The sequence below is a fragment of the Burkholderia sp. Cy-637 genome, from assembly GCF_011753175.1.
Classification (GTDB): Bacteria; Pseudomonadota; Gammaproteobacteria; order Burkholderiales; family Burkholderiaceae; genus Burkholderia; species Burkholderia gladioli.
Genome location: NZ_VWWC01000044.1, coordinates 1 through 44,529 on the forward strand (window position 1 = coordinate 1; position 44,529 = coordinate 44,529).

33 protein-coding genes and 2 pseudogenes are annotated in these 44,529 nt (G+C 67.6%); 22 read left to right on the top strand and 13 right to left on the bottom strand.

The genetic code is table 11. The annotated features are described in order from the left end of the window. The 5 genes from F3J10_RS14500 to phaR all read left to right on the top strand — a co-directional run. The coding region (locus tag F3J10_RS14500) for a laccase domain-containing protein (protein ID WP_205200296.1) at window positions 1-356 on the top strand (356 nt) is incomplete at its 5' end. Window positions 357-768: 412 nt separating this feature from the next. Beyond that, window positions 769-2,703 (top strand): class I poly(R)-hydroxyalkanoic acid synthase, encoded by a 1,935-nt coding sequence (phaC, locus tag F3J10_RS14505; RefSeq protein WP_167242361.1) that lies wholly within the window; start codon window positions 769-771, stop codon window positions 2,701-2,703. Window positions 2,704-2,807: 104 nt separating this feature from the next. Beyond that, window positions 2,808-3,989, top strand: a complete 1,182-nt coding sequence (locus tag F3J10_RS14510) for an acetyl-CoA C-acetyltransferase (protein WP_025097675.1) — start codon at window positions 2,808-2,810, stop codon at window positions 3,987-3,989. A gap of 101 nt (window positions 3,990-4,090) precedes the next feature. Beyond that, the gene (locus F3J10_RS14515) at window positions 4,091-4,831 is read left to right on the top strand and encodes a 3-ketoacyl-ACP reductase (RefSeq protein WP_025097676.1); all 741 of its coding nucleotides are present in this window, start codon (window positions 4,091-4,093) and stop codon (window positions 4,829-4,831) included. A gap of 134 nt (window positions 4,832-4,965) precedes the next feature. Beyond that, window positions 4,966-5,538, top strand: a complete 573-nt coding sequence (phaR, locus tag F3J10_RS14520) for a polyhydroxyalkanoate synthesis repressor PhaR (protein WP_025097677.1) — start codon at window positions 4,966-4,968, stop codon at window positions 5,536-5,538. A gap of 148 nt (window positions 5,539-5,686) precedes the next feature. Here the strand turns inward: phaR and F3J10_RS14525 are convergent, their stop codons facing one another. The 3 genes from F3J10_RS14525 to F3J10_RS14535 form a co-directional block, all read right to left on the bottom strand. Beyond that, window positions 5,687-6,712 carry a response regulator transcription factor gene (locus tag F3J10_RS14525; RefSeq protein WP_167242362.1) on the bottom strand — a complete coding sequence of 342 codons (1,026 nt, stop codon included), beginning with the start codon at window positions 6,710-6,712 and terminating at the stop codon, window positions 5,687-5,689. 389 nt (window positions 6,713-7,101) lie between these two features. After that, window positions 7,102-11,493, bottom strand: a complete 4,392-nt coding sequence (locus tag F3J10_RS14530; protein ID WP_167242363.1) for a hypothetical protein — start codon at window positions 11,491-11,493, stop codon at window positions 7,102-7,104. Window positions 11,494-11,669: 176 nt separating this feature from the next. Next, window positions 11,670-12,641: a class I SAM-dependent methyltransferase gene (locus F3J10_RS14535; RefSeq protein WP_167242364.1), complete on the bottom strand. Its 972-nt coding sequence runs from the start codon at window positions 12,639-12,641 to the stop codon at window positions 11,670-11,672. A 431-nt stretch (window positions 12,642-13,072) separates the two neighbouring features. On the opposite strand from F3J10_RS14535, the gene rimO reads away from it, so the two are divergent. The 5 genes from rimO (at window position 13,073) to F3J10_RS14560 (ending at window position 18,822) form a co-directional block, all read left to right on the top strand. Beyond that, a complete protein-coding gene (gene rimO / locus F3J10_RS14540; RefSeq protein ID WP_167242365.1) occupies window positions 13,073-14,440 on the top strand; it encodes a 30S ribosomal protein S12 methylthiotransferase RimO in 1,368 nt (455 codons plus the stop codon). Between the two features lie 8 nt (window positions 14,441-14,448). Further along, a complete protein-coding gene (locus F3J10_RS14545; protein WP_167242374.1) occupies window positions 14,449-15,375 on the top strand; it encodes a sugar kinase in 927 nt (308 codons plus the stop codon). A 116-nt stretch (window positions 15,376-15,491) separates the two neighbouring features. Continuing rightward, window positions 15,492-16,682, top strand: coding sequence for a beta-ketothiolase BktB (gene bktB, locus F3J10_RS14550; RefSeq protein WP_167242366.1), 1,191 nt, complete (start codon window positions 15,492-15,494; stop codon window positions 16,680-16,682). A 99-nt stretch (window positions 16,683-16,781) separates the two neighbouring features. Beyond that, window positions 16,782-17,381 carry a hypothetical protein gene (locus tag F3J10_RS14555; protein WP_205200298.1) on the top strand — a complete coding sequence of 200 codons (600 nt, stop codon included), beginning with the start codon at window positions 16,782-16,784 and terminating at the stop codon, window positions 17,379-17,381. 262 nt (window positions 17,382-17,643) lie between these two features. Next, the gene (locus F3J10_RS14560; protein WP_025097685.1) at window positions 17,644-18,822 is read left to right on the top strand and encodes a cystathionine beta-lyase; all 1,179 of its coding nucleotides are present in this window, start codon (window positions 17,644-17,646) and stop codon (window positions 18,820-18,822) included. A 118-nt stretch (window positions 18,823-18,940) separates the two neighbouring features. Here F3J10_RS14560 and serB read toward each other — a convergent pair whose 3' ends face one another. Both serB and F3J10_RS14570 read right to left on the bottom strand, forming a co-directional pair. Continuing rightward, a complete protein-coding gene (serB, locus tag F3J10_RS14565) occupies window positions 18,941-19,786 on the bottom strand; it encodes a phosphoserine phosphatase SerB (RefSeq protein ID WP_025097686.1) in 846 nt (281 codons plus the stop codon). A 183-nt stretch (window positions 19,787-19,969) separates the two neighbouring features. Continuing rightward, the gene (locus F3J10_RS14570; protein WP_029949608.1) at window positions 19,970-20,938 is read right to left on the bottom strand and encodes a LysR family transcriptional regulator; all 969 of its coding nucleotides are present in this window, start codon (window positions 20,936-20,938) and stop codon (window positions 19,970-19,972) included. A gap of 112 nt (window positions 20,939-21,050) precedes the next feature. On the opposite strand from F3J10_RS14570, the gene F3J10_RS14575 reads away from it, so the two are divergent. Beyond that, a complete protein-coding gene (locus F3J10_RS14575) occupies window positions 21,051-22,067 on the top strand; it encodes a zinc-binding alcohol dehydrogenase family protein (protein ID WP_166912038.1) in 1,017 nt (338 codons plus the stop codon). Between the two features lie 340 nt (window positions 22,068-22,407). Then, window positions 22,408-22,956, top strand: a complete 549-nt coding sequence (locus tag F3J10_RS14580) for a DUF6013 family protein (RefSeq protein ID WP_025097689.1) — start codon at window positions 22,408-22,410, stop codon at window positions 22,954-22,956. A 164-nt stretch (window positions 22,957-23,120) separates the two neighbouring features. On the opposite strand, the gene fetB is transcribed toward F3J10_RS14580, so the two are convergent. Beyond that, a complete protein-coding gene (gene fetB / locus F3J10_RS14585) occupies window positions 23,121-23,939 on the bottom strand; it encodes an iron export ABC transporter permease subunit FetB (RefSeq protein ID WP_025101443.1) in 819 nt (272 codons plus the stop codon). Then, a complete protein-coding gene (locus F3J10_RS14590) occupies window positions 23,936-24,655 on the bottom strand; it encodes an ATP-binding cassette domain-containing protein (protein ID WP_167242368.1) in 720 nt (239 codons plus the stop codon). Before F3J10_RS14590 ends, fetB begins: the two co-directional genes overlap by 4 nt. A gap of 132 nt (window positions 24,656-24,787) precedes the next feature. Between F3J10_RS14590 and F3J10_RS14595 the strand changes: the two genes are divergently transcribed. From F3J10_RS14595 to F3J10_RS14615, 5 genes are all read left to right on the top strand, one after another. After that, window positions 24,788-27,097: an AsmA family protein gene (locus tag F3J10_RS14595; RefSeq protein WP_167242369.1), complete on the top strand. Its 2,310-nt coding sequence runs from the start codon at window positions 24,788-24,790 to the stop codon at window positions 27,095-27,097. A 286-nt stretch (window positions 27,098-27,383) separates the two neighbouring features. Continuing rightward, window positions 27,384-28,976: an ABC-F family ATPase gene (locus F3J10_RS14600; protein ID WP_025101440.1), complete on the top strand. Its 1,593-nt coding sequence runs from the start codon at window positions 27,384-27,386 to the stop codon at window positions 28,974-28,976. Window positions 28,977-29,216: 240 nt separating this feature from the next. Further along, complete coding sequence (locus tag F3J10_RS14605; RefSeq protein WP_167242370.1) at window positions 29,217-30,407, top strand: aspartyl protease family protein; 1,191 nt, start codon at window positions 29,217-29,219, stop codon at window positions 30,405-30,407. 116 nt (window positions 30,408-30,523) lie between these two features. Beyond that, window positions 30,524-31,714, top strand: a complete 1,191-nt coding sequence (locus F3J10_RS14610) for a nitronate monooxygenase family protein (protein ID WP_167242371.1) — start codon at window positions 30,524-30,526, stop codon at window positions 31,712-31,714. A 65-nt stretch (window positions 31,715-31,779) separates the two neighbouring features. After that, window positions 31,780-32,421: an OmpW family outer membrane protein gene (locus F3J10_RS14615; protein ID WP_166912028.1), complete on the top strand. Its 642-nt coding sequence runs from the start codon at window positions 31,780-31,782 to the stop codon at window positions 32,419-32,421. 102 nt (window positions 32,422-32,523) lie between these two features. Here F3J10_RS14615 and F3J10_RS14620 read toward each other — a convergent pair whose 3' ends face one another. Continuing rightward, window positions 32,524-32,727 (bottom strand): DUF1289 domain-containing protein, encoded by a 204-nt coding sequence (locus tag F3J10_RS14620; protein WP_025101436.1) that lies wholly within the window; start codon window positions 32,725-32,727, stop codon window positions 32,524-32,526. A gap of 49 nt (window positions 32,728-32,776) precedes the next feature. Continuing rightward, window positions 32,777-34,105 carry a phospholipase A gene (locus F3J10_RS14625; RefSeq protein ID WP_167242372.1) on the bottom strand — a complete coding sequence of 443 codons (1,329 nt, stop codon included), beginning with the start codon at window positions 34,103-34,105 and terminating at the stop codon, window positions 32,777-32,779. A gap of 526 nt (window positions 34,106-34,631) precedes the next feature. Here F3J10_RS14625 and F3J10_RS14630 point away from each other — a divergent pair. The 4 genes from F3J10_RS14630 (at window position 34,632) to F3J10_RS14645 (ending at window position 38,728) form a co-directional block, all read left to right on the top strand. Beyond that, window positions 34,632-35,726, top strand: coding sequence for a polyamine ABC transporter substrate-binding protein (locus F3J10_RS14630; protein WP_025101435.1), 1,095 nt, complete (start codon window positions 34,632-34,634; stop codon window positions 35,724-35,726). A gap of 109 nt (window positions 35,727-35,835) precedes the next feature. Beyond that, a complete protein-coding gene (potA, locus tag F3J10_RS14635) occupies window positions 35,836-36,987 on the top strand; it encodes a polyamine ABC transporter ATP-binding protein (protein WP_025101434.1) in 1,152 nt (383 codons plus the stop codon). Further along, on the top strand, window positions 36,984-37,913 hold the full coding sequence (locus F3J10_RS14640; protein ID WP_025101433.1) for an ABC transporter permease subunit: 930 nt from the start codon (window positions 36,984-36,986) through the stop codon (window positions 37,911-37,913). Before potA ends, F3J10_RS14640 begins: the two co-directional genes overlap by 4 nt. Beyond that, entirely contained in the window at window positions 37,910-38,728 is an 819-nt protein-coding gene (locus F3J10_RS14645; protein ID WP_013698200.1) for an ABC transporter permease subunit, read from the top strand. Before F3J10_RS14640 ends, F3J10_RS14645 begins: the two co-directional genes overlap by 4 nt. 100 nt (window positions 38,729-38,828) lie before the next feature. Here F3J10_RS14645 and F3J10_RS14650 read toward each other — a convergent pair whose 3' ends face one another. Together F3J10_RS14650 and F3J10_RS14655 are read right to left on the bottom strand one after the other, a co-directional pair. Continuing rightward, on the bottom strand, window positions 38,829-40,499 hold the full coding sequence (locus tag F3J10_RS14650) for an FAD/NAD(P)-binding oxidoreductase (protein WP_240155599.1): 1,671 nt from the start codon (window positions 40,497-40,499) through the stop codon (window positions 38,829-38,831). Beyond that, window positions 40,466-41,104: pseudogene (locus tag F3J10_RS14655) on the bottom strand (MBL fold metallo-hydrolase); the annotation flags it as partial. The pseudogene F3J10_RS14655 and the gene F3J10_RS14650, both read right to left, overlap by 34 nt. Before the next feature lie 242 nt (window positions 41,105-41,346). Here F3J10_RS14655 and F3J10_RS14660 point away from each other — a divergent pair. Then, window positions 41,347-42,843 carry a sigma 54-interacting transcriptional regulator gene (locus F3J10_RS14660; protein WP_275691699.1) on the top strand — a complete coding sequence of 499 codons (1,497 nt, stop codon included), beginning with the start codon at window positions 41,347-41,349 and terminating at the stop codon, window positions 42,841-42,843. A 42-nt stretch (window positions 42,844-42,885) separates the two neighbouring features. On the opposite strand, the gene F3J10_RS14665 is transcribed toward F3J10_RS14660, so the two are convergent. Together F3J10_RS14665 and F3J10_RS14670 are read right to left on the bottom strand one after the other, a co-directional pair. After that, window positions 42,886-43,836, bottom strand: coding sequence for a LysR family transcriptional regulator (locus tag F3J10_RS14665; RefSeq protein WP_025101429.1), 951 nt, complete (start codon window positions 43,834-43,836; stop codon window positions 42,886-42,888). Window positions 43,837-44,323: 487 nt separating this feature from the next. Then, window positions 44,324-44,529 (bottom strand): annotated as a pseudogene (locus tag F3J10_RS14670) (RND transporter); the annotation flags it as partial.

The following is a 44,529-nucleotide window of genomic DNA, read 5'->3' on the forward strand; positions in this document are numbered from 1 at the left end:
TGGCCCGGGTGGCGGACCTGGCCGGCGTCGAGGCGAGCGGCCTGCATGCCTGGCTGGGCCCGGCGATCGGCCCGCGCGTCTTCGAGGTCGGCGCCGACGTGCACGCGGCATTCGCCGATGCGGCGCTGCCGGACGAGCGCGATGCGACCGCGCGCGCCTTCGTCGCGATCGACGGCGCGGCGGGCAAGCACCATGCGGATCTCTACGCGCTGGCGCGCCTGCGCCTGGCGCGGCTCGGCATCACGCAGGCGACGGGTGGCACCGCCTGCACGGTGACCGAGCGCCATCGCTACTACTCCTACCGGCGCGATCGGGTCACGGGTCGCATGGCCGCGATGATCTGGATCAACGACTAGAAGCCTGGCGAGTGGGCCGGCAGCACGGGGGATCGCCTCTCCACGGCCCCTCGCTCATATCGATACGGGTATTTCTTGCCTGGCCCGGTACAAATGCCGGGGACTTTTTGCTGCGGCGCGTGACATGATTCCCGTCACGGAACCCGGTTAGGCTGAACCGGCTCCAAGCCACTCGCACGTCGCCTCGGGCCGGGCCTCGCCGACGATGTTGCGACGGATTGCCGCATAGTCGCGGCCTCGCGCGTTTTCCCCCGCGGCAGCGCATGGGGGAAAACGATAATGATAAAACTACTGCACTGCGGCAGAATCGTGAAGCCACCTCCAGCGTATGACGGCCGGCAGGTCGCGTCGCCGGCAGGTCGTTGACGCAGGATGTCCAGATGCACAGCCAGGAATCACCGGTAAGGCAGGTATGACAGCACCGAAAAATTCGTCGACTTCCTCACAAGCGGACTTCAATCCGGGGCGCCAGACGGCCGATGCGTCCCAGCCGATTCAACAGATGTTCCAGCAGTGGCTCGACGCATGGGGCCGCTTCGCGCAGCCCCTGCGCGCCGCGGCCAGTCAGTCTGCGCAAGCGAATCCGGCTGCTTCCTTTCCCTTTCCGTTCGCCATGCCCAAGCTGCCCGAGTGGTCGGCCGCGGGTGGTGCACCGTTTGCAGCTCAATTCGGCAATCCGTTCGGCGGCCAGTTCGGCGCGGCCTTTCCCGGCGGCGCGGCGCTGCCGGGCATGTCGCTGCCGGTCGCCTCGGTGCCGCCGGCGCGGCTGCAGCAGCTACAGGCCGACTATGCGCGCGAGAGCGCCGAGCTGTTCCGCAAGGCGACCGCCTCGCAGCTCGAGGCGCCCGAGCTGAAGGACCGGCGCTTCAGCGCCGAGGCCTGGAAGGCTTCGCCCGCGCATGCTTTCACGGCTGCCTGGTACCTGCTCAACGCGCGCTACCTGCAGGCGCTCGCCGAGGCGGTCGAGACCGATGCCAAGACGCACGAGCGGATTCTGTTCGCGGTGCAGCAGTGGACCGCGGCACTGTCGCCGAGCAACTTCCTGGCGCTGAATCCCGAGGCGCAGAAGAGCGTGCTCGACACGCAGGGCGAAAGCCTGCGGCAGGGCATGATGAACCTGCTCGGCGATCTGCAACGCGGCAAGATTTCGCAGACCGACGAATCGCAATTCGTGGTCGGCAAGAACCTCGCGAACACGCCCGGCGCGGTGGTGTTCGAGAACGACCTGATCCAGCTGATCCAGTACCAGCCGGTCACGGCGACCGTCTACGAGCGGCCCCTGCTGATCGTGCCGCCCTGCATCAACAAGTTCTACATCCTCGACCTGCAGCCCGAGAATTCGCTGGTCGCGCATGCGCTGGCCAGCGGCCACCAGGTCTACCTGGTGTCGTGGCGCAATGCCGATGCGTCGATCGCGGCCAAGGGCTGGGACGACTACATGAACGAGGGCGTGCTGGCCGCGATCGACACGATCCAGCAGATCAGCGGCCGCGAGCAGATCAACGCGCTCGGCTTCTGCGTGGGCGGCACCATGCTGGCCACCGCGCTCGCGGTGTTGGCCGCGCGCGGCGAACACCCGGTAGCCTCGATGACGCTGCTCACCGCGATGCTCGACTTCACCGATACCGGCGTGCTCGACGTGTTCGTCGACGAGGCGCACGTGCAGATGCGCGAGCAGTCGATCGGCGGCAAGCACGGCACGGCGCCGGGCCTGATGCATGGCGTGGAGTTCGCCAATACCTTCTCGTTCCTGCGGCCCAACGATCTGGTCTGGAACTACGTGGTCGACAACTACCTCAAGGGCCGCACGCCGGCGCCGTTCGACCTGTTGTACTGGAACAGCGACTCGACCAACCTGCCGGGCCCGATGTATGCCTGGTACCTGCGCCACACCTACCTCGAGAACAAGCTGCGCGAGCCCGGCGCGCTCAACGTGTGCGGCGAGCCGGTCGACCTCACGCGCATCGACGTGCCGACCTTCATCTACGGCTCGCGCGAGGATCACATCGTGCCCTGGCAGACCGCCTACGCCTCGACCTCGCTGCTGACCGGGCCGCTGCGCTTCGTGCTCGGCGCCTCGGGCCACATCGCGGGCGTGATCAATCCGCCGGCCAAGAACAAGCGCAGCTACTGGAGCTTCGACGCGCCCGACGCCAAGGAGCTGCCGGAGCAGGCGCAGGAGTGGTTCGACGCGGCGACCGAGCACCCGGGCAGCTGGTGGCCGGAATGGATCGACTGGCTCGATCAATACGGCGGCCGCAAGACCAAGCCGCGCGCCTCGCTGGGTTCGGCGCACTTCCCGGTGATCGAGCCGGCACCCGGGCGCTACGTCCTGGTAAGGAATTGAAGCAGGAGCATTGACGGATCGCGACAGGCGGCGCACGCTGGCCGTCTGTGCCCCGGCATTTTTTCAATGGAGCGGGTCGCGGTGCGGGCCTGGAGGATGAAGACATGACTGACGTAGTGATCGTATCGGCCGCGCGCACCGCGGTCGGCAAATTCGGTGGTTCGCTGGCCAAGATCGCCGCGCCGGAACTGGGCGCGAGCGTGATTCGCGCCGTGCTGGAACGCAGCGGTGTGGCGCCTGACCAGATCAGCGAAGTGATCATGGGCCAGGTGCTGACGGCCGCATCGGGTCAGAACCCGGCGCGCCAGGCCGTGATCAAGGCGGGCCTGCCCACCGCCGTGCCCGGCATGACCATCAACAAGGTCTGCGGCTCCGGCCTCAAGGCCGTGATGCTGGCCGCCAACGCGATCATCGCGGGCGACGCCGAGATCGTCATCGCGGGCGGCCAGGAGAACATGAGCGCGGCTCCGCACGTGCTGCCGGGCTCGCGCGACGGCTTCCGGATGGGCGACGCCAAGCTGGTCGACAGCATGATCGTGGACGGCCTCTGGGACGTCTACAACAACTACCACATGGGCATCACCGCCGAGAACGTGGCCAAGGAATACGGCATCACGCGCGAGGCCCAGGACGCCTTCGCGGCGCTCTCGCAGAACAAGGCCGAGGCCGCCCAGAAGTCGGGCCGCTTCGACGACGAGATCGTCCCGATCGAGATCCCGCAGCGCAAGGGCGAGCCGATCCGCTTCGCCAGCGACGAGTTCGTGCGCCACGGCGTGACGGCCGAGTCGCTGGCGGGCCTCAAGCCCGCCTTCTCGAAGGAAGGTTCGGTGACGGCGGCCAATGCCTCGGGCCTCAACGACGGCGCCGCCGCGGTGCTGGTGATGTCGGCCGAGAAGGCCAAGGCGCTCGGCCTCACGCCGCTCGCGCGCATCAAGGCCTACGCCAATGCCGGCGTCGATCCGAAGGTGATGGGCATGGGCCCGGTGCCGGCCTCGCGCCGCTGCCTGGAGCGCGCCGGCTGGTCGGTCGGCGATCTCGACCTGATGGAGATCAACGAGGCCTTCGCGGCGCAGGCGCTCGCCGTGCACCAGCAGATGGGCTGGGATACCTCGAAGGTGAACGTGAACGGCGGTGCGATCGCGATCGGTCATCCGATCGGCGCATCGGGCTGCCGGATCCTGGTCACGCTGCTGCACGAGATGCAGAAGCGCGATGCGAAGCGCGGCCTCGCATCGCTGTGTATCGGCGGCGGGATGGGCGTGGCGCTGGCGGTCGAGCGCCCGTGACGCCGCCGCGCGGCGCGGTGGGAGCGCGCCGCGCTTGAACCAGGCAGACGACGAAGGAAGCGCCGTCCGGCGCTTCGACAACGATAAATGGAGTGTTCAGTATGACTCAGCGAGTGGCTTACGTAACGGGCGGCATGGGCGGCATCGGGACGGGCATTTGCCAGCGTCTGCACAAGGCGGGTTTCAAGGTGGTCGCCGGCTGCGGACCGAATTCGCCGCGCCGCGCGAAGTGGATCGAGGACCAGAAGGCCCTGGGCTTCGATTTCTACGCCTCCGAGGGTAACGTCGGCGACTGGGAGTCGACCAAGCTCGCCTTCGACAAGGTCAAGGCCGAGGTGGGCGAGGTCGACGTGCTGGTCAACAACGCCGGCATCACGCGCGACGTGGTGTTCCGCAAGATGACGCTGGAAGACTGGCAGGCCGTGATCGACACGAACCTGACCAGCCTGTTCAACGTGACCAAGCAGGTGATCGACGGCATGGTCGAGCGCGGCTGGGGCCGGGTGATCAACATCTCGTCGGTGAACGGCCAGAAAGGCCAGTTCGGCCAGACCAACTACTCGACCGCCAAGGCCGGCATCCACGGCTTCTCCATGTCGCTGGCGCAGGAAGTGGCGACCAAGGGCGTGACGGTCAACACCGTGTCGCCGGGCTACATCGGCACCGACATGGTCAAGGCGATCCGCCCCGACGTGCTCGAGAAGATCGTCGCGACGATTCCGGTGCGCCGACTCGGCTCGCCCGACGAGATCGCCTCGATCGTCTCCTGGCTCGCTTCGGACGAATCGGGCTTCGCCACGGGCGCCGACTTCTCGCTCAACGGCGGTCTGCACATGGGCTGAGCCTGCTGGCGCGGCCGCCGTGTGGGGCAGGCCGCGCCGCGGGCTCGACAGATTCCGAGTGCGTTCCGTCCGGCCGCGCGCCGTCGCGGCGGCGAGCGCTGTCATCGCGCCACCCCGGCGCTCACAGGTGTTCCATGACTACTACAAAGAAGACTGCCGAACGACTCATCAAGAAGTACCCGAATCGCCGGCTGTACGACACCGAAACGAGCACGTACATCACGCTGACCGATGTGAAGCAGCTCGTGCTCGAGCAGGAGGATTTCAAGGTCGTCGACGCGAAGAGCAGCGAGGACCTCACGCGCAGCATCCTGCTGCAGATCATCCTGGAGGAGGAAAGCGGCGGCGTGCCGATGTTCTCCTCGTCGATGCTCTCGCAGATCATCCGCTTCTACGGCCATGCGATGCAGGGCATGATGGGCACCTACCTGGAAAAGAACATCCAGGCCTTCATCGACATCCAGAACAAGCTCGCCGACCAGTCGAAGAATCTCTACGATGGCAGCAACGCGATGAACCCCGAGGTCTGGTCGCAATTCATGAACATGCAGGCGCCGATGATGCAGGGCATGATGACCAGCTACATCGAGCAGTCGAAGAACATGTTCGTGCAGATGCAGGAACAGATGCAGAGCCAGGCGAAATCGATGTTCAGCTCGTTCCCGTTCAAGCAGCCGACGCCGTCGGACGATCCCGACAAGAAATAAGCAGCAACGGGGCCATCGGATGATGGCCCGGTATCGAAACGGCCCGCCTGGTGCGGGCCTTTGTCATGTCCGGCGCTCGCATGCGAGTGCCACGCCATGGTCGAACGCGCCGCCGCAGAGTCGTCTCCGGCGGCGCGTTCGCTTGGGCTCAGGCCAAGTCCTCGCTGAAGTCGGCGTAGGCCTCCACCTCGTGATGCCGGCGCCCGTGCTGGCGCTTCAGCGCGCGCAGCTCAAGCGTCGCCTCGCAGAACGCGTCGCGCAGGCGGCGGATCTGATCCTCGAAATCCTGTCGTTCCTTGAGCAGGTTGGCGACGTAGCGGTCGACCGGGCGCCGGGCTTCGTGCAGCGACAGCGATGGCTCGCAGGCGACGTCGATCGGTGCCAGCGAGGCGTCGATCGTCGCGAGCGGGCTCGCGCCGCCGGGCAGGGCGATCGGGCCGGCGGCGGGCGGTGTCGGCTCTGGCGCCTCGCTGCCCGGCGTGCTCGCCGTGTCGACGCGATTGAGCAGGCAGCGGTAGCCATAGCCGTAGAGCGAGAGGATTTCGCAGCCGTGGCTGCCGTCGAGCTGCAGTTTCTTGCGGATCCGGCTCACATGAGTGGCGACCGTGCGCGTGTCGATGTCGCTTTGCAATTTCCAGATCCGATTCAATAAGGTTTCATGTGAAATCAATTGATCCGGATGTCGGAAAAAATAGGCGGCCAATTCGAATTCCTTGCGAGTCAGATTGACCGATTCGCCATGCAGCCGAATCTTCGCGGTTTTCGTATCGAGCGAATAAGCGCCGAAATCGGCACGGTCATTCGAATCGCCTGCATATCGCATGGCCGCGGTTATGATGCGTGACTGGACTTCGGCCTCGCGCATCGGACGCACCAGATAATCGTCGGCGCCGGCTTTCAGCGCCTCGGCGGCCGATTGGCAGGTGTCGCGCGCCGTCATCGCGACGATCGGCACGTGCCAGTCGAAGTGATGCCGGGCCCAGGCGATCAGGTCGATGCCCGACAGATCGGGCAGCACCACGTCGACCAGCAGGAGTTCGAAATCGTTGCGCCTGAGCGCGGCAAAAAAATTATTTCCAGTCTTGAAGAATTCAGGCTGATGACCGTCATTTCGCAACCACGATTCCAGTTGCTTGGTTTGATTGGCCGGACCGCCGAGAATGGCGACTTTCATCGTTTCTCGCCTCGTTCGGTATAGATGCGATTGAAGATAGGAGCCGTTTTTTGCAGTATCCCGTCATGCTAAATCGCTTCGATTGGTAATTTGTAACGAAAAGATACAGGCTGTTGCAGCCATCGGACCCTGAAAGAATCGATTGGAAAGTCCGTCGCAAAAATCGGAGGAAAGGCGCACAGGCCAATAAACCGAGCGATCCGGGAAAGCACGAAGGCCGCGGGCATGTCCGTTGCGATGCGGCATTTTTCGTGCGGCGGCCGGCGTTGGCGGGTCGAACCCGCTGTAACGAATCGTTGCAGTCTGGCGGGCTGCGCATGCGGCGGCGCAAAAGCCGGTCCCGCGCCGCGAGAGGGCAGGCGCATCCATCGCGCGGCGGTAGTGCCCGCTCAGTCTTCCATCGAGGCGCGGCCGTCGTTCAGATGCACGCTGGCCCGATCGCTTTTCACCAGTTCGGCGAGCAGGCTCGCGCGTGCCTCGGGCGTGGCCGAGTGCAGTTCGCCGGCAAGCGCGCCCGATTCGGGCAGCCTCACCCAGCCGACGATCGCCGAATCCGGCACGCGCGTGGCATTGACGGTCGCGCCGGTCGGATCGTCGTGCCCGTCGGCGGCTTGCCCGGCCTGCAGATGACCGGCCTCGGCCAACGTATGGGTCAGGTCGTAGGCGCGATCGGTTTCGGCGAAGCGCCGCGTGTCGATCAGGTAGACGTAGCCGCGTTCGCCGGCGCCGCCGCCAGCGGCCTGGGATAGCGCCGTGGACGCGACTTTCGAGGTGGCGACGCCGGATTGCCCGGGATTGCCCTTGTGCTCGCCGAGTCCCTGCGCTTCCAGCAGGTTCGCGTCCTCGTCGAGCGGGCGGGCGCTGCGAAAGCCGCCGTCCAGCCGCAACTGGTTCGGCGAACGCGTATCGCCGCGATAGACGAGGCCGCGATAGCCATACAGCGTTTCCTGCCCGGGAGATACCGTCGAGCGGCCGAGCGCGATGGTCTGGCCCGCGCGCCCCGTTTCGGTGATGAAGCGCCGCAGGTCGGCGAGGCTGTGAATTTCGTCGGTGGCCTGCGCCGAACTCGAGGCGGCGGCGCCGGTCGCGAGGCGCGAAGACGAGGCCGCGGCCTGCGTGGTGGGCGGCGCGGCGCGACTGACCGCCGAGGCGGGCAGCAAGGCCTCGCCATCGGGCAGGTCGATGCCGACCGAGCCGAGCAGGTCCTTCGAGAAGGAGCCGAATTCCAGCTCGGGCAGCCAGTCGCGAGGCTCGTCGTTACCCGTGACGACGGCGTTCGGATCCTGGCGACGGCGCCCCGCGCGCAGCGGCTGGTGCGTCGTGTCTCCCGGCACGGCATTGGGCACGCGCGCCGGGCCGTTGCCGCGCGAATGCGAACGAGCCGCGCGTGCATCGTCGCCGGGCGCGTCGGACGACGTGCTGCCATCGGTCGACGAGCTCGTGCCCGGCGGCTGCCGATCGGCCGGTTGATGCGTCGCGCCGAGCTTTGCGGCATCGCCGCCATGCAGCACGAAGCTGCGCCCGGTCTGCTGATCGTGAACCAGCACGGCGGCGATCCGTGAGGCATCGGCGATGCCGTCGCCGCCCGCGATCGTCGGATGCCCGCCGCCCGAGGCCTTGACGATTTTCGCGGTGGCGCCCGGTTTGCCGAAGGTGGCGGCCGCGATCCGCACGATCGTGTCGGCATCGCGCGTCACGTCGACGTGACGATCGGCCTGGCCGGCGGTGACCTCGGCCAACACGCGCCGGCGTGCTTCCATCACCTTGCGCGAGCCGGCACTCGGCGAGGGCGCCGTGCTGCCCGACAACTGCTGGTGCAGGGCATGCAGCATCGAATCGAGCCCGGGCGAACCGGCGTTATCGATCACATGCGCGCCCGCCTGCTCGAGGCCGAGGCGCCAGGTCAGCGGTTCCCGCGCGTTCGCTGGGTGCTCCGGCATGCGCTCGGCCAGCCTGGTGGCGGCGGCGACACCACGCGGGTCGAGCACGGCATTCGAGAAGCGTCGCCGCAGGTTTTCGCCGAACAGATGCGAGTTGAGCCAGTCGGCGGCCTCGGCCGGAGGTTTGGCGGCGAGTTCCTGGATCTCGGTTTCGCTGAAGCGGAAATCGCGCAAGGTATTGCGCGCGTCCGCCGGGCTGGCCGTGCCGTCGAGGCCGGCCAGTTGCGCGCCGAACAGGCGGGTCGCGTAGACGGGATTGTCCTGCGCGAAACGCGTGGCGAGCTGCTCGGCAATGTGCTCGGGAGCTTGGCCCTGGTAGGCGCGCGTATCGAAGCCGAGTTGCGCGTCGAGGGCCGCGGTATTGCCGCCCGCCGAAAGCCGTTGCGCCAGCGCCGGCAGCGACGCCTTGGGATTGAGCGCGGCGTCTTCGAGGAAATGCCGATTCAGTTGCGCATACACCTGATCCGCCGTGGCGTCGGCCGCGACCTGCGCCAGTTGCGGATTGCCGCTCGCGCGCGCCTCGTCCTGCAGGAAGGCGCGGGCGGCTGCCTGTTGCGCGGCATTGCCGCTCGCGCCCGTGCTCTGCTCGGCGAGCACGCGCAGGGCGATTCGGGCATTGGCGTCGGGCGCGTGATCCTTGAGCAGGGCCTGGGCCGCTGCCGTGTCGCCCGAGCGCTGCAGCGCGTCGAGCTTGCCGATCTGCGCCGTCGAGAGTGCCAGCGCGTCCTTCATGAACTTCGCGGGATCGGCGAGCCTGGCCGGATCGGCCTGGCCTTCGGCGATCCGTGCGTGGATCGTCGGCATCGCGCGCAGCAGGGCTTCCTCGCGCATCGAGGCGTCGATCGGCCGGGCCTTGCGCGCGTTGATCTCGGCGACGACGCCGCGCCGTCCTGCGTAGGCGAGGTAGACCGGGCTCATGACTGCGCGCGAGGCGCTGATGCCGGCGCCCGCGGCCGGATTGACAGCGAGCTCGGCGATCGTCAGCGCGCCGATGGCGGTGCCGTAGCCCATCTGGATCTTCGCGTGCCGCTTCTCCTCCTTCAGCGAGTCGAGCTTGAGGTCCTGGTGCGCGAGGATATGCGCGCGCAGCGTATCCGGCACCGCCGGGCGCGCGTGCGTGCGACCCGTCTGCAGCGGCAGCACCTTCTCGTTGTAGCGCAGCTTCAGTGCGGCGAGGCGGTCGACGCTGGCGCCCTTCGCGAACTGCGAGACCAGCGCGGCGCGGATGTCGGCGCGTTGCGGCCTGGTGGTCGGCAGCGTCGCGTCGGCTTTCCAGAATCGCCACGAACCGAAGTGCAGGGCGGCGTGCAGCTTGCTCCTGTCCTCGGCCGGCAGGGCCTGGTAGTGCTGGATGAAGCCCGCCGCGTCGCCCGATGCCGCGATCGCGCGCAGGCTGCCCGGCGCGAATTCGGCCGTGTCGATCCCCGCCGCGCGCATCTGCGTCTCGACGGCCGCGACCGCCGGCGCCATCGGTCGGCCCAGCGCCTCGGCGCGCGCCGTCTTCAACTGGTCCATCACGGCCTCGGTGCGCCCGGGCCGCACCTCCATCCCGATGAAGGCGTCGATCACCGCCTCGCGCGCGCCGCGCCGCATGCTGGCGGTGTTGATGTTGCTGGTGCGGCCCAGGTTCAGCACCTGCATCATGTTGCGCTCGCCGGGAAAGTGCAGGACCTGGCGCAGCTTCTGCTGGCCGGCCAGGCCGAGCGTGGCGTGATGCGCGAGGAAGCGCGCGATCTCGGGTTCGCTGCGCGTGCGCAGGATCGAGTAGACGTTGGCGTCGAGCTTGTCGCTCGCGAACAGCGCGTCGAGCTGGCGCGTCGCGGCGCTGCCGACATCCTGGCGCGCGCTGGGCGGGCGGGTGACGGCCGAGCGCAGCGCCTGCATGCGGTCCACCGACTGGTTGACGCCGCGGTTCTGCAGCGCACCGGCGCCGATGTAGGCGCCGCCGCCGGCCAGGCCCAGGGCCCCGTCGGCCGTCAGGGCGCCGCTGCCGTAGAGCGATTTGCCGTGGTCCGCGGCGCTGTGGATGCGGCCCGCGAGGCCGGCGGCGCCGAGGCCGACATCGCGGATCGCGCCCGGGGTCGCCTTGGCCAGCGCCTCCTTGGCTTGCGCGTGGGCGCTCAGCGCATCGTTGCCGGCGAGGGTGCCGGGCCGGGCCTGCTTCGCGTCGGCGTGGGTCTGCGAGACCTTCAGCGTCTTGTTCGCGTAACCGACGCCGGTCGAGACGATATCGAGCGTCTGCGGCAGCATGCCGACGCCGTTGGCGGCGCTCGAAACGGCCTGGGTGGCCGGGTTGGCGCCGTGGAAGGTGCTGACTATCCCGTTGACGGCCGAAGTGGCGTTATTGGCGGCCCAGAGTTCGTAGCCGGCGGAGGCGGTCGGGCCGATCACCGCTTCGGTCTTGGCGAGCGCGGCGCGCGTGCGGTGCTGGTTTTCCTTGCTGCCGCGGTTTTCGTCACCGGCCGCCTTGCGGGTGCCCATGCGCGAGGCCAGGCTGGACAGTGCGTCGAGCGGGCCGCGGCGTGACTGCTGGCTTGGGGCGGGGGCGGCGGGAGTTGTCGACGAGCCCGGATGGGCGGTGCTTGCGGCGGGATCGCCAGGGGCGGTCGCCGAAGGCGAAGACGGCAGGCGATTGACTGGCGGCGGCATCCGGGCTCTCAGACGGGCATCGATGTTGGTATGGGCGCCGGACCGGCCGGTGCCGTGCGCGTATGACCAGAGAGTGGCGCATGCCGAAAAACATGTCATCTGGATGACAGGAAGCCGTGTCGCGGGATGCGAAGCGGGACCATGGCATGCGTGTCTGGGAGTTATTAGCAGTTCGCATCGACGGCCGGCCATGTGCTTATCTGCTACTGGTCGGCCATCCGCTGACGGCGATAATCAATCGTCCCGCCGGAATGCACCAAGCCGAGTGCGGGCCGGTGATGTCAATGGATCAGTGGGCCCGATGCAGATTCCGGCGCGAATCGCGCCGGGTACCCACTCTCTAAGGATGGCTGATGCATTGGACGTGATCAACGCATCGGTTTTCGCAGTGCAATCGCGATTTCCGACTCGAGCCATGCCGAAGGCAGTTGTGGGCAGATTTCCTGCATCAATGCATGGTATCTACCGGCCAAGGTCGTCGCCTGCCAAGTCGCCCACTCAGGTTGCGTGCCCCTGCGATAGTCCCATTCGCCCGATGTCCATAACTGTTCGACCGGACAGGATTCGACCGGCCCGATGGCGATCTGAAAATCGTGAATGCTTATGCCGCGGCCCCAGCGTGCGAGACGAACGTCTGCGTCAGAGACAGCGACGTCGAACTCCTTATTGAAGCCTTCCCTTCCTGTATGTTTTGCGTAGTCGATGGCCACATCGTTTGGAAGCCAATGAAAAAAATTGGTGAACGACGTATGTTCATCGAAATACCAAAGGCGATTCGGGCTGTCGACGACGACCAAGTGCCCCCCGGGGCTCAATAGCAGCCACGCTGCTTGCAAAGTCTGGATCCGCTCGGAGTAGGTCATGTGCTCGAGCGATGCGAAGTAGACGACCATGTCGAACTGTTTGCCCTTGAATGTCTCGCCAACTTCCTCGGCGTTCCCCAGATTGAAGTCGGTTAAGTGATCCAGCCCGTGTAATCTAGACCTGATTCGGGCGACTTCCAATCCCGCAGCGTTGATGTCGATCGAGAAAACGTACGCGCCTTGCTCGGCAAGAGGGATGGCTGAGGTCCCGGTTCCAGCGCCAATTTCAAGAATTTTTTGATTTTTTAAACTTGTGAAGCTTCCGATCCAGGGGATGTAGCGCTTTCTGAACCAATAGGAGCGAGTGTGAATTTCGACCTCGAATGTTTCTTCCGCCTGCGGTTGTTCATCGAAACCGGCAGGATAGATCTTCTTCAGTGCTTCGAATAGAACGGCTTCCTGGTTCGGTGACAAGGCACGATCTTCCAGCATCTGCAACTCTTTTGACATCGAGGAATCTCCCAAAAAGCTGGTCATGATTGCATGCTGTTCTCTATTTTCTGATTTTTTTGAAAAATATTAATGGATATTGTTCGTGGGTGGGATTTTTTTGTTATGCTGCGACGCGGAATTTAGGGGTTAATGAAATATGTTATGGTTGACGTTTTTTGAATAAAGCAGGCGGTCGGTGGCAGAATTTATCTTCGAATTTCGAGGTGTTTGGTGTTTGATCTGTCTGCTTGCCGGTGCCTCTCGAATTGACCACTCTTCCGGTGTAGTCGAGCCTCTTTGCGAATGAGCTCTGTGCTCGCTGCTGCGCTGATGCAAATGCGGGGGCAACGGTAACTTGCTGGAGTACTGTCGGGGGGCAGCATGTTGCTTTTACTCACCAGGTGTGTTTTCCCCTCCCGCAGCCCTAAATCGCTGTAAACTCTCGCTTTTGCCGCCACACCCCCACAAGATTCCCGATGTCCCATACCCCGAAAGTAGGGTTCGTATCGCTCGGCTGCCCCAAGGCCCTGGTCGACTCCGAACAAATCATCACCCAGCTGCGTGCCGAGGGTTACGAAATCTCAGGCACCTATGACGGCGCCGACCTGGTCGTCGTCAACACCTGCGGCTTCATCGACGATGCCGTGCAGGAGAGCCTCGACGCGATCGGCGAGGCGCTGACCGAGAACGGCAAGGTGATCGTGACCGGCTGCCTGGGCGCCAAGAAGAGCGCGAGCGGCGCCGGCCTGATCGAGGAAGTGCACCCGAAGGTGCTGGCCGTCACCGGCCCGCATGCGCTGGGCGAGGTGATGCAGGCGGTGCACAGCCACCTGCCCAAGCCGCACGACCCGTTCACCGACCTGGTGCCGGCCGCCGGCATCAAGCTCACGCCGCGCCATTACGCCTACCTGAAGATATCTGAAGGCTGCAATCACCGCTGCACCTTCTGCATCATCCCCTCGATGCGCGGCGACCTGGTCTCGCGCCCCGTCGCCGAGGTGATGCTGGAGGCGGAAAACCTGTTCAAGTCGGGCGTCAAGGAACTGCTGGTGATCTCGCAGGACACCAGCGCCTACGGGGTCGACGTCAAGTACCGCACCGGCTTCTGGAACGGCCGCCCGCTCAAGACGCGCATGACCGAGCTGGTCGCCGCGCTCGGCGAGCTGGCCGCGCAATACGGCGCCTGGGTGCGCCTGCATTACGTCTACCCGTATCCGCATGTCGACGAGGTGATCCCGCTGATGGCCGAGGGCGCCTCGCGCGGTCACGTGCTGCCTTATCTGGACGTGCCGTTCCAGCACGCCGACCCGGACGTGCTCAAGCGCATGCGCCGCCCGGCGAATGCCGAGAAGGTGCTCGACCGGGTGCGCAAGTGGCGCGAGATCTGCCCGGACCTGACGATCCGCAGCACCTTCATCGCCGGTTTTCCCGGCGAGACGGAAGCCCAGTTCGAGACCCTGCTCGACTTCATTCGCGAGGCGGAACTCGATCGCGTCGGCTGCTTCGCCTATTCGCCGGTCGAGGGCGCTACCGCCAACGAACTGGACGGTGCGCTGCCCGACGAGGTGCGCGAGGAACGCCGCGCGCGCTTCATGGAAGTGGCCGAGGAAATCTCGGCGGCGCGCATCGAGCGCAAGGTCGGCCAGACGCTGAAGGTGCTGATCGACGAAGTCAACGCCGAAGGCGGGATCGGCCGCACCGCGGCCGACGCGCCGGAAATCGACGGCGTGGTCTATGTCGAGCCGGCGCAGGGCGCCAAGCGCTACAAGGTCGGCGATTTCGTGCCGGTGATGATCACCGGCGCCGACGGCCACGATCTGTGGGGCGAGGTCGGCGCGGCATGACGGAGTCGATGGCGCCGGTGTACCCCGAAGTCCTCGCCTTCGGCGAGGCGATGGTCGAATTCAACCAGTCCCAGCCGGGGTCGCCGCAATACCTGCAGGGTTTCGGCGGCGATACCTCGAACTTCTGCATCGCGGCCGCGCGCCAGGGCGCGCGTACCGGTTTCGTGTCGGCGGTCGGCGACGACCATTTCGGCCGGCTCCTGCTCGAACTGTGGCGGCGCGAGCAGGTCGACACCGCGACGGTGCGCGTCGATCGTTCGGCGCCGACCGGCGTCTATTTCGTCTCGCACGGCGAGCATGGCCACGCCTTCGACTACCTGCGCGCCGGCTCCGCGGCGAGCCGCTACGCGAGCGGTGAGCTGCCGCTCGAGGCGATCGCGGCGGCTCGTGTGATCCATCTGTCGGGCATCAGCTTCGCGATCAGCGCGAGCGCCTGCGACGCGGCCTTCGCGGCGATCGACCATGCTCACGCGAACGGCGTGCGCGTGAGCTTCGACACCAACCTGCGGCTCAAGCTGTGGCCGCTCGCGCGGGCCCGCGCGGTGATGCTGGAGGCGCTGCGGCGCACCGACATCTGCCTGCCGAGCTGGGACGACGTGACCCTGCTGACCGGCCATGAGGAGCGCGACGCGATCGTCGATGCGCTGCTCGATTGCGGCCCGGCCGTGGTCGCGCTGAAGCTCGGCAAGGACGGCGCCTATGTCGCCACGCGCGACGAGCGGCGCCTGGTGCCGGGCTTCGCGGTCGAGGCACTCGACGCGACCGGCGCGGGCGACTGCTTCGGCGGCGCTTTCATCGCACGAATCGTGGCCGGCGACGATCCGTTCACGGCCGCGCGCTACGCCAACGCGGCAGCCGCGCTGTCCACGCGCGGTTACGGCGCGGTGGCCCCGATCCCCGAGGCGGACGCGGTCCGCGCCTTGCTCGAGGGCTGATCGCGAGCGCCGCCGGCCGTCCCCGGCGGCGGTGGTCCGCTCGAAGGAATCCTCGATCGCCGCGCCCCGCATCCGTATTACCCTGCGGGTCACCAACAGATGACATCGGAGGCACTATGCAGCAGCGCGAAGTGGTGGTGGTCAGTGGTGTGCGCACCGCGATCGGCGGTTTCGGCGGCAGCCTGAAGGAATTCTCGCCGACCCAGCTCGGCGCGCACGTGGTGCGCGAGGTGCTGGAGCGCGCGGGCGTGAACGGCGAGGAAGTCGGGCACGTGGTGTTCGGCAACGTGGTGCATACCGAGCCGCGCGACATGTACCTGGCACGCGTCGCCGCGATCGAGGGCGGCATCGCGCAGCACACGCCGGCGGTGACGGTGAACCGCCTGTGCGGCTCGGGCCTGCAGGCGATCGTCTCGGCCGCGCAGAGCGTGCTGCTCGGCGATGCCGACATCGCCGTGGCCGGCGGCGCCGAGAACATGAGCCGCGCGCCGTACACGATGCCGGCGGCGCGTTTCGGGCAGCGCATGGGCGACGCGAAGATCGTCGACATGATGCTCGGCGCGCTGCACGACCCGTTCCAGTCGATCCACATGGGCGTGACGGCCGAGAACGTGGCCGCCAGGTACGGCATCACGCGCGAGGCGCAGGACGCGCTGGCGCTCGAATCGCATCGCCGCGCCTCGCACGCGAGCCGCGCCGGCTATTTCAAGACGCAGATCCTGCCGATCGAGATCGGCTCGAAGAAGGGCACCGTGCTCTTCGATAGCGACGAGCACGTGCGCCACGACGCGAGCGCCGAGGATTTCTCCAAGCTGCGCCCGGTGTTCGCGAAGGAAAACGGCACGGTCACGGCCGGCAATGCCTCGGGCATCAACGATGCGGCCGCGGCCGTCACGCTGATGGAGCGGCGCGTGGCCGAGGCGCGCGGGCTCAAGCCGCTGGCGCGGCTGCTGTCCTACGCGCATGCCGGCGTCGATCCGGCCTACATGGGGATCGGCCCCGTGCCGGCCTCCCGGAAGGCGCTGGAAAAAGCGGGCATCCAGGTTGCGGATCTCGACGTGATCGAGGCCAACGAGGCCTTCGCCGCGCAAGCCTGCGCCGTGTCGAACGAACTCGGCTTCGATCCGGCCAAGGTCAACCCGAACGGCTCGGGCATCTCGCTGGGCCACCCGATCGGCGCGACCGGCGCGCTGATCACCGTGAAGGCGCTGTACGAACTGCACCGGATCTCGGGCCGCTACGCGCTCGTGACGATGTGCATCGGTGGCGGGCAGGGGATCGCCGCCGTGTTCGAGCGCATGGACTGATTGCCGACCCCTGGTAAAAAGGAGCAAGCCGACGTGGCAGCCGCAAGCCGAAACCGATCCCGCATCCGATCCCGACTCGCGACAGCGCTCTCCTGCGCGCTGGCAGCCGGCGCGCTGCACGCCCAGACGCATCCAAGGCAGCCGCCGGCGGCCGCTACCTCGGGCGCCTCGACCGCGGAGGCGGCGGCCGCCGCCGCGGCGGCCCCTCCCGAGCGCGACGACACGGCGCCCGCCAAGCCGCTGAAGCCGGATCCGGCGCTCGAGAAGCTGCCGCGCTACGACGGCACGCTGGGCGGCCGCGCGATCGTGGCCCATCTCGGCCCGAAGACGGACGAGCCGGGTGTGCACGGCGAATATCGCTACGCCGACACGGGCCAGGTGATCCTGCTGGCGGGCGATCGCGACGGCGATACGCTGGAGATCGAGGAGTCGAACGACGGCACCAATATCACCGGCGTCTGGGTCGGCCATTTCGATGCATCGGGCGCGTTGTCGGCCGATCGCATGAATGCCGACGAATCGGATCCGCAGCCGGTGGTGCTGCGCCCGGCCGGCGGCGCGAGCCATGCGGGGCAGACGGGGCAGACGGGGCATGCTCCGGCGCCGGCCGTGCCCGCTTCCGGTGCCGCGGCTACCGGGGCGGCGCCGCGCGCGGGGCACGCGGTCGGCGGCGTCGGCAATCTCTCCACCTCGGACTGAGCCGGCGCTGACGCAATGCAGCAAGCGGCGCGCCCCGGCCCGGCCATCGCCGAGCGGGGCGGCCGCCGCGGTGAACACCGCCTGGTCCGCCGCTGTGCCGACCTGTTTCGCGACGCCTTCGCGAACCGCATGACACTCCACCCAGCCTCGCCGGCGCGCCCGCGCCGACCGGCTCGGCGACGTCGCCGGCGACTGTACCGGGCCAAGCTTCGCGAATCGGGCTACCCTGTGCGGATCGTTTCTCCTGCCTCCTCTCCCTCATATGACCGATACCTCTTCGCCGCGCGCCCTCCAGACCCGCATCGTCCAGCCCGAAGGCGAACTGCCCGCCGGCTGGGCCTCGTTCGTCACGCCGGTGGCGCGTGCCTCGACCGTGGTGTTCCCCGATCTGGCGACGATGCGCGCGCTCGACTGGCGCGAGGACGACAAGTGGCGCTACGGCCTGCACGCCACGCCCACCGCGCTCGAACTGGCGCGCCAACTGGCCGTGATCGAGGGCGGCGCGCACGCGCTGCTGCAGCCCTCGGGGCTGGCGTCGATCATGAACGTCTATTTCGGCATCGTGAAGAGCGGCGACGACGTGCTGGTCCCGCACAACGCCTACAGCCCCAACGCCGATCTCGGCAACTGGCTGGCGCGCGATTTCGGCATCAGCGTGCGCTTCTACGATCCGCTGATCGGCGCCGGCATCGCCGAGCTGATCCGCCCCGAAACCCGCCTGCTGTGGCTGGAGGCGCCGGGCTCGGTGACCATGGAAGTGCCCGACGTGCGGGCCATCACGGCGGTGGCGCGCGCGCGCGGCGTGATCACCGCGATCGACAACACCTATTCGGCGGGCCTGGCGTTCAAGCCCTTCGAGCACGGCGTCGACATCTCGGTGCAGGCGCTCACCAAGTACCAGTCGGGCGGCAGCGACGTGCTGATGGGCGCGACCATCACGGCCGAGCGCGCGATCCACGAGCGGCTCAAGCTGGCGCGCATGCGCACCGGCCTGGGCGTGTCGGCCGACGACTGCTCGCTGGTCCTGCGCAACCTGCCGAACATGCGGCTGCGCTTCGAGGCGCACAGCCGCAGCGCGCTGGCGCTGGCCAAGTGGCTGAAGACGCGTCCCGAGATCGCCTCGGTGCTGCATCCCGAGCTGCCCGACTGCCCGGGCCACGAAGCCTTCGCGCGCGACTTCACGGGCGCGGGCGGGCTGTTCTCGGTGGTGTTCGACGCGCGTTATCGTGCCGAGCAGATCGACCGATTCGTCGAGGCGCTCGACCTGTTCGCGATCGGCTGGAGCTGGGGCGGGGCGCGCAGTCTCGCGATGCCCTACGACATCGCCTCGATGCGGCCGAGCTGGTCGCAGGGCACCCTGGTGCGCTTCTACGTCGGCCTGGAAGAAGAGGCGGACCTGCGCGCCGACATCGAACGCGCGCTGGCCGCGACGCTCGGATAAACGGCGGCATCGCCGGCCGCTCGTCGGCCGGCGCGCTGAAAAAAATGGCAGATCGGCCGGAGCCGATCTGCCATTTTTCATGGGCCTCGCGGCTTGCGCCGGGGCCGCGCGCGGCACTTCAGAACAGGCGCAGCAGGCCGTCGAGGCCGACGTGGTCGAACGCGACGCTGGCCGCCTCGCGCACCACGGGCTTGGCGCGGAACGCCACCGAGAAGCCGGCGGTGGCCATCATCGCCAGGTCGTTCGAGCCGTCGCCCATCGCGATCGCGCGCGAGGGCTCGAAGCCGAGCGTCGCGCAGGTCTCGCGCACGGTGCGCGCCTTGACCTCGGCATTGACGATCTCGCCGAGCACCTTGCCGGTCAGCTTGCCGTCGACGATCTCGAGCGTGTTGGCCCGGGTGAAGTCGAGGCCGAGCCGTGCCTTGAGCCGCTCGGTGAAGAAGCTGAAGCCGCCCGACACCAGCAGGGTCTTGAGGCCGGCGGCGCGTGCGCCGGCCAGCATCGCCTCGGCGCCCGGCGACAGTTGCAGCCGCTCCTCGTAGACACGTTCCAGCGCGCTGGCCTCGAGCCCGGCCAGCAGCGCGACGCGGCGCGTCAGGCTCTCGTTGAAATCCTTGATCTCGCCGCGCATCGAGGCTTCGGTGATCGCGGCGACCTCGGCCTTGAGGCCGCAGAAATCGGCGATCTCGTCGATGCACTCGATGGTGATCAGCGTCGAATCCATGTCCATCGCGACCAGCCCGAAATCGCCGAGCCGGCGGCCCGCCTCGACGAAGGCGTAATCGAGGCCGTGGGTGCCGCAATAGACGGCGAGGTCGGGCGCCTGCGCGCGCTGCGCGCCCTCGATGCGGATCGCCTGTTCGTCGATCGAGGCGAGGCCGGTGCCGCGTGCCAGCGCGAGCAGGGTTTTGTGGTGGACCGGGGACAGCGGCGCGGGGCTCTGGATGACGAGATTCGTGGTCATGACGGGTCGCGTGAGACGGGAACGGCGCGCCTCGCGCGCCGGGAAGGCCGCTATTGTAGCCGGTCGGCGCGGCCCGGCCGCCGGTTTCGGCGCGGCGCAGGGCGGCGCCAAGGCCGTGCAGTGCGACGGCCCGGTGCGGATCGTCGGTTTCGTCGTCCTGAGCGATTTCCGGTTTCGGCCGCGCTAGCGCGGCACCCGGGGCGCGACGCCGCCTTCGCGATCCCAGTAGGGCGGATCGCCGAAATGCGCGGCGATGAAATCGATGAAGGCGGTCAGCTTCAAGGGCACGAAGGCGCGGCTCGGGTAGACCGCCCAGATCGCCGAGGGCTCGGCGAGCGGGTAGTCGGCCAGCACGGGCACCAGCGAACCGTCGCGCAGGTTCGGGCCGACGTCCCAGGTGGACTTGACGGCGATGCCGAAGCCGTCCACCAGCGCCTCGCGGATCGCCTCGCCGTTGCTGGCCACCAGCCGCCCGCCGACGCGCACCGTGAGCGGGCCGGCCGGCGTCTCGAAGGCCCAGTCGCGCTGGTCGCCGAGCACCACGCATTCGTGGCGCGCGAGGTCGGCCGGATGATGGGGCGTGCCGTGTTCGGCCAGGTAGGCCGGCGAGGCGCAGACCACGCGGCGATTCACCGCCAGGCGCCGCGCCACCAGGCTCGAATCGCGCAGCGCGCCGAGCCGGATCGCCAGGTCGATGCCCTCGTCGACCAGGTCGACGATCTCGTCGGACAGGCGCAGGTCGATCGAGACTTGCGGATAACGGCGCAGGAAGGCCGGGATCACCGGCGCCACGTGCTGGCGGCCGAACGAGGAGGACATCGAGATGCGCAAGCGGCCATGCGGCTCGCCGCGCGCCCGGCCGACCGCCGCGCGGGCCGAGTCGGCCGCATCGAGCAGCGTCTGGGCACGCGCGAGGAACAGCTCGCCGTCCTGGGTCAGCGTCACGCGCCGGGTGGTGCGATGCAGCAGCCGCGCGCCGAGCTGGCGTTCGAGCTGGGCCAGCCGGCTGCTGGCCACCGTGGCCGACACGCCGAACTCGCGGCCGGCCGCCGAGACATTGGCCAGCAGCGCGGCGCGCACGAACAGCGCGACGTCGAGCAGGTCGAGCGGTTTGTCGGCAGGCGTGGCCCGGGGCTCGCGAGGCTCGCTCATTATCCGGATTTCCCAAAAAATGTTTCCGGCATTATGTCGGTTTTTCTCCAGGATCGGGCCGCGTAGGATGGCCTCCATCGAAGCATCCGTTTCCCCATCGAGGAGCAAGCACATGAAAGCGATTGGCCTGACCCGTTACCTCCCGATCGACGACCCGCAGTCGCTGGTCGACGTCGAGCTGCCCACCCCCGCGCCGAGCGGCCGCGACCTGCTGGTCAAGGTCGAGGCGGTGTCGGTCAACCCGGTCGACACCAAGGTGCGCGCGCCCAAGGACAAGGTGGAGCCCAGCCCGCGCGTGCTGGGCTGGGACGCGGCCGGCACGGTGGCCGCGGTCGGCCCCGAGGTCACGCTGTTCCGGGTCGGCGATCCGGTCTATTACGCCGGCAGCATCACGCGGCCCGGCGCGAACAGCGAGTACCACCTGGTCGACGAGCGGATCGTCGCGCTCAAGCCGGCCTCGCTCGACTTCGCCGCCGCCGCCGCGCTGCCGCTGACGGCGATCACCGCCTGGGAGGCCCTGTTCGACCGCCTGAAGGTGTCGCCGCAAGGCCGCGACGCGGGCAAGACCGTGCTGGTGATCGGTGGCGCGGGCGGGGTCGGCTCGATCGGCATCCAGCTCGCCAAGCAGCTCGGCCAGTTGACGGTGATCGCCACTGCCTCGCGTCCCGAGTCGGCCAAATGGGTGCTCGAGCTTGGTGCCGACCACGTGGTCGACCACTTCGGCGACCTGCCGGCGCAGATCCGCGCGGCCGGCTTCGAGTCGGTCGACTACGTGCTGGTGTTCAACGATACCGACCGCCATTTCCCGGCGGCCGCCGAGATCGTCAAGCCGCAGGGCGGCATTTGCACCATCGTCGAGAACGCCAAACCGGTGCCGGTCGAGCAGCTCAAGGCGAAGAGCGCGGCCTTCCACTGGGAGTTCATGTTCACGCGCTCGATGTTCGGCACGCTCGACATGATCGAGCAGCACAAGCTGCTGACCGAGGTGGCGCGGCTGGTCGATGCGGGCACGCTGCGCGCCACGGTCGGCCAGCAGCTCGGCGCCATCAACGCCGCGAACCTGCGCGAGGCGCACCGCCTGCTCGAGGCCGGGCGCGCGATCGGCAAGCTGGTGCTGAGCGGGTTCTGACGCGGCGTGTGACGCGGCGGCGAGGGCGGTGGGTTTGCGCCGGCCGCTTCGCCCCGGCCATCTTGCGTTGCAACGACAAAGGCCGCCGCGCGATGCGTGGCGGCCTTTGTCGTCGAGCGTGGCTGCGCGACGGCGCGGCATGCTGCGGCGCGCCATCGGCGGCCGCGCTCGCACAGGGCGCCGGCGCCTCGTCGCGCGGTGCGCGTGACGCCACCACAACATGCTCCATACAAGCGTCACCGAAGCCGCCGCTTGCGATTAGACTGGATATCCGCGTGCATCGTGTCTTGCCATATAACCAGGCGCCGCCCGCTGGGCGGCGCAATATCAGGAGGACAGCATGAGCCTGCGTATTCCGTCCGTCGCCGTGTGCGCCGTCGCCTTCGCGGCGGCCCTCGCCAGCTCCGCCGCGAACGCGGCGCCGCCGATCAAGGGCAGCGCCAGCGGCGGCAACGACGGCCAGCTCCAGTACACGGTGAAGGTCGATTCGAAGCGCTTCGGCGCCTCCGAGGAAACGCGCAAGATCCGCTCGGGCGAAACCGACGACTTCAACTGGAAGTCGGTGCCGCCCTCGGGCGCGGTGGCGATGCCCGACGGTTGCCCCGATGCCGATTCCCTGCCGCGCGACGCGAACGGCGCGATGGTCCGGCAGACCCAGGTGCGGCTCGCGCCCTCGGTCGACGCCAAGGGCATGGCCACGGTGCAGATCAGCTTCCAGGCCAGCGCGCCCGACGGCACCACCTCGGTGAGCGCCGATGGCAAGACCCTGCAGTGCCCGAAGCCGGTCACCGTCAGCGAGGTCAAGCGCGTCTCGCTCTCGACGCGCGGCGGCGCGAAGACCATCGCGATGAGCGACGGCACGCGCGTGACGGTATCGATCCAGCAGTGAGTCGAGTGTCTCGCGCCGCCCGGCGCGAGCCGGCGCGGCGGTATTGATCGATGTGATGAAGCGCGACGCGCCGTGCCGGTTGGCGCGGCGCGTTTTTGCGCGCGTCGTGATCGCCTGCCGTAAGCCTTGCCTCGTCTCTCCTCGGCCGCTCGCCGAGGCGCCGTTCAGCGCCGCTTCCTGCGCGGCTTGCGCTCGACCAGGCGCGCGGACAGGAAGCGGTGGTCGGCCGAGAACAGGCGCCGGTAGGTCTGCAGCACCGCGCCGACCGTGCCCAGCGCCGAGGCCGCCGCGATCAGGAACATGATCACGATCTGGTAGCGCACCGCCTGCAGCGGCGGCTGGCCGGCCAGCACCTGGCCCGTCATCATGCCCGGCAGGCTGACGATGCCGACCACCGCCATCTGGTTCAGGGTCGGCAGCATGCCGGCGCGCACGGCCTGGCGCGCGGCGTCCCGGGCGGCTTCCCAGCGCGTTGCGCCGAGCGCCAGCGCGGTCTCGATGCGGTCGCGCCGCGCGGTCAGCTCGCCCGTCATGCGTTCGACGCCGAGCCCGACGCCGGTCAGCGCATTGCCGAGGATCATGCCGAGGATCGGGATCGCATACTGCGGCTCGTACCAGGGATGGATGCGGATCACCACGAACAGCCCGACCGCGCCGACCGCCCAGGAACCCACCCAGATCGACACGATGCTGTCGATGCGCTGGCCCGCGTAGGTGCGCTCGCCGCGCGCGGCGCCGGCGAAGCCGGCCACCAGCGTCATCAGGATCATCAGCGGCAGCACCACGGTCCAGCTCGGATGACCGAACACCCAGCCCAGCACGTAACCGATCGCGAGCAGTTGCACCACGGTGCGCACCGCGGCGATCGCCAACTGGCGGCCCAGGCCCAGCGACAGCGCGAAGGACAGCGCGCCGTTGACCGCCACCAGCGCGGCGGCGATCGCCACGTCGCCGAGGCTCAGGTCCTGCAGTACCGGGCTCATCGCGCTGCCCCGTCTTGGCCCCGGCTGCCCGGCTCGTCGGCGTCGCCGAGCACGCCGGCGCGCATCCTTACCTGGCGCGAGCCGACCCGGGCCGCCTGCGCCGGATCGTGCGAGACCCACATATAGGCGCGCGCCTCGGGCGCGGCCTCGAACCAGGCCGTCACCAGCGTCTCGACCGCGCGCGCCGATTCGGGATCGAGCGCGGCGGTCGGTTCGTCGAGCAGCAGTACCTCGGGTTCGAGCTGCAGCACGCGCAGCAGCGCGGCGATCTGCGCCTCGCCGCCCGACAGTTCGCTGGCGGCCTGGTCGAGAAAATCGTCGGCGCGGCCGGCGCGGGTCGCGAGCTCGGCCACGCGGGCGCGATCGAAGCGCAGGTCGCCATAGACGGCCAGCGAATACGGGTAGCGCAGCAGATCCTCGACGCTGCCGTCGTCGAAGACGGCAGGGCGCTGGCGCAGATAGGCGACGCCGCGGCGGTAGCGCGTGATCGATGTGCGCGCAACCGGTGCGCCGCGCCAGAGCAGGGCGCCGCCGTCGATCGGATCGAGCAGGGCGAGCGCGCGCAGGAACACGCTCTTGCCCGATCCGGACGGACCGGTGACAGCAACGCGCATGCCCGGGGCGAGGAGAAAGTCGGTCGGCGCCACCAACACCCTTTGCGAGACTGGGTCGCGACGGGTCAGGCCGCGGGCTTCGATCAGGCCGGCTGCTGTCATAAATGCAAGAAATGGTAAAGGGAGAAGGACGCCTCGCGCGCGATGCCATAATACCGATAACCTGCTTGCAAGTCGTCTGGCGCGGCCTTGCGCCCGATGTCTTGTCTCGATAAGAAAAAACTGGAGCCCGGCATGACGCTTACCCGAGTCATCGGCAAATCGGCGGCCTGGATCGTCGGCATCATCCTGGTGCTGATCGCCGCGCTCGTCGTCTTCATCCTCACGTTCGACTGGAATCGCGCGAGGCCGTATATCAACGAACGCGTCAGCACCGAGATCGGCCGGCCGTTCGCGATCCAGGGCGACCTCAAGGTCGGCTGGCGTCGCCCCTCCGGCGAAACCGGTTGGCGCGCCTGGATACCCTGGCCGAGCTTCACCGCCAACAACATCGTGATCGGCAATCCCGACTGGACGAAATCCCCGCATTTCGCCACGCTCGACGCCGCGCATTTCGACCTCGCCGTGCTGCCGCTGCTCGCGCATCGCGTGGTGATCCCCTCGATCGACATCGTCAATCCCGCGCTCGATATCGAGCGGCTCGCCGACGGCCGCAACAACTGGACCTTTTCCTTCAAGCAGTCGGGCGAGCCGTCGACCTGGAAGGTCGAGCTTCACGATTTCGGTTTCGCCAAGGGCACGGTGAGCTATCGTGACGCGATCACCAAGGCCGACCTGAATGTCGCGATCGACACGCTCGGCCAGCCGATCCCGCTCGGCGAGGTGCTCAAGCAGCAGGAGGCCACCTCGCGCGCGGCCTCGGCGCAGCGCGTCGGCAAGGCCGGGGCCGCGCAACTGACGAAGAAGATCGAGGCGGCTTCGGCCGCCGCTGCGGCTTCCGCTGCTTCGGGTGCCTCGTCGGCTTCGACCGCGCCGGCTTCGACGGCGTCCGCCAGCGACGCGTCGACCACGTCCGCCTCGGCCGCGAGCAGCGCCTCGTCCGCCGATGCCGCGGTGGCTGCCGCCTCGGCGACCAGCGGTGCCGCTGCCACGCCGCCCGCGCCGACCTATGCCTTCGGCCTGGTGGTGAAGGGCCGCTACAAGAACGTGCCGATCGACGGCACCGGCAAGATCGGCGGCGTGCTCGCGGTGCGCGACGCCAGCCGCCCGTTCCCGCTGCAGGCCGACATCAAGGCCGGCGACACGCGTCTGGCGATCGTCGGCACGCTGACCGACCCGATGCAGCTCGCTGCCATCGACCTGCGGCTCTGGCTGCAGGGCACCAGCATGTCGCATCTGTACGCGCTGACGGGCGTCACCCTGCCCGATACGCCACCCTATGCCACCGAAGGCCGGCTGATCGGCCAGTTCCGCCGCAACGGCAGCACCTTCCGCTACGAGAACTTCGACGGCCGGGTGGGCGGCAGCGACCTGCACGGCACGCTCAGCTATGCGCAGCGCGCGCCGCGCCCGCTGCTCTCGGGCGAGCTGGTCTCGAACCTGCTGCAGTTCTCGGATCTCGCGCCGGTGGTGGGCGCTGACAGCGCTTCGAGCAAGCGCGCGCGCGGCGACACCACCAAGCAGCCGGCCGATCGCGTGCTGCCGGTCGAGACCTTCCGCACCGATCGCTGGAAGGCGCTGGACGCCGACGTGAAGTTCACGGGCCGCAAGCTGGTCAAGAACAAGGACCTGCCGATCAGCGATCTCTACACCCATATCGTGATGCAGGACGGTGTGCTCTCGCTCACGCCGCTGCGCTTCGGTGTGGCCGGCGGCACGCTGTCCACCGAGGCGCGGCTCGACGGCAGCGGCACGCCGCTCAAGGGCCGCTTCTCGGTGGCCGCGCGGCACCTGAAGCTCAAGCAGTTGTTCCCGACCGCGAAGGTGATGCAATCGGCCTTCGGCGAGATCAACGGCGACGCCACGCTGGCGGCTTCCGGCAACTCGCCGGCCGCGCTCGCGGCCACCTCGACGGGCGAGGTCAAGGCGCTGGTCACCGACGGCGCGATCAGCCGGCTGCTGATGGAGGCGGCGGGGCTCAACGTCGCCAACGTGGTCTACGAGAAGCTGTTCGGCAATCGCGACGTGAAGATCAATTGCGCGGCGGTCGACTTCGTCGCCACCGACGGCATCCTGAACTCCAAGCTGTTCGCGCTCGATACCGACGACGCGGTGATCCGCGTCGACGGCAACGTGAACCTGCGCGACGAGGGCATGGACCTGCAGATCCATCCGCAGACCAAGGGCTTCCGCGTGTTCTCGCTGCGTTCGCCGCTCTACGTGAAGGGCACCTTCAAGAACCCGAAGGTGGGCGTCAACGTCGGCGCGCTGGCCTTGCGGGCCGGCGCGGCGGTGGGCCTGGGCATCATCAACCCGTTCGCCGCGCTGATCCCGCTGATCGCGCCGAGCAACAACCGCGACGTGCCGTGCTCGGAACTGTTCGCGCAGCTCAATGCCTCGCAGCAGATGAAGAAGGCGGCCGCCGAGGGCGCGAAGAAGCATTGAAGTGCCGGCGCCGGCGTCGCGCGAGGACCCGAGCCCGCGCGACGCCGGCGTCTTGTCGGGTTCGCGCCGTCCCTTCCATGCGCGGAACCTGCCTGCCATGTCGGACGACGCCAAATAGGGTCGAGGCCCCGGCCCATTCGCACGACCCCCGCCGCGCCGCGTCCAAGGCACCGCGATCCCGCCCGATTTCCCAGCATCCGCCCGCCGACGGCACCAGGCACAGTGCGTCACCGAGACCTGCTAAAATGTCGGGTTTACGTCGATCTACCACTTAACAGGCCACGCTGTGCTTTCTACCGCCAACATCACGATGCAATTCGGGCCCAAGCCCCTGTTCGAGAACATCTCGGTCAAGTTCGGGGAGGGCAACCGCTACGGGCTGATCGGCGCGAACGGCTGCGGCAAGTCGACCTTCATGAAGATCCTCGGCAGCGATCTCGAGCCCAGCGGCGGCAATGTCGCGCTCGAGCCGAACATCCGCCTGGGCAAGCTGCGCCAGGACCAGTTCGCCTACGAGGACGTGCGCGTGCTCGACGTGGTGATGCAGGGCCACACGGAAATGTGGGCCGCCATGACCGAGCGCGACGCGATCTACGCGAACCCGGAAGCCACCGACGACGACTACATGCACGCGGCCGAGCTGGAGGCGAAGTTCGCCGAGTTCGGCGGCTACGATGCCGAGGCGCGCGCGGGTGCGCTGCTGCTGGGCATCGGCATCGACGAGAAGCTGCACAACGGCACCATGAGCGAGGTGGCCCCCGGCTGGAAGCTGCGCGTGCTGCTGGCGCAGGCGCTGTTCTCCAAGCCCGACGTGCTGCTGCTCGACGAGCCGACCAACAACCTGGACATCAACTCGATCCGTTGGCTGGAAGACACGCTCAACCAGTACAACTCGACGATGATCATCATCTCGCACGATCGTCACTTCCTGAACTCGGTCTGCACCCACATGGCCGACATGGACTTCGGCACGCTGAAGGTCTGGCCGGGCAACTACGACGACTACATGCTCGCCTCGGCGCAGGCGCGCGAGCGCCAGGCCAATGCCAATGCGCGTGCCAAGGAGCGCGTGGCCGAACTGCAGGACTTCGTGCGCCGCTTCTCGGCGAACAAGTCCAAGGCGCGCCAGGCCACCAGCCGCGCCAAGCAGATCGACAAGATCAAGATCGAGGAATTCAAGCCCTCGTCGCGCCAGAACCCGTTCATCCGCTTCGAGTTCGAGAAGAAGCTGCACAACATCGCGGTGGTGGCGGAAGAGGCGACCAAGAAGTACGAGCGCACCATCTTCAGCAATTTCAACCTGTCGGTGCAGCCGGGCGAGCGCATCGCCATCATCGGCGAGAACGGCGCGGGCAAGACCACGCTGCTGCGCGCGCTGCTCGGCAATCTCGAGCTCGACCACGGCAGCGTCAAGTGGGCCGAGAACGCGAACGTCGGCTACATGCCGCAGGACACCTACGAGGAGTTCCCGGACGACGTCACGCTGATGGACTGGATCGACAACTACCGCAAGGAAGGCGACGACGAGACCATGGTGCGCGGCACGCTGGGCCGCCTGCTGTTCTCCTCCGACGACATCAAGAAGTCGGTGAAGGTGCTGTCGGGCGGCGAGAAGGGCCGCATGATCTGGGGCAAGCTGATGCTGGGCCGCCACAACGTGCTGCTGATGGACGAGCCGACCAACCACATGGACATGGAGTCGATCGAGTCGCTGCAGATCGCGCTCGAGCAGTTCGAGGGCACGCTGATCTTCGTCTCGCACGACCGTGAATTCGTCAGCGGCCTGGCCAATCGCATCATCGAGGTGCGCACCGACGGCACGCTCAACGACTTCGGCGGTAATTACGAGGACTTCCTGGCGACGCAGGAAAAGGCCTGATTGCCTCACGCCCCTCGTTCATCGGCTCCGATTGTCATGTTGGAGCCAGTCGGGCGGGGGGAGGCGAGCGGAGATGCCCGGGACGGCAGCTGCGATTTGCCGTTGAACGAACCGTGCCTGGCTGAGATGGCTGCGAAAAGGCTGGCACCGACGATCTGTCGGTGCCAGCCTTTTTCCTTGGTTATTCCGTCTGCGTCGGGTTCGATCGATGGCAGGCCGCTCCAATGAGGGGGGAGTCATATGCGTCTCACACGTTTGGCCTTGATCGGGTGGTGTGGTTCTGTCGTCTGCGCGGCATCGGCTCATGTCGCTCCCCAAGGCCAGGTGCTGCCGCTATCGATCCTCGATAACCGCCCCTTTGTCGAGGCGAAGGTCGATGGAAAAGGTCCGTTCTCCTTCATCCTGGATACGGGGTCCTCGAGCTCGACCGTCAGTACCGGATTGGCGGAGCAGCTGAAGCTGGCCGCCGTCCATGCCGGGACGGGAACGGGGGCCGGCGAGCAAGCCCTGTCCTTCAAGATCGTCCACCTCGACGATTTGAGCGTGGGTGCGTTCTCTCTCGGCGCCCTGGACGTTCCGGCGATGGATACGAGCCGCCTCGGCCGCGTGATGGGTTTCCGGCATTTCGACGGCGTGCTCGGGGCGGAGCTGTTCAGGAAATACGTTCTGACGCTGGATGCCGCGGGAAAGCAACTGACCATCCAGCCCGAGGACCAGTTCAAGCCCGTGGCGGGTGCGATTCCGGTCCCCTTCTCCCTGGACGAGAACCGCATGCCGCTCGTGAGCGCTTCGGTGAATGGCATAACGGCGCTGTTTCAGGTCGATACCGGGGATCGGTTCAGCCTGACGCTGTTCGGTGCCTTTTGGCGGGCCTATCGCCTGGACGAGCACATCGGTACGACCGTCCAGGCAATGACCGGGTACGGGGAGGGCGGGCCGATTCTCGGCATCGTCGGCCGGCCGCCCGTTTTTTCGATTGGCAAGCTTCCGGTGCCGGCGCCCGTCACGCGCCTCTCGCTGCAGAAGTCCGGCGCCTTCACCCGGGGCGATCGGGCAGGAAGCATCGGCATGGGGATCCTCAAGCGATTTACGGTTTCCTTCGACTATGGCCGCCAACTGATGTGGCTTTCGAAGCCTGCGCAATCCAATGTTCCCGATCGCTATGATCGAAGTGGCATGTGGTTGGCGCTATCTCGACAAGGCGGGCTTCAGGTCGTGGATGTAACGGCGAACGGACCCGCGGCAAAAGCCGGAATCCAGGCCGGCGACGTCATTGTCAAGGTGGGTTCCCTTCGCGCTGAAGCCGGGACCTTGTTCAAGATAAGAACCATGTTTCAAGATCCGCAAGTGTCGACAGCGCCCATTCTCATCCGTCGACCGAGCGGCGATCGGTCAGTCAGTATCGCGCTTCGGGATCTGATCTCCCCCTAGTTTGCCTGGCGATACGGCGGCCCAGCCCGCAGCTTGCGCTTGACGCGCGTCAACCCCCGTATCCGCCATTCCCCGATCATCGAGCCTTCTTCGACGCTGCCCGTACGAGGCTCACCATGACGCTTGCCACTCCCTTCGCCCCGCTGACGATCCGCGGCCGCTCCCTGCTTCCCGTCGTGCAGGGCGGCATGGGCGTGGGCATATCCGCGCATCGGCTCGCCGGCAGTGTCGCGCGCGAGGGCGCGCTCGGCACCATCGCGAGCATCGACCTGCGCCATCACCATGCCGACCTGCTCGCGCGCTGCCGTGCCCGGCCCGATCGCGACACGCTCGAGGCGGCCAACCTCGAGGCGCTGCGCCGCGAGATCGAGCGCGCGCGTAGCTGGAGCGAGGGGCGCGGCATGATCGCCGTCAATGTCATGAAGGCGGTGCGCAGCCATGCCGACTATGTGCGCCTCGCCTGCGATGCCGGCGCCGACGCGATCGTGATGGGCGCCGGCCTGCCGCTGGACCTGCCCGAGCTGACCGAAGGGCACGATATCGCGCTGATCCCGATCCTGTCCGACGCGCGCGGCATCGCCCTGGTGCTGAAGAAGTGGATGAAGAAGGGGCGCCTGCCCGATGCGATCGTGATCGAGCACCCCGCGCATGCGGGCGGCCATCTCGGCGTGTCGCGCATCGAGGAGGCCAACGACGCGCGCTTCGATTTCGCGCGCGTGCTCGGCGAGACGCGCGAGACGATCGAGGCGCTGGGCCTCGCGCGCGAGGCGATCCCGCTGATCGTCGGCGGCGGCATCAACAGCCACCAGGCGGTGCGCGAGGCGCTCGGCCTCGGCGCCAGCGGCGTCCAGGTCGGCACGCCCTTCGCCGTCACCGAGGAGGGCGATGCGCATCCGGCCTTCAAGCAGGTGCTGGTGCAGGCGCGTCCCGAGGACATCGTCGATTTCATCAGCGTCACGGGCCTGCCGGCGCGCGCGGTGCGCACGCCCTGGCTCGAGCGCTACCTGCGCCACGAGGCGCGGATTCGCAGCAAGCTCGGCGCGCTGCGGCAGCGTTGTCCGACCGCGCTGGAATGCCTGTCGGTCTGCGGCCTGCGCGACGGCATCGAGCGCTTCGGGCACTTCTGCATCGATACGCGCCTGGCCGCCGCGCTGCGCGGCGACGTCGCCAACGGGCTGTTCTTCCGCGGCCGCGAAGCGCTGCCCTTCGGCAACGCGATCCGCAGCGTGCGCGACCTGCTCGCGCTGCTGCTGACCGGCACCGCGCCCGAGCCTGCGACAAACCGTCCTACGTTTTCGCTGGCTTGATGGGCGTCAACGCGTCGCCAGGTATGCCCCCGGACAATCGATACCGTTCTCAGGGGGCTCAAGTCATGAATGAAAAAATCCGTTGCATCGTTTCCGCGCTGGCCTGCGCAAGTGTGTTCGCGATGCTGCCGTCGGTTTCCCAGGCGGCGTCGCCGGGGCAGGGTATCGCGCAGGGCGATGTGCTGATGCGCTTGCGCGCCATCGAAATCATGCCGGCCGATCGCGGCAGCGGCACGCTGTCCGACATCAACGCCGGCGTGAACAACGCGCTGGTGCCGGAACTCGATTTCACCTACATGATTCGTGACTATCTCGGCGTCGAGCTGATCCTCGGTACCTCGCGCCACCAGGTCAATTCGAATCTCGGCCCGCTCGGCGGCGTGAACGTGCTGCCGCCCACGCTGCTGCTGCAATACCACTTCAATCATGCGGGCCGGGTTCGCCCGTACATCGGCGCGGGCCTGAACTACACCTTCTTCTACAACGACGGGCTGCACGTGGGCAGCCAGGGTGTGGCGGTCCACAAGAGCAGCTTCGGGCCCGCGCTGCAGTTCGGCGTCGACGTCCAGGTCAGCAAGCAGTTCTTCGTCAACTTCGACATCAAGAAGCTCTGGATGCATACCGATGCCACGCTCGGCGGCCAATCGATCGGCCGCCTGCACATCGACCCGCTGATCGTCGGGTTCGGTGTCGGCATGAAGTTCTGATCGAACGGATTCAAGCGTTGGGGTTGGGCGGCACGGCGGTTCGCGTGCCGCCTTTTTTGCGTCCGGCGCGCGAAGGACGAGCCGGCGGCGCGGGCGGGAGGCTCAGAGCTTGTCGTACTTGAAGCGCATGGCCGTGCCGTCGAGCGTGATGCGCTCCCAGACGGCGGCCTTTTCTTCCTCGCTCATGAAAACCCAGTTGGCCACTTCGAAGGCGGTGCGGCCGCAGCCCTTGCAGACGTCGTCGAACAGGGTCGAGCAGACGCCGATGCAGGGGCTGTCGGGCTTGTCGTGAAGATTGGAGCTCATGGTGCGTCGTTGGATCCGGGCTGGTGCGGCAATGCGTAATGGTAAAGCATCAGCGCGCGATGCTCACGCCCACCCGCGCGATCCAGTGCTGGCGCTGGTTGTAGTCGAGCAGGTCCTCGCCGTAACCGTTGAAATAGCCGATCCAGACATAACCGCCCCAGGCATTGCCGAACAGCTTGGCGAGCGGGTAGGAGAGTTGGGTGTCGACGCTGCCGTACCAGTGGTGGGTGCCCTTGCGCAGCGTGGTCGACAGTTGCCAGCCGTCGGGGCTGCCGTACTTGACGACCAGGTCCATGTAGCCGCGGTAGTCGGCGATATCGCGGTTGTCGCTGATGCCCAGGTAGTAATAAAGCATCGGCGAGACCTGCCAGTGGTAGCTTGTCAGATCGCCGAATTCCCAGGTGGGCTGCACGAACAGGATGTTGAGGCTGCGCGAATCCGGCCCGGCCTTGCCGTTCGACTCGTGCCCGATCCCGGCGGCGAAGCCCATGCGCGTGAACCAGGGGCTGTGCAGGCCCGTGTCTGCGACGTAGTAGAACAGCCGCGGCTTGTAGCTGGTGTCGCGGAACGGCTTCGAATCGGCCGACAGGTCCCAGATCGAGGTCTGCGTGTAGGCGAAATAGAGATTGTCCAGCAGCGAGCGCGAGGCCGGGTTGTCGGGCATGTGCAGCCGGTACTTGAAGCTGAACTGCAGCTTGGCGCTGACGTCGCCGTTGACCCCCACGCCGATGTACATCGGTTCGTAGTACGAGATTCTCGACAGCAGGCCTTGTGCGCCGGTGGTCAGCGCGTCGCCGGTCGGCTGCGGCGTGCCGGCGGTGGCGGCCACGCCCGAGGCGGCCGCTGCCACGCCGGCAGGGCTGGCCTGGTGCGCCTCGGCGGTTTCGGCGCGGGCCACGGCGAACTGATTGGCGCTGCGGTTCAGCGACACCACGGCCGCCGAGGCGTCGAAGCCCACCGGCGTGATGGTCACCGTGCCGCGCGCGCTGTCCGGCCAGGGCGCGGAAAATCTCACCTTGCGGTATTGGCCCGCCTTCAGCGTGAAGCGCTCGGGCACGCCGGCCTCGCGCAGCAGCTTGACGGGTACCGGCGGCTGCTCGGCATTGGTCACGGTCACCTCGAGCGTGTCGGGCACGCTGACCGGCAGCGGTTTCGCGTCATCGTCCGAGTAGATCAGCGTGAGCGTGAGCGGTGCATCGGCTGCGGCTTCGCGCGCCGGTTGCACCAGGGCTACCGTGGCCTGCGCGGTATTGGCCGCGAAGGCCAGCACGACGGCGGAAGCCAGGATGACGAGCGGGTGCCGGCGAGCGGCGGATGACGGGACGTGAGCGAAAGCGCGGGAGAGAGCGGAAGCAGCGGAAACGGGACGGTGGCGCATGAGATCGATGGATTGACGAGGCACGGTGGAAAGTCGTGTCGCAACACGGATACTGCGCGGACACTGCGAAGGGTCGGCATATTGTAATTCAGTCGCAGGGTCGAATCGGATCGGTGGCGGGAGCCCCGCCCGGCTTGGCCGCGAGCGAGGTGAGGGCGCGCCCCGTGGCGTTTGATCGCAAGCTTCGGTCGCGCCGCCATGGGCCCGGTACCGGCGCGCGTGCCAAGCTGGTTTGCGTGGAGTCGGGCAACGGGTCGAGCCCATCCTCGACCCGACATTTTTTCGGGTGGACAGCCGTCCATAACCCGATAAAATGCGCGCACTTCCCGATCCCGTTCGGGAGCGCGGGCGGCGCGGCGGCCCTGCCGGAAACCGGTGTTCCGTTTGCGCGACAGCGATGCGATTTTTTTGTGACACCACGGGATTAGTGTTACTTTTCGGGGTTTTGAGGGACGGGTTGCCGAGGCGACGCCGTCGTGACGACACAGTCGATACCGGCCGGAGCTCGGCCGGACGGGAGAACGGGATGAAAGCAAAGGTGGCAGGCCGGTTGATGGCCCTCTCGCTGTGCGTGGCCGCAACGGCGGCGACGGCCAAGGACACGCAGCTCAATGTGTACAACTGGTCCGACTACATTGCCAAGGACACCATCCCGAACTTCGAGAAGCAAAGCGGCGTCAAGGTCCGCTACGACAACTACGACAGCGACGATACGCTGCAGGCCAAGCTGCTGACCGGCAACTCGGGCTACGACATCGTGGTGCCGACCAGCAACTACGCGGGCAAGCAGATCGCTGCCGGCATCTTCGCGCCGCTCGACAAGTCGAAGCTGCCGAACCTGAAGAATCTCGATCCGCAACTGATGGCCCTGGTGGCCGGCGCGGATCCGGGCAACAAGTACGTGGTGCCCTGGGCCTACGGCACCACCGGCCTGGCCTACAACCTGAACAAGGCGCAGCAGATCCTCGGCAAGGTGCCGCTGGACAACTGGGACATCCTGTTCAAGCCGGAAAACATCTCCAAGCTGAAGGCCTGCGGCGTGTCGGTGCTCGACGCGCCGGACCAGATGTTCGCGGCCGCGCTGCACTACCTGGGCAAGGACCCGATGAGCACCTCGCCGGCCGACTACCAGGCCGCGATGGCGATGCTCAAGAAGATCCGCCCGTACATCACGCAGTTCAATTCCTCGGGCTACATCAACGACCTGGTCGGCGGCGACATCTGCTTCGCGTTCGGCTGGTCGGGCGACGTGGTGATCGCCAAGCACCGCGCGCAGGAAGCGAAGAAGCCCTACAAGGTCGAGTACTACATCCCGAAGGGCGGCGCGCCGGTCTGGTTCGACGTGATGGCGATCCCCAAGGATGCGAAGAACAAGGAAGCGGCCCTCGAGTGGATCAACTACATCGAGGATCCGAAGGTCCATGCGGCGATCACCAACGCCGTCTACTACCCGAGCGCGAACTCGGCGGCGCGTCAGTTCGTGAGCAAGGACGTGGCGGACGATCCGGCGGTCTACCCGCCGGCCGACGTGGTCAAGACGCTGTTCCTGCTCAAGCCGCTGCCGCCTGAAATCCAGCGCCTGCAGACGCGGCTCTGGACGGAGTTCAAGTCCGGACGCTGAGCCTCGGCCCGGAATCGAACCCGCCCCATCAAGCCCCTGGTACCCCCGGGGGCTTTGTTCGTCTTCAATCGCCTTTGTCTGGTAACACGCAGGAGTGATGCAGCAGATCATGAATAGCCAGTCGCGCATGCCGTCCGCCGGCGCGCCGTCCCCCGCCGCGCAGGCCGACCACGCCGCGAACTTCGTGCAGATCGTCGACGTGGTCAAGCAGTTCGGCGACACCACCGCGGTACGCCAGGTCAATCTGTCGGTCGGCAAGGGCGAACTGTTCGCCTTGCTGGGCAGTTCCGGCTGCGGCAAGTCCACCTTGCTGCGCATGCTGGCCGGGCTGGAGACCGTCACCTCGGGCAGGATCCTGATCGACGGCGAGGACCTCGCCCAGATGCCGCCCTACAAGCGGCCCGTGAACATGATGTTCCAGTCCTACGCGCTGTTCCCGCACATGACGGTCGAGGCGAACGTCGCCTACGGCCTCAAGCAGGAGGGCGTGGCCAGGGCCGAACTCAAGGAACGCGTGCGCGACGCGCTCGAACTGGTGCAGATGGGCCGCTACGCGAGCCGCAAGCCGCACCAGTTGTCGGGCGGCCAGCAGCAGCGCGTGGCGCTGGCGCGCTCGCTGGTCAAGCGGCCCAAGCTGCTGCTGCTCGACGAGCCGATGTCGGCGCTCGACAAGCAGATCCGCCAGCGCACCCAGATCGAACTGGTCAACATCCTCGACAAGGTCGGCGTCACCTGCATGATGGTCACCCACGACCAGGAGGAGGCGATGACGATGGCCAACCGGATCGCGGTGATGAGCGAGGGCGAGATCGTGCAGATCGGCGCGCCGCGCGAGGTCTACGAATACCCGAACAGCCGCTTCTCGGCCGAATTCATCGGCTCGACCAACCTGTTCGAGGGCAAGGTGGTGGAGGACGAGCCCGACTACGTCTACATCGAGTCGCCCGACCTGCCGTGCCGCATGCACGTGAGCCACGGCATCACCGGGCCGCTCGGCATGGCCGTGACCGTCTCGGTGCGCCCCGAGCGCATCGCGCTCACGCGCAAGCCGGCCGAGGGCGCCTACAACTGGGCGCATGGCGTGATCACCAACGTCGCCTACATGGGCGGCTACTCGCTGTACCACATCCGCCTCGACTCCGGGAAGACCGTGATCGCCAATGCCACCAGCCTGGCGCTGTCCGAGATCGACACGCCCGAATGGAACGACGAGATCTACGTGCGCTGGAGCGCCTCGGCCGGCGTGGTGCTGACCTCATGAGCGCGCTGTCGACGTTCTTCCAGTGGCCGGTGCGCAAGCTCGGCCTGAGCGGGCGCTCGGCCGTGATCGCCGGGCCGTTCCTGTGGCTGGTGCTGTTCTTCGCGGTGCCCTTCGTGCTGGTCGTGAAGATCAGCTTCGCGGAGCTCGAGCTCGGCATTCCGCCCTACACGGAGCTGACCTCGTTCGCCGACGGCGCGCTGACGATCAAGCTGAACCTCGCGCACTACGCCTTCCTGTTCACCGACAGCCTGTATTTCGCGACCTACGTGAATTCGGTGTGGGTGGCGGCGGTCACCACGCTGCTCTGCCTGTTGCTCGGCTACCCGATGGCGTACTACATCGCGCGCTCGAACCCGGCCTCGCGCAACCTGCTGATGATGGCGGTGATGCTGCCGTTCTGGACCTCGTTCCTGATCCGCGTCTACGCCTGGATCGGGATCCTGAAGAACAACGGCCTGCTCAACAACTTCCTGATCTGGATCGGGCTGATCCACGTGCCGATCGAGCTGTACCGCACCAACGTGGCGGTCTACATCGGCATGGTCTACACCTATCTGCCCTTCCTGGTGATGCCGCTCTACGCGCACCTGGTGAAGATGGACCTGCGCCTGCTGGAAGCCGCCTACGATCTCGGCGCCAAGCCCTGGAAGGCCTTCCTGACCATCACGCTGCCGCTGTCGAAAAACGGCATCATCGCGGGCTGCCTGCTGGTGTTCATCCCGGCGGTCGGCGAATACGTGATCCCGGAACTGCTCGGCGGCGCGAACACGCTGATGATCGGCCGCGTCATGTGGAACGAGTTCTTCAACAACGCGGACTGGCCGATGGCCTCGGCGGTGACCTGCGCGATGGTGCTGCTGCTGCTGGTGCCGATGGCGGCGTTCCAGCACTTCCAGGCGAAGGAACTGGAGGGCCGTCGAAAATGATGCCGAATCGTTATCTGCGCCTGGTCGCGCTGGCCCTCGGCTTCGGCTTCCTGTACATCCCGATCCTGAGCCTGATCGTCTACTCGTTCAACGAGTCGCAGCTGGTGACGGTCTGGTCCGGCTTCTCGACGCGCTGGTACTCGGCGCTGCTGAGCGACGACGAGCTGATCGCGGCCGCCTGGCTGTCGCTGAAGATCGGCGTGCTGACCGCCTGCGCCTCGGTGGTGATCGGCACCTGGGCCGGCTACGTGCTGGCGCGCATGGGGCGCTTTCGCGGCCACGCGCTCTACTCGGGCATGATCAATGCGCCGCTGGTGATTCCCGAGGTGATCCAGGGGATCTCGCTGCTGCTGCTGTTCATCGAGCTGGCCAAGTGGATCGGCTGGCCCGCGCAGCGCGGCATGTTCACGATCTGGCTCGGCCACGTGATGCTGTGCCTGTCCTACGTGGCGATCATCGTGCAGTCGCGCGTGCGCGAGCTCGATCCCTCGCTCGAGGAGGCCGCGCTCGATCTCGGCGCCACGCCGCTGAAGGTGTTCTTCACCGTCACGCTGCCGCTGATCTCGCAGGCGCTGGTGTCGGGCTGGCTGCTGTCGTTTACGCTGTCGATCGACGACCTGGTGCTGTCGGCCTTCCTGTCCGGCCCCGGCTCGACCACGCTGCCGCTGGTGGTGTTCTCGCGCGTGCGGCTCGGCCTGAACCCCGAGATGAACGCGCTGGCCACCTTGTTCATCGCGGCGGTGACGATCGGCGTGGTGGCCGCCAACATGTTCATGCTGCGCAAGGAACGGCGCCGGCTCGCGGCCGCCGTCTGATCCGGACGAGGCGAGCGCCTCGCCCTTGCGCATGAAAAAGCCCGGCTTCGCCAAAGCGAAGCCGGGCTTTTCGTCGTTGACGAGGCTTGCGAGGGGGGGCTCAGCCTTCGCTGATCGCCGGCCGAGCGAACCACTCGCGGCCCTTGAGCATGGCGTTCCAGTAGATCCTCGGCAGCAGGCTCTCCTTCAGGAACCAGGCCAGCCTGGAGGGGCGCGTGCCGTCGTTGAGCCAGCCGGGGAAGGTCGGCGCGAGCTTGCCGCCATAGAGGAACTCGGCCAGCACCACGCGGCCGCGTTCGACCGTCAGCGGGCAGGAGCCGTAGCCGTCGTAGCGCGCCACGCCGCGCGCGCGGCCGAGCGCGGCCAGCACGTTGTGGGCCACCACCGGCGCCTGCTTGCGCGCGGCCGCCGCGGTCTTGGCATTGCTGGTGTTGGTGGCGTCGCCGAGCGCGTGGATGTTCTCGTAGCGGCGATGGCGCAGCGTGGCCGGGTCGACGTCGACCCAGCCGCCCGCGTCGGCCAGCGCGCTGTCGCGCACGAAGCCCGGCGCGCGCTGCGGCGGCACCACGTGCAGCAGGTCGAACTCGCGCTCGATCTCCTCGCTGCCGCCGCCCTCGGCCTCGGGGCGCGCGCGCCGGAAGCGCGCGAGCTGGGCCGGCCCGTCGACGGCGACCAACTGGTCGCCGAAACGCAGGTCGATGCCGTAGCCGCGCACCGAATCCATCAGCGCGGGCACATAGTCCGGCACGCCGAACAGCACGTTGCCGGCCAGGTGGAACTCGATCTCGATGTCCTTCAGGCGGCCGGCGCGGCGCCAGTGGTCGGCCGACAGGTACATGGCCTTCTGCGGCGCGCCCGCGCATTTGATCGGCATCGGCGGCTGGGTGAAGATCGCGCGCCCGCGCGGCAGCGCCTGCACCAGTTGCCAGGTATAGGGCGCGAGGTCGTAGCGGTAGTTCGAGGTCACGCCGTGCTTGCCGAGCGTGTCCGCCAGCCCCTCGATGCCGGCCCAGTTCAGCTCCAGCCCGGGGCACACGATCAACTGCCGGTAGCCGATGCTCGCGCCGCCCTCCAGCGTGATGCGGTCCTGCTCGGGCGAGAACGCGGCGACGGCCGCGCGGATGCGCGTCACGCCGTGCGGCAGGACCGCTTCCATCGGCCGGGCGGTGGCCGGCGCCTCGAACACGCCGCCGCCGACCAGGGTCCAGCCCGGCTGGTAGTAATGGGTGCCGGCCGGGTCGACCAGGGCGATGTCGAGCGAGCGCTCGCGCCTGAGCAGGCTGGCCGCGGTGGCGATGCCGGCGGCGCCGGCGCCGACGATCACGATGTCGTGGCGTGCGGCGGGCACGCCGGCGTTGCCGATCGTCGAGGACGTTGCGGACATGGTTCGGACTCCTTCGGGGGAATGCGAGTTGGGGGCGGCGCGGTTCACAGCGCGTCGATCGGCAGCTTCAGGTAGCGGATGCCGTTGGGCGCCGGCTCGGGCAGTTGCCCGGCGCGCATGTTGACCTGCACCGAGGGCAGGATCAGCACCGGCATCGCCAGCGTGGCATCGCGCGCGGTGCGCATCGCCACGAAGCTGTCCTCGTCGATGCCCTGGTGGACATGGATGTTGTCGCGCAGTTGCGCCGCGACGGTGGTCACCACGCACACGGGACGGCCGTCGGGCTGGTAGTCGTGGCACAGATAGAGGCGCGTGTCGGGCGGCAGGCTCAGCACCTTGCGGATCGAGCGATAGAGCGAGCGTGCGTCGCCGCCGGGGAAATCGCAGCGTGCCGTGCCGTAGTCGGGCATGAACAGCGTGTCGCCGACGAAGGCGGCCGTCTCGGCCGGCGCCGAGCCGCCGTCCGCGCGCGCGACCAGGTAGGTCATGCAGGCCGGCGTGTGGCCCGGCGTGTGGATGGCGCGGATCGCGAGCGCGCCCAGCGCGAGCGTGTCGCCTTCGTCGATCAGCCGGTCGAACGGGCGGCCGTCCGCGACGAAGCCGGGGCCGGCATCGAACAGCGCGCCGAATACCTTCTGCACCTGGGTGACGTTGCGCCCGATCGCGATCTCGCCGCCCAGGCGCGCCTGCAGCCAGGGTGCGGCCGACAGGTGGTCGGCATGCACATGGGTTTCCAGCAGCCAGCGCACGCGCGCGCCGAGCGATTCGACGTGCTCGGCGACGCGCTCGGCGCTGGCGTGGCTGGTGCGGCCCGACTTCGGGTCGAAATCGAGCACCGAGTCGATGATCGCGCACTCGTGCGAGCCCGTGTCGAGGACGACATGGGTGGCCGTGCTGGTGGCGGGATCGAAAAACGACTCGACGGTGAAGGCTGGGGCGGACATCGAACGGCACTCCGAAAGCGGAAAACAGGGAATCGAGACAAGATGCATGCCAGCTCTTCAAGGCTGGCGCGTGTTTCGCTTAATTATTTGATATGACGGAGATTTTTTCGAGCACCGGGAAGCGCCGTGACGGACGAAGGCGGCGGCGCGCGAGGGATTGCTGCCATCGATGGCAGTGTCATGGCAGAATTGGCAGTCGCCGCCGTCGGCCTGTCGTGTCGGCGCCGGCGGCGATTCGTTTGTCCTGTGTGCCTGTCCCTTCGCGGCCGCGGCCGCCCGAGCCTGCTTCCATGTCCACGCGTCGTCCCTCCCATCGCTCCATGCCCGCGCCCGATCTTGCCGAGGCTGCCGGCCAGCCTCGCGCCGAGCGCGTTGCCGATGCCCGGCGCACGATCCCGATCGTGCCGCTCGAACCGATCGTGCCGCTCGAACCGGCGACGGCCGCCGCCGCTCCATCGGGCGCGAGCGTGCCGGCCACCTCGCCGGCCGGCCTCGGCGCGCTGGTTTCCTACCTCGAGCACGATCCGCAGCCGATGATCGTGGTCGATCCCGACTACCGGATCCTCGCCGCGAACGGCGCCTACCAGCGGCAGTTCGGCGGCGCCGGCCGCGCGCACGTCGGGCGTCACTGCTATCGCGTCTCGCATCACTACGAGGTGCCTTGCGACCAGGCCGGCGAGCACTGCCCGATGCGCGCGGCGCTCGAGTCGGGCGCGGCCTCGCGCGTGCTGCATATCCATCACACGCCGCGCGGGCCCGAGCACGTGGATGTCGAGATGCGCCCGGTGTTCGACGGCGAGGGGGCGGTGGTGGCCTATGTCGAGCGGCTGACCACCGTGCGCAGCGCCTCCGCGCGGCCCAGCGCGGGCGGCCTGGTCGGCAGCTCGGATGCCTTCAACGGCGCCTTGTCGGCCCTGCAGCGCGTCGCGCCCTCGATGCTGCCGGTGTTGCTGCTCGGCGAATCGGGTACCGGCAAGGAACTGTTCGCGCGGGCCCTGCACGAGGCCAGCCCGCGCGCGGCGGGGCCCTTCGTGGTGGTGGATTGCTCGGGCATCGCCGAGTCGCTGTTCGAGAGCGAGCTGTTCGGCTACGAGAAAGGCGCCTTCACCGGCGCGAACCAGCGCAAGCCCGGGCTGGTCGAGACGGCCCAGGGCGGCACGCTGTTCGTCGACGAGATCGGCGACGTGCCGGCCTCGATGCAGGTCAAGCTGCTGCGGCTGATCGAGTCGGGCACGTTCCGGCGCGTGGGCGGCATCGAGGCCTTGCGCGCCGACTTCCGGCTGGTCGCGGCGACCCACCAGCCGCTGCGCGAGATGATCGGCGACGGCCGTTTCCGCCAGGATCTCTACTACCGGATCAGCGCCTTTCCGATCGAACTGCCGCCGGTGCGCGAGCGGCCCGGCGATATCGGCCTGCTGGCCGAGTCGATCCTGCGCCGCATTGCAGACGGCCGGCCCGGCGCGCGTCCCTGGACGCTGCACGAAAGCGCGCGGGCCTGCCTAGAGGCCCATGCCTGGCCCGGCAATATCCGCGAATTGCGCAACGTGCTGGAGCGCGCCTGCCTGTTCGCCGACGACGGCGTGATCCGCGCCGAGCACCTGCCGCTGGCGCTGCAGGCGCCGCCCGAGGCAGGCCTCGCGCGCGGCGCGCCCGACGACGACACGCTGCGCCAGGTGGCGCGCAGCTTTCGCGGCTCGCGCAAGGCGCTGGCGGCGCGGCTCGGCATCAGCGAGCGCACGCTGTATCGGCGCATGCGCGCGCTCGGTCTTGCGGGCCGCGACCTCTGATTCCTCGCGGATACCTTCGGCCGAGCGGGCCGCGCGCCGGCGTCAGGCGAGCGCCATCGGCGCGGCGGCGGGCACCGGGTCCAGCGAGGCGCACAGCGGGCGCTGCGCGAAACGCTCGGCCAGGAAGTCGACGAACGAGCGGCTGGTGGTGGAGGCGCGCGGGCTGGCCCCCAGCGTGGCGTGGATCGACAGCCGGCGGGTGGGCGAGACGTCGCGCAGCAGCGGCACCAGATGACCGGCATCGATGTCGTCGCCGGCCACGTCGGTGCCGAGCAGGGCGATGCCGGCGCCGTTGACCGCGGCGATCCGCAAGGCTTCCGGCTGGTTGACGCTGAGGTTGCTGTTCAGCGCGACGCGCGAGGCGATGGCGGCCTCGCGTGCGATCGAGTCGAGCGGCCCCGCGCCGTTGCTGTCCTGCAGGATGTTGTGCGCGGCCAGGTCGGTGAGGGTGGCCGGCGTGCCGTTCTCGGCGAGATACGCCGGCGAGGCGACGAACAGGATCTGCGCGGTGGCCAGCGGCCGCGCGAAGGGCGAGGCGGGCTTGGTGCTCGAAGGCGTGACCAGGATCGCGATGTCGTAGCGCTCGTCGGCCGGATCGAGCACGCGATCGGAGATCGCCACGTCGACGTTCACTTCCGGGTAGCGCGCCGTGTAGTCGGTGACCGCGCCCACCAGGTGCCGCAACCCGAACGAGGAGGGCGACACCACGCGCAGCCGCCCGCGCGGCACGATCCCCTCGGTGTTGACCGACTGGCTGGCCTCGTCGATCTCGATCAGCGCCGGCACCACTCGTTCGTAGTACTCACGTCCGGCCTCGGTCAGGGAAACGCGTCGGGTGGTTCGATGCAGCAGCCGGGCGTCGAGCCGGCCTTCCAGATGCGCGACGTGCTTGCTCGCCATGGCCGACGACATGCCCATTCGTTCGGCTGCACCGACGAAGCTGCCGATTTCGACAATATGGCGGAATACCTGCATGCTGACGAGTGTGTCCATTGGAAGCTCGTTCGTATGGTTATTGAGGAAACGGAGTCAAACGGATGCGTTTGAATGGCCCGGAAAAACAATAACACGGCTAATCCACGGGAAAACACTAATCCCTTCGAAATCTCAGACTCTGAGGGTGTTGCGCGGCAAATCGGCGGCGATTACCGTTTGAACGAATCGGAATGTCGTGATCGAAAATTCGATTCACAATCCAGAGGAAGGGGCGGGATGAAAGGCGGAAAGTCGCGTGGGCTGGCCTGTTCGGCACGGGAAATCGCGATTGGATCCTGCTCGGGATGAATCGCGGCATCGGTGGGAATTCGCGGCGTTTTAGTAAAGTGTTGTTTAGTAAAGTTATTGGGAGTTTTGTGTTCGAATCCGTCCATTTATTCATCGGACGGAATGCGGGATTCCATTCACGAGACGAAATGATGATATGGAAATCCCGCAATGATGGCAGTGCCGCCGGGCACGCCACCGTCCTTGCCCGCTTCGCCTATTTAGCCGCCGCGTCCGGCGCCGGCTGGGCCGCCAGCTTGCCCGCCGGATCCGGCGGCGTGCCCATCGCCTGGAACAGCCGCGCCGTGTCCGCGAGCCGCGAACTGGTCGCGCGGATCGCATTGAGCTGCGCATTGCGATACTGCTGCTCGCTGGCGCGGCCGGCCGACGGCGGCAGCGCGCCCAGCCGCACGCGCGCCGCGG

Bases quoted from the DNA above. Each gene is read 5' to 3' on its own strand.
- fetB (WP_025101443.1), bottom strand. From the start codon at position 23,939: ATGAGCCCGGTACTGCAGGACCTGAGCCTCGGCGACGTGGCGATCGCC.
- F3J10_RS14665 (WP_025101429.1), bottom strand. From the start codon at position 43,836: ATGGACACACTCGTCAGCATGCAGGTATTCCGCCATATTGTCGAAATC.
- F3J10_RS14630 (WP_025101435.1), top strand. From the start codon at position 34,632: ATGAAAGCAAAGGTGGCAGGCCGGTTGATGGCCCTCTCGCTGTGCGTG.
- F3J10_RS14580 (WP_025097689.1), top strand. From the start codon at position 22,408: ATGAGCCTGCGTATTCCGTCCGTCGCCGTGTGCGCCGTCGCCTTCGCG.
- F3J10_RS14620 (WP_025101436.1), bottom strand. From the start codon at position 32,727: ATGAGCTCCAATCTTCACGACAAGCCCGACAGCCCCTGCATCGGCGTC.
- F3J10_RS14570 (WP_029949608.1), bottom strand. From the start codon at position 20,938: ATGAGCGAGCCTCGCGAGCCCCGGGCCACGCCTGCCGACAAACCGCTC.
- potA (WP_025101434.1), top strand. From the start codon at position 35,836: ATGAATAGCCAGTCGCGCATGCCGTCCGCCGGCGCGCCGTCCCCCGCC.
- F3J10_RS14660 (WP_275691699.1), top strand. From the start codon at position 41,347: ATGTCCACGCGTCGTCCCTCCCATCGCTCCATGCCCGCGCCCGATCTT.
- F3J10_RS14615 (WP_166912028.1), top strand. From the start codon at position 31,780: ATGAATGAAAAAATCCGTTGCATCGTTTCCGCGCTGGCCTGCGCAAGT.
- F3J10_RS14590 (WP_167242368.1), bottom strand. From the start codon at position 24,655: ATGACAGCAGCCGGCCTGATCGAAGCCCGCGGCCTGACCCGTCGCGAC.
- F3J10_RS14640 (WP_025101433.1), top strand. From the start codon at position 36,984: ATGAGCGCGCTGTCGACGTTCTTCCAGTGGCCGGTGCGCAAGCTCGGC.
- F3J10_RS14535 (WP_167242364.1), bottom strand. From the start codon at position 12,641: ATGACCAGCTTTTTGGGAGATTCCTCGATGTCAAAAGAGTTGCAGATG.
- bktB (WP_167242366.1), top strand. From the start codon at position 15,492: ATGCAGCAGCGCGAAGTGGTGGTGGTCAGTGGTGTGCGCACCGCGATC.
- F3J10_RS14515 (WP_025097676.1), top strand. From the start codon at position 4,091: ATGACTCAGCGAGTGGCTTACGTAACGGGCGGCATGGGCGGCATCGGG.
- F3J10_RS14510 (WP_025097675.1), top strand. From the start codon at position 2,808: ATGACTGACGTAGTGATCGTATCGGCCGCGCGCACCGCGGTCGGCAAA.
- F3J10_RS14560 (WP_025097685.1), top strand. From the start codon at position 17,644: ATGACCGATACCTCTTCGCCGCGCGCCCTCCAGACCCGCATCGTCCAG.
- F3J10_RS14545 (WP_167242374.1), top strand. From the start codon at position 14,449: ATGGCGCCGGTGTACCCCGAAGTCCTCGCCTTCGGCGAGGCGATGGTC.
- F3J10_RS14595 (WP_167242369.1), top strand. From the start codon at position 24,788: ATGACGCTTACCCGAGTCATCGGCAAATCGGCGGCCTGGATCGTCGGC.
- F3J10_RS14530 (WP_167242363.1), bottom strand. From the start codon at position 11,493: ATGGCCGGCCGTCGATGCGAACTGCTAATAACTCCCAGACACGCATGC.
- F3J10_RS14610 (WP_167242371.1), top strand. From the start codon at position 30,524: ATGACGCTTGCCACTCCCTTCGCCCCGCTGACGATCCGCGGCCGCTCC.
- F3J10_RS14575 (WP_166912038.1), top strand. From the start codon at position 21,051: ATGAAAGCGATTGGCCTGACCCGTTACCTCCCGATCGACGACCCGCAG.
- phaC (WP_167242361.1), top strand. From the start codon at position 769: ATGACAGCACCGAAAAATTCGTCGACTTCCTCACAAGCGGACTTCAAT.
- rimO (WP_167242365.1), top strand. From the start codon at position 13,073: ATGTCCCATACCCCGAAAGTAGGGTTCGTATCGCTCGGCTGCCCCAAG.
- phaR (WP_025097677.1), top strand. From the start codon at position 4,966: ATGACTACTACAAAGAAGACTGCCGAACGACTCATCAAGAAGTACCCG.
- F3J10_RS14625 (WP_167242372.1), bottom strand. From the start codon at position 34,105: ATGCGCCACCGTCCCGTTTCCGCTGCTTCCGCTCTCTCCCGCGCTTTC.
- serB (WP_025097686.1), bottom strand. From the start codon at position 19,786: ATGACCACGAATCTCGTCATCCAGAGCCCCGCGCCGCTGTCCCCGGTC.
- F3J10_RS14645 (WP_013698200.1), top strand. From the start codon at position 37,910: ATGATGCCGAATCGTTATCTGCGCCTGGTCGCGCTGGCCCTCGGCTTC.
- F3J10_RS14525 (WP_167242362.1), bottom strand. From the start codon at position 6,712: ATGAAAGTCGCCATTCTCGGCGGTCCGGCCAATCAAACCAAGCAACTG.
- F3J10_RS14605 (WP_167242370.1), top strand. From the start codon at position 29,217: ATGCGTCTCACACGTTTGGCCTTGATCGGGTGGTGTGGTTCTGTCGTC.